General features: G+C 71.0%; 38 protein-coding genes, 1 pseudogene and 1 riboswitch. Of the genes and pseudogenes, 20 read left to right on the top strand and 19 right to left on the bottom strand.

The genetic code is table 11. The features are described 5' to 3' along the window. From ACTWQC_RS33970 to ACTWQC_RS33960, 3 genes are all read right to left on the bottom strand, one after another. Nucleotides 1-307 (bottom strand): WXG100 family type VII secretion target (locus ACTWQC_RS33970; protein WP_443319708.1); only part of this gene is annotated, 307 nt, incomplete at its 3' end. A 261-nt stretch (nt 308-568) separates the two neighbouring features. After that, nucleotides 569-1,486: a hypothetical protein gene (locus tag ACTWQC_RS33965; protein ID WP_443319707.1), complete on the bottom strand. Its 918-nt coding sequence runs from the start codon at nt 1,484-1,486 to the stop codon at nt 569-571. A gap of 89 nt (nt 1,487-1,575) precedes the next feature. Beyond that, nucleotides 1,576-2,226: a hypothetical protein gene (locus ACTWQC_RS33960; protein ID WP_443319706.1), complete on the bottom strand. Its 651-nt coding sequence runs from the start codon at nt 2,224-2,226 to the stop codon at nt 1,576-1,578. A gap of 327 nt (nt 2,227-2,553) precedes the next feature. Between ACTWQC_RS33960 and ACTWQC_RS33955 the strand changes: the two are divergent. After that, a pseudogene (locus ACTWQC_RS33955) lies at nt 2,554-2,978 on the top strand (FadR/GntR family transcriptional regulator); the annotation flags it as partial. A gap of 51 nt (nt 2,979-3,029) precedes the next feature. Here the strand turns inward: ACTWQC_RS33955 and leuE are convergent. After that, nucleotides 3,030-3,710: a leucine efflux protein LeuE gene (gene leuE / locus ACTWQC_RS33950; protein WP_443319705.1), complete on the bottom strand. Its 681-nt coding sequence runs from the start codon at nt 3,708-3,710 to the stop codon at nt 3,030-3,032. A gap of 158 nt (nt 3,711-3,868) precedes the next feature. After that, entirely contained in the window at nt 3,869-5,449 is a 1,581-nt protein-coding gene (locus ACTWQC_RS33945; protein ID WP_443319712.1) for an acyl-CoA mutase large subunit family protein, read from the bottom strand. A gap of 127 nt (nt 5,450-5,576) precedes the next feature. On the opposite strand from ACTWQC_RS33945, the gene ACTWQC_RS33940 reads away from it, so the two are divergent. Beyond that, on the top strand, nt 5,577-6,425 hold the full coding sequence (locus ACTWQC_RS33940) for a L,D-transpeptidase family protein (protein WP_443319704.1): 849 nt from the start codon (nt 5,577-5,579) through the stop codon (nt 6,423-6,425). Between the two features lie 218 nt (nt 6,426-6,643). Here ACTWQC_RS33940 and ACTWQC_RS33935 read toward each other — a convergent pair whose 3' ends face one another. Beyond that, nucleotides 6,644-7,903 (bottom strand): hypothetical protein, encoded by a 1,260-nt coding sequence (locus tag ACTWQC_RS33935; RefSeq protein ID WP_443319703.1) that lies wholly within the window; start codon nt 7,901-7,903, stop codon nt 6,644-6,646. Then, nucleotides 7,903-8,658, bottom strand: coding sequence for an RNA polymerase sigma factor (locus ACTWQC_RS33930; protein ID WP_443319711.1), 756 nt, complete (start codon nt 8,656-8,658; stop codon nt 7,903-7,905). The genes ACTWQC_RS33935 and ACTWQC_RS33930 overlap by 1 nt, the downstream gene beginning before the upstream one ends. A gap of 505 nt (nt 8,659-9,163) precedes the next feature. On the opposite strand from ACTWQC_RS33930, the gene ACTWQC_RS33925 reads away from it, so the two are divergent. Further along, nucleotides 9,164-9,490: a GNAT family N-acetyltransferase gene (locus tag ACTWQC_RS33925; protein ID WP_443319702.1), complete on the top strand. Its 327-nt coding sequence runs from the start codon at nt 9,164-9,166 to the stop codon at nt 9,488-9,490. 524 nt (nt 9,491-10,014) lie between these two features. On the opposite strand, the gene ACTWQC_RS33920 is transcribed toward ACTWQC_RS33925, so the two are convergent. After that, complete coding sequence (locus ACTWQC_RS33920) at nt 10,015-11,640, bottom strand: beta-N-acetylhexosaminidase (RefSeq protein WP_443319710.1); 1,626 nt, start codon at nt 11,638-11,640, stop codon at nt 10,015-10,017. Between the two features lie 215 nt (nt 11,641-11,855). Here ACTWQC_RS33920 and ACTWQC_RS33915 point away from each other — a divergent pair, with 215 nt between their 5' ends. The 6 genes from ACTWQC_RS33915 to ACTWQC_RS33890 all read left to right on the top strand — a co-directional run bounded on the left by ACTWQC_RS33915 (nt 11,856) and on the right by ACTWQC_RS33890 (nt 17,346). Continuing rightward, nucleotides 11,856-12,437: a 2-oxo-4-hydroxy-4-carboxy-5-ureidoimidazoline decarboxylase gene (locus tag ACTWQC_RS33915; RefSeq protein WP_443319701.1), complete on the top strand. Its 582-nt coding sequence runs from the start codon at nt 11,856-11,858 to the stop codon at nt 12,435-12,437. 190 nt (nt 12,438-12,627) lie between these two features. Then, on the top strand, nt 12,628-13,008 hold the full coding sequence (gene sdhC, locus ACTWQC_RS33910) for a succinate dehydrogenase, cytochrome b556 subunit (RefSeq protein ID WP_443319700.1): 381 nt from the start codon (nt 12,628-12,630) through the stop codon (nt 13,006-13,008). 5 nt (nt 13,009-13,013) lie between these two features. Beyond that, nucleotides 13,014-13,499 (top strand): succinate dehydrogenase hydrophobic membrane anchor subunit, encoded by a 486-nt coding sequence (locus ACTWQC_RS33905; protein WP_443319699.1) that lies wholly within the window; start codon nt 13,014-13,016, stop codon nt 13,497-13,499. Between the two features lie 20 nt (nt 13,500-13,519). After that, complete coding sequence (gene sdhA / locus ACTWQC_RS33900) at nt 13,520-15,274, top strand: succinate dehydrogenase flavoprotein subunit (protein WP_443319698.1); 1,755 nt, start codon at nt 13,520-13,522, stop codon at nt 15,272-15,274. Next, the gene (locus ACTWQC_RS33895; protein WP_443319697.1) at nt 15,274-16,041 is read left to right on the top strand and encodes a succinate dehydrogenase iron-sulfur subunit; all 768 of its coding nucleotides are present in this window, start codon (nt 15,274-15,276) and stop codon (nt 16,039-16,041) included. Before sdhA ends, ACTWQC_RS33895 begins: the two co-directional genes overlap by 1 nt. A gap of 303 nt (nt 16,042-16,344) precedes the next feature. Beyond that, a complete protein-coding gene (locus ACTWQC_RS33890; RefSeq protein WP_443319696.1) occupies nt 16,345-17,346 on the top strand; it encodes a trypsin-like serine peptidase in 1,002 nt (333 codons plus the stop codon). 296 nt (nt 17,347-17,642) lie between these two features. On the opposite strand, the gene ACTWQC_RS33885 is transcribed toward ACTWQC_RS33890, so the two are convergent. Beyond that, on the bottom strand, nt 17,643-18,896 hold the full coding sequence (locus tag ACTWQC_RS33885; protein WP_443319695.1) for a helix-turn-helix domain-containing protein: 1,254 nt from the start codon (nt 18,894-18,896) through the stop codon (nt 17,643-17,645). A gap of 857 nt (nt 18,897-19,753) precedes the next feature. After that, nucleotides 19,754-20,278, bottom strand: a complete 525-nt coding sequence (locus tag ACTWQC_RS33880) for a DUF6879 family protein (RefSeq protein ID WP_443319694.1) — start codon at nt 20,276-20,278, stop codon at nt 19,754-19,756. A 300-nt stretch (nt 20,279-20,578) separates the two neighbouring features. On the opposite strand from ACTWQC_RS33880, the gene ACTWQC_RS33875 reads away from it, so the two are divergent. From ACTWQC_RS33875 to ACTWQC_RS33860, 4 genes are all read left to right on the top strand, one after another. Continuing rightward, nucleotides 20,579-21,085, top strand: a complete 507-nt coding sequence (locus ACTWQC_RS33875; RefSeq protein WP_443319693.1) for a (2Fe-2S)-binding protein — start codon at nt 20,579-20,581, stop codon at nt 21,083-21,085. Then, nucleotides 21,072-22,133, top strand: a complete 1,062-nt coding sequence (locus tag ACTWQC_RS33870) for an FAD binding domain-containing protein (RefSeq protein WP_443319692.1) — start codon at nt 21,072-21,074, stop codon at nt 22,131-22,133. The genes ACTWQC_RS33875 and ACTWQC_RS33870 overlap by 14 nt, the downstream gene beginning before the upstream one ends. Before the next feature lie 9 nt (nt 22,134-22,142). After that, nucleotides 22,143-24,434 (top strand): xanthine dehydrogenase family protein molybdopterin-binding subunit, encoded by a 2,292-nt coding sequence (locus tag ACTWQC_RS33865; RefSeq protein ID WP_443319691.1) that lies wholly within the window; start codon nt 22,143-22,145, stop codon nt 24,432-24,434. 106 nt (nt 24,435-24,540) lie between these two features. Further along, nucleotides 24,541-25,062 carry an HD domain-containing protein gene (locus tag ACTWQC_RS33860; RefSeq protein WP_443319690.1) on the top strand — a complete coding sequence of 174 codons (522 nt, stop codon included), beginning with the start codon at nt 24,541-24,543 and terminating at the stop codon, nt 25,060-25,062. 71 nt (nt 25,063-25,133) lie between these two features. Here the strand turns inward: ACTWQC_RS33860 and ACTWQC_RS33855 are convergent, their stop codons facing one another. Then, nucleotides 25,134-26,555 (bottom strand): metallophosphoesterase, encoded by a 1,422-nt coding sequence (locus ACTWQC_RS33855; RefSeq protein WP_443319689.1) that lies wholly within the window; start codon nt 26,553-26,555, stop codon nt 25,134-25,136. Between the two features lie 12 nt (nt 26,556-26,567). Further along, on the bottom strand, nt 26,568-26,909 hold the full coding sequence (locus ACTWQC_RS33850) for an SCO4848 family membrane protein (protein ID WP_443319688.1): 342 nt from the start codon (nt 26,907-26,909) through the stop codon (nt 26,568-26,570). A gap of 134 nt (nt 26,910-27,043) precedes the next feature. Between ACTWQC_RS33850 and ACTWQC_RS33845 the strand changes: the two genes are divergently transcribed. Beyond that, nucleotides 27,044-28,366 (top strand): D-alanyl-D-alanine carboxypeptidase family protein, encoded by a 1,323-nt coding sequence (locus ACTWQC_RS33845; RefSeq protein ID WP_443319687.1) that lies wholly within the window; start codon nt 27,044-27,046, stop codon nt 28,364-28,366. Here ACTWQC_RS33845 and ACTWQC_RS33840 read toward each other — a convergent pair. From ACTWQC_RS33840 to trpS, 3 genes are all read right to left on the bottom strand, one after another. Then, nucleotides 28,251-29,240, bottom strand: a complete 990-nt coding sequence (locus ACTWQC_RS33840) for a YihY/virulence factor BrkB family protein (RefSeq protein ID WP_443319686.1) — start codon at nt 29,238-29,240, stop codon at nt 28,251-28,253. The two genes, ACTWQC_RS33845 and ACTWQC_RS33840, sit on opposite strands and share 116 nt — an antisense overlap. 182 nt (nt 29,241-29,422) lie before the next feature. After that, nucleotides 29,423-30,010 (bottom strand): 2'-5' RNA ligase family protein, encoded by a 588-nt coding sequence (locus ACTWQC_RS33835; protein WP_443319685.1) that lies wholly within the window; start codon nt 30,008-30,010, stop codon nt 29,423-29,425. Between the two features lie 133 nt (nt 30,011-30,143). Beyond that, nucleotides 30,144-31,211, bottom strand: coding sequence for a tryptophan--tRNA ligase (trpS, locus tag ACTWQC_RS33830; protein WP_443319684.1), 1,068 nt, complete (start codon nt 31,209-31,211; stop codon nt 30,144-30,146). Nucleotides 31,212-31,266: 55 nt separating this feature from the next. Here trpS and ACTWQC_RS33825 point away from each other — a divergent pair, with 55 nt between their 5' ends. The 3 genes from ACTWQC_RS33825 to ACTWQC_RS33815 all read left to right on the top strand — a co-directional run bounded on the left by ACTWQC_RS33825 (nt 31,267) and on the right by ACTWQC_RS33815 (nt 33,605). Beyond that, nucleotides 31,267-31,893 (top strand): RNA polymerase sigma factor, encoded by a 627-nt coding sequence (locus ACTWQC_RS33825; RefSeq protein ID WP_443319683.1) that lies wholly within the window; start codon nt 31,267-31,269, stop codon nt 31,891-31,893. Beyond that, a complete protein-coding gene (locus ACTWQC_RS33820; RefSeq protein ID WP_443319682.1) occupies nt 31,886-32,782 on the top strand; it encodes a hypothetical protein in 897 nt (298 codons plus the stop codon). The genes ACTWQC_RS33825 and ACTWQC_RS33820 overlap by 8 nt, the downstream gene beginning before the upstream one ends. Before the next feature lie 115 nt (nt 32,783-32,897). Then, complete coding sequence (locus ACTWQC_RS33815; RefSeq protein WP_443319681.1) at nt 32,898-33,605, top strand: hypothetical protein; 708 nt, start codon at nt 32,898-32,900, stop codon at nt 33,603-33,605. A gap of 3 nt (nt 33,606-33,608) precedes the next feature. Here ACTWQC_RS33815 and glyA read toward each other — a convergent pair whose 3' ends face one another. Then, nucleotides 33,609-34,880, bottom strand: coding sequence for a serine hydroxymethyltransferase (gene glyA / locus ACTWQC_RS33810; RefSeq protein WP_443319680.1), 1,272 nt, complete (start codon nt 34,878-34,880; stop codon nt 33,609-33,611). A gap of 37 nt (nt 34,881-34,917) precedes the next feature. Then, a riboswitch (ZMP/ZTP riboswitch) is annotated at nt 34,918-35,009 on the bottom strand. Between the two features lie 114 nt (nt 35,010-35,123). On the opposite strand from glyA, the gene rocD reads away from it, so the two are divergent. After that, nucleotides 35,124-36,329, top strand: coding sequence for an ornithine--oxo-acid transaminase (rocD, locus tag ACTWQC_RS33805; RefSeq protein ID WP_443319679.1), 1,206 nt, complete (start codon nt 35,124-35,126; stop codon nt 36,327-36,329). A 198-nt stretch (nt 36,330-36,527) separates the two neighbouring features. Here rocD and ACTWQC_RS33800 read toward each other — a convergent pair whose 3' ends face one another. The 3 genes from ACTWQC_RS33800 to ACTWQC_RS33790 all read right to left on the bottom strand — a co-directional run bounded on the left by ACTWQC_RS33800 (nt 36,528) and on the right by ACTWQC_RS33790 (nt 39,966). Continuing rightward, a complete protein-coding gene (locus tag ACTWQC_RS33800) occupies nt 36,528-37,745 on the bottom strand; it encodes a glutathionylspermidine synthase family protein (RefSeq protein ID WP_443319678.1) in 1,218 nt (405 codons plus the stop codon). Between the two features lie 7 nt (nt 37,746-37,752). Beyond that, nucleotides 37,753-38,163, bottom strand: a complete 411-nt coding sequence (locus ACTWQC_RS33795) for a hypothetical protein (RefSeq protein ID WP_443319709.1) — start codon at nt 38,161-38,163, stop codon at nt 37,753-37,755. Nucleotides 38,164-38,280: 117 nt separating this feature from the next. Then, nucleotides 38,281-39,966: an aminotransferase-like domain-containing protein gene (locus tag ACTWQC_RS33790; protein ID WP_443319677.1), complete on the bottom strand. Its 1,686-nt coding sequence runs from the start codon at nt 39,964-39,966 to the stop codon at nt 38,281-38,283. A 47-nt stretch (nt 39,967-40,013) separates the two neighbouring features. Here ACTWQC_RS33790 and ACTWQC_RS33785 point away from each other — a divergent pair, with 47 nt between their 5' ends. Next, complete coding sequence (locus tag ACTWQC_RS33785) at nt 40,014-40,523, top strand: carboxymuconolactone decarboxylase family protein (RefSeq protein ID WP_443319676.1); 510 nt, start codon at nt 40,014-40,016, stop codon at nt 40,521-40,523. Further along, nucleotides 40,520-41,293 carry an isocitrate lyase/PEP mutase family protein gene (locus tag ACTWQC_RS33780; protein WP_443319675.1) on the top strand — a complete coding sequence of 258 codons (774 nt, stop codon included), beginning with the start codon at nt 40,520-40,522 and terminating at the stop codon, nt 41,291-41,293. Before ACTWQC_RS33785 ends, ACTWQC_RS33780 begins: the two co-directional genes overlap by 4 nt. The last annotated feature ends 19 nt before the right edge of the window (nt 41,294-41,312 follow it).

Genomic DNA, 41,312 nt, shown 5'->3' with positions numbered 1-41,312 from the left:
CCTGCGCCTTCTCCAACTCCGGCCAGTACGCCGCCAAAGCGTCCCCGGCCAAGTCATAGGACTTCTTCAGCTTCCGCAGGTTCTTCGGAACGTCCTCGAACTCGGACGTGAAGGCATCGGCCGACTTGCCCGCCCACTTCAGCAGCGCGTCATCCTCGGCCATGCCCTTGATCTGCCGCAGCGCATCCCCGACATCGTCGGCGAACGCGTGCAGCCTCCGCGCCAGCCCCTTGACCCGCTCCGGATCCCCCGGAACCGGATCGGACTCCAGGTCAAGGACATGCCAATCCGTCGGCCGATACCCCACCCCGAACAACCCCCGTCATGCCAACAGCCAGTCACGGTGCACGAGCAACGCACGTACATACGAATCTAGCCGGTGTGTCTGACGAGGTGGAAGGGCGTAACGCACCGAGGCCATCAGGCAGCTGACGGTACGGCAGCAAGAAAGGGGGCCGATGCTTGTGGCGCCGACGCCGTCGGCAAGGTCGTCCAGCTCAGGTCCTAAGGGTTCAGCTCGCTACTCGGGCCGTCACCGGCACGGCCCGAGTCCCCGTCGAGTCCACCATCACCGGACGATGGTCTGTACTTCCTGGACCTGTACGTCCTGTTCGGAGATCGAGTAGCCGTCGGGTAGAGCATCAGGCTCCGTGGGACCGTCCGGGCCGCCGGTTGCTGTCCAGGTGACCTTCCAGGTGATCTGAGCCTTGAGGGGGTAGGACCCGTCGTTCGTGGCCTTGCGGTATGTGACGTTGCAGTCGGCTTCGGACGAGTCGACCTGAAAGGAGTCGCCGGGCTTGGCGAAGTCGTAGGTACACGACTGAGGTTCGGCGTACTGCGTGCCGGCCTCGACGCGCAGGGAAACGGGGACAGCGACCACTGTCGCGGCAAGGTTCGCGTTCGGCAGCTCGGCTGTCACCCACACACGGTCAATGCCGTTGTCGAATTTGACGTACGTGGCCAGGTTGACCTTCTGTTTGTCCGCAGCGGGGCTCAGCGTTACTTTGCGTGAGGGCAACTTGGTCGCACCATAAGCAATGTCAGACAGCATCTTGGGCGTAATGGCGAGGCCATCCGGGGCGGGGTCTGCCGGGCCGACCCACCGCCAGGATTCCGTAGCAGGGCACTGGACCATCGCCTGGCCGGGCGGAAGGTGATCGTTCTGAACGAGCATCCACCACTTGCCGTCGTCACCCTTGTGGTAGTCGATCTCGTTCATCTCCGACATGACCTGGTTGTAGTAGTCATAGACCGTGTCGGCACCCCCCTTTCCGGCCTCCTCGTACTTGGCTTTGATGTAGGCCTTGAACTCGTCCGGGCTGAAGAACGGTTCGTACCAGCAAGGAGGCGCAGTCCAGTTGGTGTCGGACGAAACGAGCGGCTTGGCGTCGCCGCCGTCACTGCTGCCCGTCACCTGAACGCGCGTCGTTATCTCGGTGCCGTCGCTGCCGGCATCCGCTTCCGGCTCCGTGGTCGGAGGCTTCACCCCCGTCCCGGCGACAGCCGGGGAAGACGCAATACCGAGGAGAGCCAGGCAGATTCCCCCGACAGCAAGTCCGCGACTGAATCGGGACCTCAGCTGATCTGGCACGACTTCGCCCTCTCCGTGTACGCGTAGCGGATGACCTGCCAGTCCCCCGACGTGTTCTTCGCGAGGCCCAGCGACCACTGGCTGAAGTCATCGAGAGACGGAGTTGTCTTCTCGACCTTGCCTGTCTTGCGGTTCTTGGCGTATCCCTTTCGCTGATCCTCGCAGTACGTGACACCTGCGGTGGCCTTACCCGTGAGCTTTACGGTCGGCCGGTAGTAGTGGAACGACCCGGTGATCGTCTTCCCGGACTTCCCGAAGTCGTTGATCGTGTCCGCGAACTTGGCACCCTGGAGGCCGGTCCAGTACCGCTTGTAATTCGCTGCACCCCCGTCCCCCTTGACCTGAGCCTCGAGGACGGCCTTGATCGCGTACGTAGTGTCGAGGAGCGCTTCGTTCTGTGTGGCGTTCTCGCCGGTGAACCCGTCGATGTTCACCTTGACGTCCGACGGCAGGTCGAAGGTCGGAGCGTCCGCTGCCGACTCCGACGCGGTCGGGGCCGCGGAGGTCGGGTCGCTTGAATTGGCGCCCTCGATCTTGTCTGGTCCCTCTTCGCTGCCGCCTCCGCCACAGGCGGCCAGCAGCAGTGCCGCCGTCGCGGACAACGCGACGGCGATGGGCGCAGAGGTGCGGGTCACGGTCAACTCCCCCGTGTGGAACGGATCGTGGGCGTCGCTCTGTGGTGGTACCACGCAGCTAGGTGCCTGTGCTTCCCCCACAGATTCACGTGGCGCTTCCGTGACTGCGAGTCACGGGGTGTCACGAGTATGCCGCTTAAGCTTAGCGTTCACAGGACCAGCCCGTGTGGTCGGTCTGGCATGGCCATGCCGTCTCCCTCCCGGACTGTCGTTTCAGAAGCGACACTTCCGCACCAGAACCAACGCCGTGGGCCATCTGACGGGTGGGCCAGGGCGTCGGCGGCGGCAGAAGGCCGGCTAGATGATCAAGGACAGGAGGAGGACCCCCGCTGGCGGCTGGCGGGCGCCGACCGGCCGCGCCAGCTGCGCTCACTGACCGTGCTGCGCTCGGCCGTCGAGCCGGCCACCGCCGAGGAGTGCCGAGCTCACCCAGCACGCGCTGGGCATGGTGGCCACCTCGCGCGGCCAGCAGCTGGAGGCCTATCTGGTGCACGACGTGGCGTTCCACCGGGTGGTCCTGCGGGTCTCGCGCAACGAGATGTTCGCCCGGCTCGGCGATGCGGTCGCCGAGGTGCTGGCCGGGCGCACCGAGCACCACGTCATGTTCACCGACCCGGACCCGGCGGCCGTCACCCTCCACGTACAGGTCACCGAAGCCGTACGGGCCCGGGACACGGCCCGCGCCGAACAGCTGACCCGCGAGATCACGATCGGCGCGAATGGCCGAACTCGACGTGCTCGCGCCGAAGTAGACCGACGACGCCTCTGACCGCGCCTCTGACTCGCGCCTCTGACCTGGGCCTCTAACCCGCGCTGCTGAGCGACAGCTTCGCCGCGAAGCCCAGGAACAGCGCGCCCGCAGCCGAGGTCACCGTCGCCGTCAGCCGCCTGCGGCGCCGGAACTGGGCGGCCAGCGCGCTGCCGCCGCATATCAGCGCGGTCAGGTAGAGGAAGCTGCACAGCGTGGCCAGCGAGCCGAGCAGCAGGAACGACAGCGCCGGGTGGGCGTACCCGGGGTCCACGAACTGCACGAAGAAGGACACGAAGAAGAGGATCGCCTTCGGGTTGAGCAGACTGATCACCAGGGCGCGGCGGTACGGACGCTCCGCCCCGTCGGAGCCCTCCACGGCCTCCGCTCCCGAGGTGACGGCCGCCTCCATGGCGGCCCGCTGCTCGTGGCGCGACCGCCACAGGGCCCACGCGGAGCGCAGCATCCCTATCGCCATCCACGTGAGATAGCCGGCGCCCGCGTACTTCACGATGCCGTACAGCAGGGCGTTGGCCTGCAGCAGCGAGGCGACGCCCGCCGCCGACAGCACCATCAGCACGGCGTCGCCGCAGAAGACCCCGCACGCGGCCAGGTATCCCGTACGCACCCCGCGCCGGGCCGCGACCGATATCACGTACAGCGAGTTCGGCCCCGGCAGCAGGATGATCAGTACGAGTCCGGCCAGATACGTCGGAAGGTCAGTCACGCCCAGCATGAGCCGGAGTCTGGCACAGGGCTCCGACAATTCGCACAACCGTCCACATGCCAGAAGAACGGCCCGCCGGCGCCTCCCGAAAGCCGGAAAGGCCGGAAGGCCGGAAGGCCGGAAGCGAGAAGACCGGAAGCCGGAAGGCCCTCAGACGCGTGAAGCCCTCAGAACACGTCGCTCGGCACGTACGTGCCCCAGACCTCCCTCAGCGCGTTGCACACCTCGCCGAGCGTGGCCCGGGCCGCCAGCGCGTCCTTCATCGGGTAGAGGACGTTGTCACTGCCCTCAGCCGCCTTCTTCAGCGCCCCCAGCGCCGCGTCCGCCGCCGCCTGGTCGCGCCCGGCCCGCAGCCTCGCCAGCCGTTCCGCCTGCCGCACCTCGATCGCCGCGTCGACCCGCAGCGGCTGATACGGCTCCTCCTCGTCCAGCTGGAAGCGGTTGACGCCGACCACGACCCGCTCCCCCGCGTCCGTCTCCTGCGCGATCCGGTACGCGCTGCGCTCGATCTCGCCCTTCTGGAAGCCCTGCTCGATAGCACTGACCGCGCCGCCCAGCTCCTCGACCCGCTCCATCAGCTCCACGGCCGCGGCCTCCACCTCGTCCGTCAGCCGCTCCATCGCGTAGGAGCCGGCGAACGGGTCCACGGTGGCGGTGACATCGGTCTCGTACGCCAGGACCTGCTGCGTGCGCAGCGCCAGCCGGGCGGACTTGTCCGTCGGGAGGGCGATGGCCTCGTCGAAGGCGTTGGTGTGCAGCGACTGCGTGCCGCCGAGGACCGCCGCGAGCCCCTGCACCGCCACCCGCACCAGGTTCACCTCCGGCTGCTGGGCGGTCAGTTGCACCCCGGCCGTCTGCGTGTGGAAGCGCAGCATCATCGACTTGGGGTCCCTGGCGCCGAACTCCTCCCGCATCACTCGCGCCCAGATGCGCCTGGCCGCCCGGAACTTGGCGATCTCCTCGAGGATCGTCGTCCGTGAGACGAAGAAGAACGACAGCCGCGGCGCGAAGTCGTCCACGTCCATCCCGGCCGCCACAGCCGTACGGACGTACTCGATGCCGTCGGCGAGCGTGAACGCGATCTCCTGCGCGGGCGTGGCCCCGGCCTCCGCCATGTGATAGCCGGAGATCGAGATCGTGTTCCACTTCGGGACCTCGGCCCTGCAGTACTTGAAGATGTCCGCGATCAGCCGCAGCGAGGGCTTCGGCGGGAAGATGTACGTGCCGCGCGCGATGTACTCCTTGAGCACGTCGTTCTGAATGGTCCCGGTCAGCTGCGCGGCCGGGACGCCCTGCTCCTCGGCCACCAGCTGGTAGAGGAGCAGCAGCAGCGCGGCGGGCGCGTTGATCGTCATCGACGTCGAGACCTTGTCCAGCGGAATGCCGTCGAAGAGCACCCGCATGTCCTCGACCGAGTCGATGGCGACGCCGACCTTGCCGACCTCGCCGTGCGCGATGGGCGCGTCCGAGTCGTGGCCCATCTGCGTCGGCAGGTCGAAGGCGACGGACAGGCCCATGGTGCCGTGGGCGATCAGGTCCCGGTACCGGGCGTTGGACTCGGCGGCCGTGCCGAAGCCCGCGTACTGGCGCATGGTCCAGGGGCGGCCGCTGTACATGGTCGGGTACACGCCGCGTGTGAAGGGGTACGCGCCGGGCTCGCCCAGCTGCCCGGCCGCGTCCCAGCCGGCCAGCGCGTCCGGGCCGTACACCGGCTCGATGGGAAATCCGGACTGCGACTCGCGCGCCATCTGCTGTGCCTCCCATAGAGCGGCCGGGGCTTTCTCCACAGCATGTACCCGTGGTTCAGCCACAGGCAGCACCGGGAACAGATGAAAGGGGAAAGATCGGGAGAACGGGGGAGGACGGGGGACGAATATGCGCAAGAAAACCACCATGGGCCGAGCGGTCGCGGCCTCCGCCGTCCTGGCGCTGTCCGCGGGATCGGCCGCGGGCTGCAAGGCCGTGGCGACGCAGCCGGGCGCGGGGAACGGCTCGGCGCGTACGGCTCAGGCGTCCGCCCCCGAGCCCGCCCCTCGAACGGACGCGGCCGAGCACGCCGACGCCAAGCCGGCGAAGCCGCAGGGTCCCGCCCAGACGCTGATCATGGTCTCCGGCGCGAGGGGCATGATGGTCAGGGAGCTGCAGGCGCGGCTGCGCGAGCTGGCCCTCTTCGACCGCAACCCGACCGGCTACTACGGCTCGATCACCACGGCCGCCGTGACGTCCTTCCAGGCCCGGCACGGCCTCGCCCGCACCGGATCGGTCGACACCGGCACCTGGGCCAGGCTGCGGGCCCTGACCGGGCAGCCGTCCCAGTGGGCGCTCCACCCGCCCACGAGCAAGCCCCTCGGCCGGCCCGACCCGCGCTGCCTCACCGGCCGCGCCCTGTGCATCAACAAGAGCAGCAGCACGCTCGCGTGGATGATCGACGGCAGGGTCGTCTCGGCGATGGACGTCCGGTTCGGCTCGCAGTACACGCCGACCCGTGAGGGCACCTTCAGCGTCTACTACAAGAGCCGGAGCCACTTCTCGACGATCTACAAGACGCCGATGCCGTACGCGCTGTTCTTCAGCGGCGGGCAGGCGGTGCACTATTCGGCCGACTTCGCGGCCCGCGGCTACAGCGGTGCTTCGCACGGCTGCGTCAACGTACGCGACAAAGCGAAGATCGCCTCGCTCTTCGCCCAGACCCGGATCGGCGACAAGGTCGTCATCTACCGCTAGGTAGCCGGGGGAAGGGCGGATGGGGCGGAATTCACCGACAGAGCTCAGCCATCGGGAGGCGAGCAGAAAGGCGGAAAAGAGAGGGCGCGGGCGGGGCCGGGGGAACGTGCCCCGCCCGCGCCATATGCGTGGAGCCGCAGGTACGGGGGGAACCCCGGCTCACACACCGCCGATGACCAGTCGGCTCACTACCTACTGCGCCAGGGGGCCGAAAAGTGTCACAGCGCTGGTTGAACCGTGGACGGACCAGCGGAAGAGGACTCCGGGGAGGCGGAGGACGACGGGGCGGGGGACGTGCTGGAGGACGGCGCGGGAGCGGGCGCGAACCCGGGCGACTGCGTGTCCGCGCGGGGCTCCGCGGGCGCTACGGCCCGGTCGCCGTCGTCCTCGCCGCCGCCGTCCTTGTCGCCCTTCTCGCTGCCGCTGTCGCCGTCGTCGCCGCCATCGTGGCCCTTGCCGCCGCCGTTGCGGCCGGAGTCGCCGTCGCGGTTCTCGTCGAGGACGCGGTCGCAGTAGCGGTCCAGGGCCTTGGAGCCGCCAGCGGCCTTCTCGAGACGGCGCTCCGTACGCCGGTCGAGCGTGCCCGCCTCATGCTTGCGGCACACGTCGACGGCCGCCTTCTGCCGGTCGCCCCCCTTGCCGTCGGGCACCAGCCACATGTCGCCCTCCGGCGTGCTGCCGCCGCCCTCCGACGCGTTGGGGCCGCCGTCGCGGGAGTCACCGCGGCCGTAGCCCTCGCCGGTCCCGGTCCCCTCGCCGGTCCCGGACGGGGACCGGGAGGGCTGCCGGGTGTCCTCGGTGATCGAGGGCGGCGAGGAGAGTGCCTCGCCCGTCGGGGCAGCCGACACGCTCTGCGCGGGCGCCGGCTCGCCGCTCTCGCCGCCGAACGGCGTGGGCAGGACGCCCGCGCCCGCGGCGACCGCGACTCCGCCCAGCGCACATCCGGCGATCGCCACGGCCAGGCCCACCCGCAGCGGCCGGCCCATGCGGGACGGCCACCCAGGTCTCGCGATCCGTACGATCTCCGGCGTCTGTGACGAGTGGGGCGCATGCACCGGCTTCGGCGCCCCGGAAGCGGCGGGCGCAGCATCAGCGGCACGCGCGGCATCGGCACGACGCGCAGCATCGACGGCACGCGGAGCATCAGCCGTAAAAGGGGCACCACCGAAAGCCTGCCGACCGCTTTCCTCGCGCGTAGAACCGGAGCGCAGAGCGGTGGCGCGCTCCTCAACGGCCTTCCGGAAAGCCGCCGTCGCGGCGGCCTCACCCGCAAGCTCGCCCTCGCGCAGCCCGTGCCCGCTGCCCACCGCGGGGCCGGCGCCCGCTTCTGTCAGCGCCTCGGCCAGCGCCTCGGCGAGCCGCTCGGCCTGCGCACGCGCGCTCGCATCGTCGGGTCCGACCGCGGCGTCGACCGGTTCCCCGCGCAGCAACCGCTCCGCAGTGTCCTTGTCGAGCCAGCTGTACCGGTCGTCGGCCATCACATGTCCTTCTGCGTCCGCGGTCCGGAATCCGTCACACCGGCGGATGTGACCTCGCCCTGGTGCGGATCCCTCTGTGGCGGCACTCCGTCAAGTCCTCCCGCGCCGGCGTCCGGTCCGCCGGCGGATTCCGCGACCGGGCCGGAAGCGGCGTCCCCGGCGGCCGGGTCCGGGACATCGTCGCCCTCTCCCGGCTCCGCCGTCTCTCCCGCCCCCAGCAGCTCCGCGAGCCGCCGCAGCCCGCGGTGCGCGGCCGTACGGACCGCGCCCGGCCGTTTGCCGAGCACCCCCGCCGCGCTCTTCGCGTCGAGGCCCACCACGACCCGTAGCACCACCGCTTCGGCCTGGTCCTGCGGCAGCCTCGCGATCAGGCGGAGCGTACGGCCCGTGCCGATCGCCTCCAGCGCCTCGCTCGCCGTGTCCGCGTCGGCCGCCTTGTCCGCGAGCTCGGTCTCGTCGCCGCCGATAGCCGGCCTGCGGCCACGCATCCGGATGTGATCGAGCGCCCGGTTTCGGGCTATTCGTGCAGCCCAGCCCCTGAAGCGGTCCGCGTCACCGCTGAACCGCTCCAGGTCGCGGGCTATCTGGAGCCACGCCTCTGAAGCCACGTCCTCCGCGTCCGGCTCGCCGACCAGCGTCCGCACATAGCCGAGCAGCCGCGGGTGCACCGCTCTGTACACAGTCCGGAAAGCGGTCTCGTCCCCGTCCTGTGCCGCGTGCACCGCGGCAGTCAGCTCCGCGTCGTCCCCCAGCACGCCCTCATCCTGCTTCACTCGTCCCTGTCCGGACCCGCGGGCGCCGAGCTCGATGCCGACCGTCCACGTCACGCGGGAACCAGAAGTTGACGACTGGAGTAAACCATGCCCCGGCATCGGCGCCGCCCGGCGCGATCCAGCACGCTAGGGCCTATGACGGGTGCGCGTCCACGTCCGGGCCGGTGTGACAGAAACTGAGCGCCGTACGCAGAGGGGAGTATGGGCCCCTTCCGGGCCCTCACCGACGACGGCCGGGGTCTCTCCTGTGGGGGGTGGCGACCCCGGCCGTCCCCTGTGAAATCCGCGTGAATCCGCTGGACTCCGGCCCGCGGCCGGGCCCCGGCACCGCCCGCGGTCCCTCCCCCGGGCGGCCGCCCCGGCGCCTCCGGAATCCCGGCCTCGCCGAAATCCCGGCCTCGCCGAAATTCCTTCGCGATTCCGTCGCCGCCGCGCCGGCCCACCGCGTACGGTTGCGCCGAGCGAATCTTCCTGGACCGAGCGCCTGGTGCTGCGCCGGTTCACCGAGGCCGATGCGGACCTGCTCGTCGCCCTCGACGCCGATCCGGATGTCATGCGCTTCCTCGGCAACGGCAGCCCGACGCCGCCCGAGATGATCATCGACGAGGTCCTGCCCGCGATCCTGCGCCGCTACGAGCGCTTCCCCGGGTTCGGCCACTGGGCGGCGCTGGAGAGGTCCTCCGGCGCGTTCCTGGGCTGGTTCGAGTTCCGGCCGCCGGAGGAGGCCGCCGACCCAGAGAGCGTCGAACTGGGGTACCGGCTGCACAGGCGGCCTGGGGCAGGGGCTACGCCACCGAGGGCTCGCACGCGCTGATCCGCAAAGGCTTCACCGAACCTCGAACCCGGAAATCGTCGATGACGAACGGCGGGTACGTCTCCGCCAAGGCGCGGTAGCCGGACGGCAGCGTCCCCCAACGCCCGGCAGAGCCGTCCAGTCCACGCTGCGGCGCGATGTCGCGCGCCACCGCGTCATCGAAGGGGGCGCGGCCTCCAGTTCCCCGATGCTCAGCATGTCGTCTGCCATTCCGGTGCGTTCACGACCCGTCACGCCCTCGTCCAGGTTCTGCTCGGTGTCCGGGAATCCGTACACATTCACCGACGCACCGTCACGGAATCTTTCTGCCGTCAACGGGCGGGGGCGATGGCGGTGTGCGTATCGGTGCCGGGCGCCACCATGGACCGGATCATGGTCTCAAACCCCGCCGCGCATCCGCGCATAGCCATCGGCTGAGCACTGTTACCGCGCGGAGGAGACCCGGTACATCCGCGAGGGTGGTAGCTCTGGGGCCCGGGCGGCCTGCCCGGGCCCCAGCGACGGGTTCGGCCGCCCCGCGCCCGTCAGCGACGCTGGGCGAGCCGGTCGGCGAGCGCGACGAACTCAGGCCAGTCGAGCGGGGGCTTGCCCGGGTCCCACAGCTTCTGGGCCACCGCTGCCAGCGGCAACCGGATGCCGGCCGCGACCTGCTCCTCGGTCTGCGCGTTCGCGATGTCGGACCACACGGCGAAGCGGCCGCCCGGCACCTCGCCGGGTTCGGTGGACGACGAGGACAGCGCCTGCGTGCCGCGCAGCACCGCCGGGGTCCACTCCTTGTAGATCCGCTCACCCGTTGGATAGATGAACTGGTTCGGCTGCCCGAGCACGTAGTAGAGGTACTCGTCGTTGAGGTTGACCACCGTGCGGCCCTCGGCCAGGTACTCCGCGGGCTGCCGCTCGCCGATCTCCTTGCCCGTCCAGTACTCGACCTCGATCCCCTTGTCGGGGCTCACCACCCCGCCGCTGAAGAACCCGTCGTTCCACGCCTTGGGCCGCTTGCCCGCCGCCCGTACGACCGCCGCCCGGTCGTTGAGCCAGCCGGTCGCCAGGTCCTGCACGCGCGCGTTGGCCCCGTACTTCTCGCGCGCCGCGGCCGCCAGCTGCGGATAGGTCGCTTCGGGGTTCCTGGCCATCAGCGCCTGGTACTCGTCGGCGCCGATGTGCATGTACGGGCCGGGGAAGACGCCCGCGTACTCGCGCAGCAGGTCGTCGACGATCCGCGCCGCCTGCGGGTTCGTGATGTTGACCGCACCGCGCGCGGGGTTGCCGGACGCGCTGGTCAGCTGGAGCGAGGGGTGCGCGCCGATCACCGCGCCCAGGTGGCCCGGCGAGTCGATCTCGGGGATGACGGTGATGTGCAGGCTCTTGGCGAGGTCGAGGATGCGGCGCAGCTCGGCCTTGGTGAGGTGCTGCTCGGAGACGATCTCGGGGTGCGTGGAGCTCTCGATCCGGAAGCCCTGGTCGTCGGAGAAGTGGAGCCCGAGCTGGTTGAGTTTGAGGTCGGCCAGCTGCCGTAGCCGGGCCTCGATCCAGCCCGCCGTGTAGTGCTTGCGCGCGATGTCGAGCTGGAAGCCGCGCTGCGGACGGTCGGGGCGGTCGTCGATGACGCCCTCGGGGACCTTTCCGCCGGAGCGGAGCGACTGCAGGAGGGTGCGGGTGCCGTAGAAGACCCCGGCGTCGGCGGCTCCGGTGATGCTGACCCGGCCGTCGCGCGTGGTGAGCCGGTAGCCCTCGGCGCCGCCGCGCTGCCCGGGGCGGATGGCCAGCTCGACGTCGCCCGCCTTGGCGGGCGGCTTGCCGTACTCGGCCTTGAGTTCGCCGGCGAGCATGCGGGCCTCGTCGGCGAGCGGCCCGTCCGGGGCGGCGACGACGCGCGTGCCGTCCCCGGGCTTCCAGCCGGGCCCGGCGCCGGGGTCGAACTCGCGGACGGAGGGGATGGTGCGCGGCGGCGAGGACGGGGCGTACGTGGTGGGGGGACGGCTCGCGGGCGCGCTGCTGACGGGTGACCGGTCGTCGCCGCCGCGCGGCCCGCCGTTCCCGTCGCCGTCCGAGCAGCCGGCGAGCACGGCGCTCGCGAGCGCCACGGCTACCCACGGGGCGACCCACGCGGCAAGCCGCGCTGGCAGCCGTCCCGGCCTCGTCACATGCATCATCCGTTTAAAACCTCCCAATTAAGGACGAAGGTACGTGTTCCTGTTCGCTTTTGCGTCTACTACGCGCGTGCATTCGCTCCCGTCCGGGTGAAATTCAGGTATCCGTCGGACCGTGGCCGAGATGCACCGATACGGTGGCGCCTCAGTCGCATCTCCAGTCCCCAGCTGCCCCTCAGGACTGGTCCGCGCGCCAGGGAATCCCAGAGGAGCCCATGCTGACCAGCGACTTTCCGGCCAGCCCGCCGCACCGGGAACCTGCCACGCCGTCGGCCAGGAGCGCCCGGTGGCCGGTACCGGCACAGAGCCGCGGCAGCGGCCCCGCCGTCACCGCAGCCCTGCCCGGTCTCGACCGCTTCAACACCGCCGCCCCCGCCGCCGCGGAAGCCGCACTGCTCGGCTGCTGCGCCAGCGGCCGCTGGGCGCGCCGCCTCGCCGCCCACCGCCCCTACCCCGACGTCGATGCGCTCCTCGCCGCGGCGGACGAGGCGAGTTACGACCTGACGGCCGCCGACCTGGCCGAGGCCCTCGCCGAAGAATCGGTTGCCCACACCCTCCCCGCCAGGACCGGATCCGCCGCACTCACCGCGCTGCGCGCCGCCCACGCCGCGTACGAGAGCCGCTTCGGGCACGTCTTCGTGATCTGCGTGGACGGGCTGCGCCCCGACGAGCTGCTCGACCACGTCCTCGCCGGGATCCGCGCGCGGCTCGGCCACGAGGTGGAGGAGGAGCGCGCCGTCACCGCCGACGAGCTGCGCAGGACCGCCCGCGGCCGGCTCGCCCGCCTTGTGGCGTAAGCCCGGAATCACGGGCTTTCACATCGCCTGGTAGGCCGTACGTGCCTGTTTGATCACACCTACGGGCCCCCGCCCGGGTGAGCCGACAACCCGTCGCTACGATGGCCAGGGCCGGTGGACCGTACCCGGCCGGGCTCGACCGACAGTGAAGCCGGCAGAGCCCCAATCCCCGCTTCCGGAGGGTTTTTCCGTGCCGGCTGGAACGCTGTACCGCGGCCGGGAAGGCATGTGGTCCTGGGTGGCTCATCGAGTCACCGGTGTCCTCATCTTCTTCTTCCTGTTCGTTCACGTGCTCGACACCGCTCTCGTCCGCGTCTCCCCCGAGGCGTACGACGACACCATCGCGCTCTACAAGACGCCCCTGGTCGCACTCATGGAGTACGGCCTGGTCGCCGCCATCCTCTTCCACGCGCTCAACGGCCTGCGCGTCGTGGCCGTGGACTTCTGGTCCAAGGGCGCGCGCTACCAGAAGCAGATGCTGTGGACCGTCATGGGCATCTGGATCGTGCTGATGGCGGGGGCCGTCTACCCCGTCCTCAACCACGCCGCGCGCGAGCTGTTCGGGAGCTGAAAGACATGGCATCCACTGAGACTCCGTCGACCGGGTCGGTCGAGCTGACCGACTCCAGCGCCGCGTACGGCCCGGACAACCCGGCGCCCGTCATCGAGGCGCCGCGGGCCCGTACCGGCAGGACGCCGAAGGCGACGCGGACGAACTTCGAGATGTACGGCTGGCTGTTCATGCGGCTGTCCGGCATCGTGCTCGTCGTCCTGGTCATCGGCCACCTGCTGATCCAGCTGGTGCTGGACGGCGGCGTGAGCAAGATCAGCTTCGCGTTCGTGGCCGGCCGCTGGGCCTCGCCGTTCTGGCAGATCTGGGACCTGCTCATGCTGTGGCTGGCCATGCTGCACGGCGCCAACGGCCTGCGGACGGTCATCAACGACTACGCCGAGCGGGACAACACGCGCTTCTGGCTGAAGATGCTGCTGTACACCGCCACCGTCTTCACCGTCCTCCTGGGCACGCTGGTGATCTTCACCTTCGACCCGAACATCCGCTAGAGCCGGGGCTGACGCACGACATGAAGATTCACAAGTACGACACCGTCATCGTCGGCGCCGGCGGCGCCGGGATGCGCGCGGCCATCGAGGCCACCCAGCGCAGCCGTACCGCCGTTCTGACGAAGCTCTACCCGACCCGCTCCCACACCGGCGCCGCCCAGGGCGGCATGGCCGCCGCCCTCGCGAACGTCGAGGAGGACAACTGGGAGTGGCACACCTTCGACACGATCAAGGGCGGCGACTACCTGGTCGACCAGGACGCCGCCGAGATCCTGGCGAAGGAGGCCATCGACGCGGTCCTCGACCTCGAGAAGATGGGCCTGCCGTTCAACCGCACCCCGGGCGGCACGATCGACCAGCGCCGCTTCGGCGGGCACTCCCGCAACCACGGCGAGGCCCCGGTCCGCAGGTCCTGCTACGCGGCCGACCGCACCGGACACATGATCCTCCAGACGCTGTACCAGAACTGCGTCAAGGAGGGCGTGGAGTTCTTCAACGAGTTCTACGTCCTCGACCAGTTGATCACAGAGGTCGACGGGATCAAGCGGTCCGCGGGCGTCATCGCGTACGAGCTGGCCACCGGTGAGATCCACGTCTTCCAGGCGAAGGCCGTGATCTACGCCTCGGGCGGCTGCGGCAAGTTCTTCAAGGTGACCTCCAACGCGCACACCCTGACCGGTGACGGCCAGGCCGCCGTCTACCGCCGCGGTCTGCCGCTGGAGGACATGGAGTTCTTCCAGTTCCACCCGACCGGCATCTGGCGCATGGGCATCCTCCTGACCGAGGGCGCGCGCGGCGAGGGCGGCATCCTCCGCAACAAGGACGGCGAGCGCTTCATGGAGAAGTACGCGCCCGTCATGAAGGACCTCGCCTCGCGTGACGTCGTCTCCCGCTCGATCTACACCGAGATCCGGGAGGGGCGGGGCTGCGGTCCGGAAGGCGACCACGTCTTCCTGGACCTGACCCACCTGCCGCCGGAGCAGCTGGACGCCAAGCTGCCGGACATCACCGAGTTCGCGCGGACGTACCTGGGCATCGAGCCGTACACGGACCCGATCCCGATCCAGCCGACCGCGCACTACGCGATGGGCGGCATCCCGACGAACGTCCAGGGCGAGGTGCTGGCCGACAACACCACGGTCGTGCCGGGCCTGTACGCGGCCGGCGAGGTCGCCTGCGTCTCGGTGCACGGCGCCAACCGCCTGGGCACCAACTCCCTGCTCGACATCAACGTCTTCGGCCGCCGGGCCGGCATCGCCGCCGCCGAGTACGCCGCGAAGGCCGACTACGTGGAGCTGCCCGAGGACCCGGCGCAGCTCGTCGTGGACCAGGTCGAGCGGCTGCGCAACGCCACCGGCACGGAGCGGGTCACCGAACTGCGCAAGGCGCTGCAGGAGACCATGGACGCCAACGTGATGGTGTTCCGCACCGAGCAGACGATCAAGACTGCCGTCGAGAAGATCGCCGAGCTGCGCGAGCGCTACAAGAACGTCGCCATCCAGGACAAGGGCAAGCGGTTCAACACCGACCTGCTGGAGGCCATCGAGCTGGGCAACCTGCTCGACCTGGCCGAGGTCATGGCCGTGTCCGCGCTGGCCCGCAAGGAGTCCCGCGGCGGTCACTACCGCGAGGACTACCCGAACCGGGACGACGTCAACTTCATGCGCCACACCATGGCGTACCGCGAGGTGGGCGACGACGGCACCGAGTCCATCCGCCTCGACTACAAGCCGGTCGTCCAGACCCGCTACCAGCCGATGGAGCGTAAGTACTGATGAGCACCCCGACGCTCGACAAGGTCGAGGACGCGAAGCCCGCCGAGGCCCCCTCGCCGTACATCACGGTCACCTTCCGGATCCGCCGGTTCAACCCGGAGGTCTCGGCCGAGGCGACCTGGCAGGACTTCGAGGTCGAGATCGACCCGAAGGAGCGCGTACTCGACGCACTCCACAAGATCAAGTGGGACCTGGACGGCTCGCTGACCTTCCGGCGCTCCTGCGCGCACGGCATCTGCGGCTCCGACGCGATGCGCATCAACGGCCGCAACCGGCTGGCCTGCAAGACGCTGATCAAGGACATCACCCCTGAGAAGCCGATCACGGTCGAGGCCATAAAAGGCCTTACGGTCCTCAAGGACCTGGTCGTGGACATGGAGCCGTTCTTCCAGGCGTACCGGGACGTGATGCCGTTCCTGGTCACGACGGGGAACGAGCCGACGCGCGAGCGCCTGCAGTCCGCCGAGGACCGCGAGCGCTTCGACGACACCACCAAGTGCATCCTGTGCGCCGCCTGCACGACCTCGTGCCCGGTGTTCTGGAACGACGGCCAGTACTTCGGCCCGGCGGCGATCGTCAACGCGCACCGCTTCATCTTCGACTCGCGCGACGAGGCGGGTGAGCAGCGGCTGGAGATCCTGAACGACAAGGACGGCGTCTGGCGCTGCCGCACCACCTTCAACTGCACGGACGCCTGCCCGCGCGGTATCGAGGTGACGAAGGCGATCCAGGAGGTGAAGCGGGCGCTGATCACGCGCCGCTTCTGAGGCTTCCTGTTCCGGCAGGACCGCGCGGGCTTGCCTTCGCCGGTACGACCCCGGGGCCCCGCTTCCGTAGGACACGGAGGCGGGGCCCTTCTCGTTGCGCCGATTGCGGCCACAGGCCTCGACGGGAAATGACTCACCGTCAACTTTCCTCACATTTCTTTGACGTGCCCCTGACTAAAGCGCCGGTTCCGGTGGCACTCTCTCCTTCGGCACTTCCGCACCGCTCCACCGGGCCGCCCATCCCGCGGCCCGGCCCCCACCGCCCGCGCGGCACCCCGCGCGGCCGCTGCAGAAGGAGTACGCGTGAGACGCACCCCCCGCTCCGTCCTCGGCGCCCTCTTCGCCCTGGGCGCCCTGCTCACCGCAGGAACACTGGCCGCACCGGCCGGCGCGGCCCCCCGCCCCGCCCCCGCCCCGGTGGCCGTCCACGCCGCCGCGGACTCCGCGGCCGCACACCAGCGCATCAGCGACTTCTGGACCGCGGAGCGGATGCGCGAAGCCGCCCCGCTCGACCTGCTGTCCGTCACCCCGGCGGACATCGCGGCCGGCTCGGCCGCGGTGGCCGGCGGCGGCGAAGAGACGACCGTCGCGCCCGTCGGCCCGTCCGGCGCGGGCATCCAGGCCTTCCCCCAGGGCGGTGGGCCCTGGACCGGCGGCGGAAAGGTCCTCGCCACGGCGGGACGGGTCTTCTTCACCTACAACGGCCGCACCGCCTCATGCTCCGGCAACGCCGTGACCAGCGCCAACGCCAGTACGGTGCTCACCGCGGGGCACTGCGTCAAGCTCGAGGGCAACTGGCACACCAACTGGGTGTTCGTCCCCGGCTACCACGACGGCCAGGCCCCGTACGGCAGGTGGACGGCGGCCAAGACGCTCTCCACGCCCCAGTGGTCGGCGAGCGAGGACATCAACTACGACGTCGGCGCGGCCGTTGTCAGCCCTCTGGACGGCAAGCGGCTCACCGAGGTCGTCGGTGGCCAGGGCGTGGCCTTCAACACCGGCTACACCGTGGACATGTACGCCTTCGGCTTCCCGGCGGCCGCCCCGTACGACGGGGAGAAGTTCATCTACTGCAGCGGGGCGACCTTCCGGGACTTCCTGCTCTCCAACGACCACGGCATGACCTGTGACATGACCGGCGGCTCCAGCGGCGGCCCGTGGTTCACGAAGTTCGACGAGGGCTCCGGCACCGGTCTGCAGTCCTCGGTGAACAGCTTCAAGTACAACTTCCTCCCGGACGCGATGTTCGGACCGTACTTCGGCGACGACGCCGAGAATCTCTACGAGCAGGCGCAATCGGCCTGACATGCCCGTCACGTCCCGGTGTGCCGTGGCCCCCGCCTCTCCCCGGATGCGGGGGCCACAGCGTGGGTTCCACGGGAAAGCGCTGGGCATGTCCGCTCGCTGTATTCAGAGCGCTCTACTGCGCGATCGGCCCATCGTCCGACCCTAAATGTCTGATTTCCGTGGGCCGTTCGTGCAGCAGAGACGTTGAGCAGAGGACCCCGCATGCACGCGGACCCGCGGTCGGTCGCCTTTGAAGCGCACGACGACGTACGGGGCCGTCGTGCTGTCGGCCGTGCCTGTCCTACGAGGGCGCCTCAGTCGTAGTCACGGAGTGCGGCGACGACCTGCCGTCCTTCCTTCGCCCCTCGGCGCATGAGCACCGCGGCCGTGGTGTGCAGTTCGTTCCACGAGTGCGGACGCCCGACGGCGGCGGCGTCGGGAACGCTTGCCAGGGCCACGGAAGCCGCTTGTGCCGACTCGCCCGCCCCGGCGAGCGCGTGCGCGAGGCAGGCGCGGAACCAGGTCTTGTCACGCCGGTACTCGTCCGGCAGCGCGTCGAGCCCGACCGTGAGCTGATCCACGGCCGCCTGCCAGTCACGCAGGTGCAGCGCCGCCATGCCGCGTTGCAGGGTGAACCATGTCTCGTCGTAGAAGTACATCCACACCGGCTCGTTCTCGGGGCGCTCGGACGCCCTGCTGATGAGCCCCTGCGCCTCGTCGAGAAGGCGCCGGGCCTCGTCGGCCTCGCCGCCTAGCGCGTGGCCACGGGCGACCATCTGCGTGGCCATCCCCTGCACGCCGAGGGACGTGCCGGGCGCCGACCAGCGGGAGGCTTCCGCCAACCGGACACACCGCGTCGCCCGGCCCTTCGACCACGCCATATGCGCCTTCATATTGAGCGTCGTGGCAGCCATGTTGACGTCCGCAGCCTCCAACGCCCACTCATGGGAACGGTCGTACCAAGCCAGCGCGGTGGCCGTGTCGTCCTGGTCCTGCGCCATCCATGCGAGGAACTGGGCGTGTTCGGCAGCGAGCCTCACGACGCGGTCGGACAATGGGCCGCGCGCTCCCGCGTACAAGTCGACGACGGTACGGAGCTGCTGACGCATCACATCGACAAGCGGCCGTGAACCAATGAGGTCTTCGGCCCTGCGGTGCTCTGCGAGCAGGCGGTCAAACCAATCGAGGGTTGCGGCGTCTACGCGGTGCGATGCGTCAACCACGCTGGTCACCCGAGTCAAGAGGTCTTCGTCCGGCGCGGCCCCTGGAAGAGCCAGCCCCGCCACAGGTGCTGTGTCCCTGGCCAGTTGCGCGGCAGCGGCTTGCAGACCGGGAGGCACGCTGAGACCCGCCGCGATGCGCTGCCGTACGTCCACGGAAGTCACGCGGCGACGCCCGCGCTCGATCTCGGACACATCGGGTTGGGCGAGACCCACACGTTCTCCGAGCTTGGTCTGGCTCACGCCGGTGAGCTTCCGGTACGTGCGGAAGACGGCACCCCAGTCCTCGCTGGTGACCGCCGCTGCCAGCTCCGGGTGGGACCACAGGCCCTCGGGAATCTCCCCCATATCTCAAATATAGGGCGGCCCTATAGGGCGACGGGATGGGATCAACGGGCGGGGCTCGAAAGGGTCTTGATGACGAAAGACCCCCGCGACCGTGGTGGACGGCCCGGGGGCGTGGCCATCAACCCCGGGAGGTTGACGACGTGGGACAACGTATCCGAAGGGCCTTCGAAACGCTGCTGCGGTGGCTCCTGCCTGCCCAGGGCTGCCGTCGTGCAGTCGAGGTGGCAAAGCTGTGAAGCGGGGCGAAACCCCCCGGGAGCAGGCCATGAGTGCCCCGCATGGCCTGACGATCAGCGTCTACCGGGTCGACCCCGCCACAGGGCAGCGGACAACAGTGCGTGAGCCGAGGACTGTTTTGGCCGCTGAGGCCCCGATAACGACCCACGCGTTCCCGCCATGCCAATGCCCCCGCTGTAAGCCCGCACCCCGCCCGGAGGCCACCCGGTGACGCTGTCGCAGAACTACGCCCGTTGCCAGATAGCACACCGACCAGCCGGTTGAGGTCGCAGTAGTGCACGGGGGATCCGGACCCGGGTTCGCCGTGTACGCCCGCCCGGAGTGCGCGAGGACCTACCCCCTGGCACGCGACGACGACGCGCTCGCGTTCCTCGAAGCCGCGCAGGCATGGCGCTCACAGGCACACAACGATGAGATGTAGGCACCGCGCTGGCTCCCCTCTCTGGTCGCGCTGATCCCCGCGGCGCAGCCAGAGAGGGCAGAAGCTATCTGAGCGGACACCCACCCCGAGCTGAGCCCCAGGGATTCGCCCTGGTCGTCGCGTACGCGGGCGGATCGCCGTCATGTGCTAGGCCTTCCCCTGCTCCGCCGACTAGGGCTGATCGGCTGTCGGCGTGAGCTCAGACCTGGTACTCGGTGTGCGGGATCGCCCGCGACCAGACCAACTCGAAGGCCGAGGCGCACAGCTTCACCACGGCGGGATCGTCGACGAGTTCGGGTCCGCCCGATGCGCCGTCGCCGGAGAAGTGGTTGAACCTTACGATCCGGTCGTCGAAGAGCCAGAAGTCGTTGCCGGGCAGTGCGATGTCCGAGGCTCGCCGACGGGGCAGCCACCGCACTTGCTCGCCCGCTTGGATGTTCAGGGGCGTCCCGGCATGCTCGAAGCGGATGTAGTCACTGACCGGCTCGGACACGATCCGTGCTCGACGGATCACCACACCCCTCCCAGCAGTCTCGGCTACCAGGTCGAGCCATGCCTTACGTCGGCCCGTACGGTCGTGCCGACTGCTGTCGTCTCCGGCCTTCCAGGCGGCGAACTCTGCGGCCTCGCTGGCGATACCGTAGGCGTCGCGCATCTCCAGGTGGACAGCTGACTGATGGCAGTCGGCCATCTGTTCAGCGAAGCTCGGCACCTTCTGCGGCATCGCACGCCTTCCTCACGATCTCCACCATACGGGCCGGGATCCGAACGACTGCCTCGGTGTCGGGGATTCGGCCGGTCTCCAGGCATTCGGCCTCGGTTGTTCCGTCGGCTTTCCATCCCTAGATCACGAAGTCGTTCGTGGTCTCGTCCACCCACACTGTCGGGCATTCCGGCACGTTCGCGCACGTGGCCCGCCGCGCCTCCCGGGCCTGTCCGAGAGGCGCCGGAAGGCCGCCACCGCGCGCCACCAATGCCGTACGCCGAATCGCGGACCCGGGCGCCGGGGCCGAGAGTGGTGCGCATGGACGCTGCCATGAACGCTCCCCCACGAATACCACTGACCCTCCGGGTCAACGGAAGCGATCACCGTCTCGAGACCGACCCCCGGACCACCCTGCTGGACGCGCTGCGCGACCGGCTCGGCCTGACCGGCAGCAAGAAGGGCTGCGATCAGGGCTCGTGCGGCGCCTGCACCGTGATGGTCGACGGCAGGCGGGTGGTGTCGTGCCTGACGCTGGCCGCCCAGTGCGAGGACCGCGAGGTGACGACGATCGAGGGCCTGGCGGACGACGGGACACTGCACGCCATGCAGGAGGCGTTCGTCCGGCACGACGCCTTCCAGTGCGGCTTCTGCACCCCGGGGCAGGTCATGTCGGCGGTGTGCCTGATCAGGGAGGGCCGGGCGGGGTCGGACGAGGACATCCGGGAGTTCATGAGCGGCAACGTCTGCCGCTGCGGGGCGTATCCGAACATCGTCGCGGCGATCCGCGAGGTCGCGGGGGCCGGTGGTGGCCATGCGCGCATTTGAGTACGTACGGGCCACGGACGCCGGTACGGCGGTGGCGACCGCGACGGCCGACTCCGGCGCCGCGTATCTGGCCGGCGGGACCACGCAGCTCGACCTGATGAAGGACGGGGTGCTCGGCCCCGAGCGGCTGATCGACATCACGCGCCTCCCGCTGGGCGGCATCACCCGCTCGGACGGCGCACTGCGCGTCGGCGCGCTGACCACCATGGAGGAGCTGGTCGCGGAACCCCTCCTGAGCGAACGTGGGTTGATGGTACGTCAGGCACTGCTGATGGGCGCGTCCACGCAGCTGCGCAACCTGGCCACGATCGGCGGCAATCTGCTGCAGCGCGCCCGCTGCCGCTACTTCCGGGACCCCACCGTGCCCGCCTGCAACAAGCGGCGGCCCGGCACCGGCTGCGCGGCGATCAGCGGCGCGGCCCGGATGCACGCGATCCTCGGCGTCAGCGACCACTGCATCGCCGTGAACGCCTCCGATCTGGCCGTGCCGCTCGTCGCACTCGACGCGGTCGTCCACATCCAGGGCGAGGGCGGGGAGCGGAGCGTGCCGCTGACCGAGTTCTACCTCGAGCCGGGTGACACCCCGGACGTCGAGAACGTCCTCGCCCGGGGCGAGTTGATCACCGCTGTCGGGATCCCGCTGCTGCCGCCGGCCGCCCGCTCGGGCTATCTCAAGGTCCGCGACCGGGCGAGTTACGAGTTCGCGCTCACCTCGGCGGCAGCCGCGCTGGAGGTCGAGGACGGGATGGTCCGCGAGGCCCGGCTCGCGCTGGGCGGCGTGGGCACCACGCCATGGCGCGCACGGGCCGCGGAGGGCGTGCTGCACGGCGCCCCCGCCACCACCGAGACCTTCCGGGCCGCGGCGCGGACCGTGGTCGAGGGCGCGCGGCCGGTGCCCGGCACGGCGTTCAAGGTGGAGCTCGCCCAGCGCACCGTGGTGCGGATCCTCGAGGACCTGGCGGGAATCGGACCGGGAACCGGACCGGGCAAAGGGCCGGACAAAGGACCGGAATTCGGGCCGGGTATCGGAAGACCCGGAGCGGAGTGAGGTGGAGCCATGACGACCCTCGAGGCCCCGAAGGCGCCGATGCCCGCCGTGCTCGGCCCCGGCGTGGACCGCGTGGACGGCCCGCTGAAGGTCACCGGCGCGGCCCCGTACCCCTCCGACATCGGCTTCCCGCGCCTCGCGCACGCCGTGCTCGTCCGGACGACCATCGCGGCCGGGCGGATCAGCGTCATCGACACGTCCGCGGCCGGGACCGCGCCCGGCGTACTGGCCGTGATCACGCACCTCAACGCCCCGAAGCTGGCTCGCGCAGGCCGCACCGTGCTGGGTTCCGAACCCCCGCCGCCGCTGCAGGACGACCGGGTGCTGCACTACGGGCAGTACGCGGCGGTGGTCGTGGCCGAGACCTTGGAGGAGGCCACGGACGCGGCGCGGCTGGTCCACCTCTCCTACGATCCGGGCGATCCGCTGCTCGACCTGGAGGACCCGCGGGTCGTGCCGAAGAGCAACGCCTTCCTGCTGGACATGAAGCGGGGCAGCGTGGCGGACGGCCTGGCGCAGGCCGAGGTCAGGCTCAAGGCCACGTACAGCACGGCGGAGAACACCAACAACCCGCTGGGGCCCTTCGCCACCGTCGCCGCGTGGGACGGCGACCGGCTCACCGTGCACGACGCGACGCAGTGGCCGTACAACGTCCGCAACGCCCTCGCCGCCGCGTTCCGGATCCCCAAGGAGCACGTGCGGGTCCTGGCGCCGTACGTCGGAGGCGGGTTCGGCGCAGGCCTGCGCACCTGGCCGCACGTGGTGCTCGCCGCGCTGGCCGCCCGTACGGTGGAGCGCCCGGTGAAACTGGTGCTCACCCGCCCGCAGATGTTCACCGGCGTCGGCCACCGGCCGTACAGCGTGCAGCACATCAAGCTCGGCGCCACCCTCGACGGCAGGCTGACGGCGATCGACCACGAGGCCACGACGACGGGGGCGATGGAGGACTCCAATCTGGAGCCCATCACGCTGGGCACGGCAGCGGCGTACGCCTGCCCCAACGTCGCCACCCACGACAAGCAGGTCAGGCTCAACATCCCCTGCCCCGGCTCGATGCGCGCCCCCGGCGAGGCGCAGGGCAACTTCGCCCTCGAATGCGCCCTGGACGAGCTCGCGTACGAGCTGGACATGGACCCGCTGGAGCTGCGGGTGCGCAACTACGCCGCGTTCCAGCCGCAGACCGGGCTCGCCTGGTCGAGCAAGGCGCTGCGGGAGTGCTACGAGGCGGGGGCCGAGCGGTTCGGCTGGGCGGCGCGCGATCCCCGGCCCGGCTCGATGCGCGACGGGCGCTCCCTCGTCGGATACGGGATGGCCGGCGTCTCCTTCCAGCACTACCAGGCCAAGTGCGCGGCCAGGGCCACCATCGCGCGGGACGGTACGGCGTACGTGCGCAGCGCCGCGACGGACATCGGCACCGGCACGTACACCGTCATGGCCCAGCTGTCCGCGGAGTTGCTGGGCCTGGGCATGGACAAGGTCAGATTCCAGCTCGGGGACAGCGACATGCCGCAGGCGCCGCAGGCGGGCGGGTCCGGGCTGACGGGGGCGCTGGGCAGTGCGGTCCACGACGCGTGCGGGCGGCTGGTCGCCGCCTTCCTCGACCTGGTCCGCAAGGACCCCGCCTCGCCGCTGTACGGCTGCCGGATCGAGGACGTGGTCATCGCGGGCGGCCGGATCCTGCGGGCCTCGGACCCCGACCGCGGCGAGTCCTACGCGGACATCCTCGCCCGGTACGGGCTGCCGGAGCTGACTCGCGACGGCAGCTCCGGCACGTCCAAGGGCGACATCGGGCAGCTTGTCGGCTCACTCGCCGTATCCCGGCTCGGGCGGCTCGGCAGCTTCGCGGTCAAGGCGACGCGGGCAACGCTGCCCGCGGGCGCGTTCGGCGCGAAGTTCGTCGAGGTCCGGGTCGACGAGGATCTCGGGGTGCTGCGGATCGCGCGGGTGGTGTCGGCGATCGACGGCGGCCGCATCCTCAACGAGAAGACCGCCCGCAGCCAGATCATCGGGGGCACAGTCGGCGGCATCGGGCAGGCCCTGTTCGAGGAGACCGTCACCGACGCGCTGACGGGCCGTATCGCGAACGCGACCTTCGGGGACTACCTGGTGCCGGTCAACGCGGACGTCCCGGCCATGGACGTGCTCTTCGTCGGCGGCCCGGACCCGGCCACACCCGTCGGCACGAAGGGCATCGGCGAGATCGGCCTGACGGGGATCGCCGCGGCCGTGGCCAACGCCGTTCACCACGCGACGGGCCGGCGGATCCGGTCGCTCCCGATCACCCTCGACAAGCTCCTGTGAGCCGTCGCCTACCCTCCGGTGACGGGTGATGCGGCACAGCGGGGCCGGGTGATGCGGCACGGAGGCGCCGGGTGATGCGGCACGAGAAGGCTTTAGGCTCGCGCGTATGAGCGACCCACAGGGGAACCACCGCACGCTCACGCTCGCCGAGACCGACGCCCTCGCGGCCGAGGCGCACGCCGGGCAGACGGACCGGATCGGGGTGCCGTACGTCGAGCATGTGCGCGCGGTGGCCCGCGCCCTCGCTCCGGCCGGCGAGCGCCTCGCCCAGGCCGGGCTGCTGCACGACATCGTCGAGGACACCGAGTGGACCCTCGGCGGGCTGCTCGCGGCGGGCGTACCGGCAGAGGTGGTCACGCTGGTCGACGCGGTGACGAAGAAGCCGGGCACGGCGTACGCGGACATGATCCGCAGAATCGCGGCCGACGAGGGCGCCGCCCTCCTCAAGATCGCCGACAACGCCCACAACTCCCACCCGGACCGGCTGGCCGCCCTGCCGGAGGAGCAGCGGGCGCGGCTGGCGGCGAAGTACGAGGACGCGCGTGCGGTGCTGTGGCCGGTCGTCGACCCGGCGCTGCTCAGGACGGTGGTCGGGCGGATCAACCCGTCGCTGCTGGACGGCCCGTGACTGCCGGACGGCCCGTCGCCTCTGGACGGCCCGTGACTGCCCGACGGCTTGGGTGATCCGGCGCAGGCCGCTCAGGCCTGCTTCGAGGCCAGTGTGACGACGGTGATGTCCGACTCCGCGCCCACTCGTACGGGAGGGCCCCATGCGCCGGCGCCGCGCGTCACGTACAGCTGCGTGTCCCCGTAGCGCTCCAGGCCCGCGACGGTCGGATTGGCGAGCGCGGCGAGGTAGTTGCCGGGCCAGAGCTGGCCGCCGTGGGTGTGGCCGGAGAGCTGGAGGTCCACGCCGTGCTTCACCGCGTCGTGGATGACGACCGGCTGGTGCGCGAGGAGGACGGAGGCGCGGGCCGGGTCCCGGTCGCCCAGCGCCTTCTCGTAGTCCGGTCCCTGCGGGGGGTCCTGGTCCTCGGCCGAGACGTCGTTGACCCCGGCGAGGTCGAAGCCGGGCAGCTCCACGCGCGCGTTCTCCAGCGGGTGGACGCCGAGTTCGCGGACGTGCTCGATCCACTGCTCCGCGCCGGAGAAGTACTCGTGGTTGCCGGTGACGAAGTACGAGCCGTCGCGGGAGCGGAGGCGCGCCAGCGGCTCGGCGGCGGGACCGAGGTCGGCGACGCTGCCGTCGACCAGGTCGCCGACGATCGCGACGAGGTCGGGCTGGGTGCGGTTGATCGCGTCGACGATCCGCTGGGTGTGGGCGCGGCCCAGGACCGGGCCGAGGTGGATGTCGCTGACGACGGCGATGCGGTAGCCGTCCGCGCTCCGCGGCAGCTTGGCGAGCGGCACCCGCAGGCGCTTGACGGCGGGGCCGTCCAGCACGCCGTACGTCCCGTACCCGACGGTCCCGGCGGCCACGGCGGTCGCGGCCACGGCGATCGTCCGTGCGACGAACAGCCTCCGGCCGACGGCACCCGCGCCGGCGGGCTTCGAGGCGGGTCCGGCTGCGGCCGCGCCGGGCGTCGCGTCCGCGCTCACGCTCGTGTCCGCGCTCACGCTCGTGTCCGTGATCGCGGCCGCGCTCGTGTCCGCGCTCGCGGCGGGAGGAGTCGCCGCCGCGCCCGGCCCGGCGCCTACGGCGGCTGCGGGGAGGGGCGCGGGCGTGGCGGTGGCCAGGGGCGGGGCGTCCCGCGTCGCGGCCGCTGTGGCGGCCTCGGCGGCTCTGGCGGGTCCGACCGCTGGGGCGGCGAGCCAGCGGGTCAGGAGGGGGCGGGCCAGCTCGCCCGCGAGCAGGGCCAGGGTCAGGTACAGGACAAGAGCCAGCCACAGGTAGCCGGGCCAGGCGATGACGCGCTCCACGGCGAAGGGCGCTCCGGCTCGGCCGCCTATGAGCGCCCCGAGGGTGGTCAGCGGCAAGGCGACGGCCGCGGCCGTCCCCGTACGGCGGCCCCACCCGCCCGGCGCGGTCGTGTCCCGTACGAGCCGCCGCCACAGGTACCAGTGCACGCCGCCCAGCAGCCCCAGGACCACCACCAGGACGAGAACGAAGACCACGACCATCTCCCCGGCCTCCTACCCCGCCGACCCGGCGGAACCGGGCGTTCCGGAAGTCGACCCTCCGGAACCGGCCTTTCCGGCAGTCGAGCCGGGAGAACCCGCTGTTCCGGCGGCCCCGACTTCCCGCCGAAGAGCCCTTACTCCCCGCAACCCGATCAGTCCAATGGCCGTCCCGAGAAGAAAGGACGTCGCAGCGAGCGCAAGATGCACCCAGAAGTACGCAGTCGGTTCACCCGCATCGTCGAACGCGAGCCCGCTCGCGTCGTTCCAGAGGTTTTTGACGAAAGTGATCCAGATGAACCAGCTCCACACCCCGAAGGCGAGGAGGAACCATGACACGGGGCGGGAAAGCTTCATACGCTCCAGTATCACCGCCCGTCACGGGTGACGGCCGCGGGGGTACCCTGGGGCGCCGGCGCGTGGCTGCCCCAGGGCACCGGGCGCCTACCGCGGTGTCGGGTGGCCGGAGGCTGCCCTGTACGTTCACGGGCGTGCCTGCATTCCTCACCGCGTTCTCCGGCCGTCCCCCGTCCCTACTGCCGCGCCGCGCCCTGGCGTTGGCCGTCGTCGCCGCCGCGCTGCTGCCCGCCCTGACCACCGCACCCGCGCACGCCCACGCGCGCGTGCTCGTCCGGGAGCCGCAGGACGGGAAGGAGAAACAGCCCCGTCCGCCCGCGAAGATGTCGGCGGTCGGCGGTCGGCGGCTCTCCCACCCCGGTACGCAGGTGCAGCTGCGGCCCGGGGCGCCGAAGCTGCCGAAGAAGCTGACCGGGCGGTCGTGGGTGGTGGCCGACGCCGAGTCGGGCGAGGTGCTGGCCGCGCACAACGCGCACTGGCGGCTCCCCCCTGCCAGCACCCTGAAGATGCTCTTCGCGGACACGGTCCTGCCGAGTCTGCCCAAGGAGCACAAGCACAAGGTCCAGCCCTCCGATCTCGCCGGGATGGGCGAGGGCAGCAGCCTGGTCGGCGTCAAGGAGAACTACACCTACTCGGTCCACGACCTCTGGCTCGGGGTCTTCCTTCGCTCCGGCAACGACGCGGTCCACGTGCTGTCCGCGCTCAACGGCGGCAAGGAGAAGACCGTGCAGGACATGCAGGCCCATGCCGAAGAGCTGAACGCGCTGGACACGCATGTCGTCTCGCCGGACGGCTACGACGAGAAGGGCCAGGTCAGCAGTGCGTACGACCTGACGCTCTTCGCCCGCTCCGGGCTGCAGAAGCCGGACTTCCGGGAGTACGCCGCCACCGCGACGGCGAAGTTCCCAGGCGAGGTGAAGAAGGACAAGAAGACCAAGAAGAAGAAGCGCGAGTCGTTCGCGATCCAGAACACCAACCGCCTGCTGACCGGCGACTACGGGCTCGAGCCGTACAAGGGCATCGCGGGCGTCAAGAACGGCTACACCTCGCACGCCGGGTCGACCTTCACCGGCGTCGCACAGCGCGGCGACCGGGTCCTGCTGGTCACGGTCATGAACCCGTCGGACGGCGAGCACAACGAGGTCTACAAGGAGACCGCCAGGCTCTTCGACTGGGGCTTCAAGGCGGCGGGCAAGGTCGAGCCGGTCGGCGAACTGGTCGCGCCGAAGGGCGCGGACGGGCAGCAGCCGGGCAGCGGGAAGGGCCGGAAGGGCCACGCGAAGGCGTCGGTCGCGAGTCCCGAGGAGAAGGACTCGGGCGGGATGTGGATGGCGCTGGGGGTCACGGGCGGCGCTCTGGTGGCGCTGGCCGTCGCGGCGCTGCTGGTGCACCGCCGCTGGCCGCTTCCGGAGCTGGTGCGCCGCCGCCCGGGCCGCCCGGGCCGCCCTCAGGACTGACCTCCGCCTCCTCGGCGGCCTCGGGGCTGCTGTGCTGCGTCGCCGTCCACGCGGCGCAGTACAGCAGCAGCTTGGCCATGAAGTTGATCCACAGCATGAGGGCGATCGGCACGCCGAACGCGCCGTACATGCTCCGCGACGCGACGCCTTGCAGGTAGCCGCTCAGCAGGGCCTTGAGCAGCTCGAAGCCGATCGCCCCCATCAGGCCCGCCACGACGACCGAGTGGCGGCCGGGGTGCACCTGGGGCAGCCGGGTGAGCAGGTAGGCGAGCATCAAGAAGTCGGCGAGTACGGAGATGGCCAGGCCCGCGATGACGAGCAGCACGCGCCCGGCGCTGCCCTCGGCCAGCCCGATCCTGTCGGCGACCCACCCCACGGCCGTGCCGGCGAACACCGAGCCGCCCGCGGCCACGAGCCCGACACCGCCGAGACCGACCAGCACCACGGCGTCCTTGGCCCTGAGCAGCACGGGGTTGCCCGGACTCTCCTCCTTCAGCCACACGTCGCGCAGGCACTCGCGGAGGGAGCCGACCCAGCCCATACCGGTGAAGAGCAGCAGCGCGCCCGCGATGAGCCCGACGGTCCCTGCGTTGGCCACGAGCCCGTCGAGGTCGAGTTGGTCTGAAATGCCGGGAACCTGCTCGGCGAGCTTGTCCTTGAGGTCGTCCAGCTGCTCCTGGCTGAGCAGCGCGGCACCAATCGCGGCACCGACGGTGACCAGTGGGAAGAGAGCGATGAAGCTGGTGAAGGTGATGGCGGCGGCGAGGCGCGTCCAGTTCACCGAGTCCAAGCGCTCGTACGCCCGCCAGGCGTGAGTCCGCATCAGCCGTACGACGGCGGGCCCGATCACGGGCAGTCTGGTGAGCCACTCCATGCGGGACGCCTACCCCCGGCGGGCTCCGTAGTTCCCGGCCACCCCGCAACCACCCTTACCGGTGACCGGAGTGAGCCGTACGGGCACGGGCACGCGCGCGTAGGGGCCGGGGCTGGAGGGGCGATAGGGGCGGGGGCCGGGCACGCGCGCGTAGGGCCCATGGCCGGGCACGCCCGCGTACGTCACGGGCGCAGGGAGTGCGCAGGCGCGTCCACCGGGCAGGCCTGGGCGGGCACGCCAGGGGTGGGAAGCCCTTCCCCGAAGGGGTATTCGTGCAGCATCCGCCAGTGGTCGTCCGCCCCCTGCTCGTACAGCGCGAAGCCGGCGACCGTCCACGAGGCGGCGTAGTCCGCCAGCGCCTCGTACGCCCGGTCCATCGCGTCCTCCGCGATGCCGTGCGCGACCGTCACATGCGGGTGATAGGGGAACTGCAGCTCGCGCTGCACGGGCCCCGAGCGGACCAGCTCCTGCAGCTCGGTGCACTCGGCGATGCCCTCGGCGAGCTGAACGTAAACGACCGGGGAGAGGGGCCGGAACGTCCCGGTGCCGTGGAGCCGCATCCGGAAGGGGTGGCCCGCGGCGGCGACCCGCGCGAGGTGGCGGCGGAAGGCCGGGAGGGCGGTGGCCTCGACCTCGGTGGGCGGGAGCAGCGTGACGTGCGTGGGGATGCCGTGCGCGGCGGGATCCCCGAAGCCCGCGCGCCGCTGCTGGAGCAGGCTGCCATGAGGCTCCGGGACCGCGATCGAAACGCCGAGCGTTACGGTCCCCACGTCGGTCTCCTCTGCTGCTTGTGCAGCCGCTTGCGCTGCTGCTGGTCCTTGCCAGTGTGGCGGGTACGCGGCTCCGTCCGCGAGTGTCCCGGGTCCTCCGCCCCAGGGAGAACCCAGGGCCCCTGGTCCCCGGTCAGTGCTTGGCCGGGAGGAGCCCCACCTTGTCGTATGCCTGGGCGAGGGTCTCGGCGGCGACCGCACGGGCCTTCTCCGCGCCCTTGGCCAGGATCGAGTCCAGTGTCTCCGGGTCGTCAAGGTATTCCTGGGTGCGGGCCCGGAACGGGGTCACCCACTCGACGAAGACCTCGGCGAGGTCCGTCTTGAGCGCACCGTAACCCTTGCCCTCGTACTTCTGCTCGAGTTCGGCGATACCCGTGCCGGTGAGCGTGGCGTAGATCGTCAGCAGATTGCTGATCCCGGGCTTGCCTTCCTCGTCGAAGCGGATCTCGGTGCCCGTGTCGGTCACAGCGCTCTTGATCTTCTTGGCCGAGACCTTGGGCTCGTCGAGCAGGTTGATGATGCCCTTCGGCGCGGACGCCGACTTGCTCATCTTGATCGTCGGGTCCTGGAGATCGAAGATCTTGGCCGTCTCCTTGACGATGTACGGCTCGGGAACCGTGAAAGTCCGGCCGAACCGGCCGTTGAAGCGCTCGGCCAGGTCCCGGGTGAGCTCGATGTGCTGCCGCTGGTCCTCGCCGACCGGCACGGCGTTCGCCTGGTAGAGCAGGATGTCGGCGATCTGGAGGATCGGGTAGGTGAAGAGGCCGACGGTCGCCCGGTCGGTGCCGTGCTTCGCCGACTTGTCCTTGAACTGCGTCATGCGGGAGGCCTCGCCGAAGCCGGTGAGGCAGTTCATGACCCAGCCGAGCTGCGCGTGCTCGGGGACGTGGCTCTGCACGAAGAGCGTGCAGCGGTCCGGGTCGAGTCCTGCGCCGAGGAGCTGGGCGGCGGCGAGCCGGGTGTTGGCGCGCAGCTCTGCCGGGTCCTGGGGGACGGTGATCGCGTGCAGGTCCACGACCATGTAGAACGCGTCGTGGGTCTCCTGCAACGCCACCCACTGCCGGACCGCACCCAGGTAGTTCCCGAGGTGGAACGAGCCTGCGGTGGGCTGGATACCGGAGAGCACACGCAAACGAGGGCTTGGCGCGGAGCGCCTCGATTGAGGGTGGTGGTGGGTGACGGGCGGGAGAGCATTGGCCATGCGGCCCATTCTCTCAGGTGTGGAACCGATGCCCGGCCTCCGGTGTAGGAGAAGTGTGAGGACGCGGGAGGGGGCCGGCAGCGTGGCTGACGAGGCCGCGGTGATCGCGCGCGTACGGGCCGGGGAGCGCGAGGCGTACGCGGATCTGGTGCGGGCGCATACGCAGATCGCGCATCGCACCGCCGTGCTGCTCGGGGCGGGCGCCGATGCCGAGGATGTGGTGCAGATCGCCTTTCTGAAGGCGTACCAGTCGCTGGGGCGCTTCCGGGAAGGGGCGGCGTTCCGGCCGTGGCTGCTGCAGATCGTCGCCAATGAGACGAGAAACACAGTGCGGTCGGCGCGCAGGCTCCGTAGGGCGGTGGACCGGGAGGCGGCGAGGGTGGAGGCCGAGCCGCTGATACCGGAGTCCGCCGACCCGGCTGCCGCGGCGGTGGCGGGCGAGTGGCGCTCGCAGCTGCTGGCGGCGCTGGACGGGCTGAGCGACGAGCACCGGCAGGTGGTGACCTACCGCTATCTGCTGGATCTGGACGAGGCGGAGACGGCGCAGGCGCTGGGCTGGCCGCGGGGCACCGTGAAGTCGCGGCTGAACCGTGCGCTGCGGCGGCTCGAGCGGGCGCTCGGACCGCGGGACAGGGAGAGAAAGGGCAGGGAGAGAAGGGAGGGAGGTGACAGGCGTGGGTGACCCGGGCAGGGGCGATCGGGGCGAGCGCGATCACGGCAGGCGCGATCGGCTGCCGGACGAGCTGAGGGCGCTGGGGCGGGAGCTTCCGATACCTGCGGTGGACGCGGAGACGATGGTGGAGCGGGTGCTCGCCGGGCTGGTCGGCGAGCGGGTCCCGGATGCGGAGGAGGCGCAGGAGCCGCCGGGGCGAGGTGCGCGACTGCGCAGCTGGGCGCGGGCGCGGTGGCGGTCGCTGACGGCGGCGCTGTGCGGGCTGCTCGTGGTGCTCGCGCTGACGCCTCCGGTGCGGGCAGCGGTGACGGACTGGTTCGACTTCGGCGGCGTCGGGGTGCGGTACGACCCGTCGGCCGCGCCGCCCACGGACGCGGGAGAAGCCGGTACGGGACCGGCCGGAGCGGAAGGGCTCAGGGGCGGGCCTCCCGCGTGCCGCGGCGGGCTCGGCCTCGAGGACGCCGCCCGGCGGGCGGGCTTCCGGCCCCTGGTGCCCTCGGGCCTCGGTGCGCCGGACGTGGTGGAACTCTCGGCCGACCGGCGGGTGCTGTCGCTGTGCTGGACGCCCGGGGAGCGGGGCTCTGCTGCCCCGGCGGACGGGGTGGTCCGGCTCGACGAGCTGCGCGCCACCATCCATCCGGCGTTCTGGAAGACGACGACAGTGCCGTTCGAGCCGGTCGAGGTGGACGGCAGGGCAGGGCTGTGGTTCGCGGAGCCGCACCGGCTCGAGATCCGGCTGACCGACGCGGCCGGGCGCGCCCGGACCGAGACGGTGCAGACCGCGGAGCCGACGCTGCTCTGGCAGACGGAGGGCGGTCTCACGCTGCGTCTGGAGGGCGTGCGATCGAAAGAGCGCGCCCTGGAGGTGGCGGAATCCTCACGGGCACCGCGATCCTGAACCGGCAGCGTGGGTTGGGGCGGGAGTTCCGGAATTCGGGAACCTCACGGGCCCGGGCGGTGTACCAGAAGTGACGTGGTGCGGAGGGGCCGCATCACCCGTGGTTGGGGGAAACATGCGACGTATCGCCGCACTGGCAGGCACAGCGGCAGCGGCCGCGCTGGCCGCGTTATTGACGTTATTGACCTGCTCCACTCCGGCCGTCGCAGGCGGCCCGACGAGCGTGCTGATCACCTCGCCCACGACCGATGAGGCAACGGCACTGCTGGTCGACTCGGAGCGGTACCGGCGGCTGGAGAGCCTGCTGGGCCCGCCCGCGGGCGAGCAGAGACGCCCACCGAAGCTGGATGAGAACGGCGGCGCTTCCGGGCGGCAGATCAACGTCAGCTGGATGATTCACGACGTGTCCGTGTGGCGCACGGACGGCATCTATCCGGACGCCGAGACGGGCGAGGTGTGGATACAGACCGTCGCGAACGGCAGAGACGGTAGAAGCGGCAGAGACAGCGCCCGGAAATCCGGCCCGGACAGCGGCTTCTGGCACGCGGCGGAGAAACCCGAGGAACTCCTGGCCCTGCTCAGCGATCTCGGGGTCCTGGGCAAGGAAGGGCCGGCCCGGGGCATGTCAGGCGCCGCCGGGGAGCGGACGGCCCCGGCCGCCGCGTCGCACCCGTCGTCCGACGCGGTCGACGCGTGGTGGAGCCTGCCCGGTTTCGCCGCGGGGATAGGCATCGGCTGCGGCGGCACCGTGCTCATACGCCGCTGGCTGATCCGCCGCACCGTTGCCGAGCCGGGCCCACGACGTCAGGTCCTGGACGTGTAGCCGTCAGGCCGTGGGAAGGCCGGGTGCAGGGTGGGCGGCCATCACATCGCGGACTTCGGCGCGGATCGCGGTGAGGGCGCCCTCGTCACCGTTACGGGCCGCAGTCACGCCCCGGTCGATCCAGTGGGCGACGAGCGGCATCTGGTCGGTGCCGAGACCGCGCGAGGTGAGTGAGGGGGTGCCGATGCGGATTCCGGACGGGTCGAACGGCTTGCGCGGGTCGTAGGGCACCGTGTTGTAGTTCACGACGATGCCGGCCCGGTCGAGGGCCTTCGCGGCCACCTTGCCGGGCACCTCGTTCCGCGTGAGGTCCATCAGGATCAGGTGGTTGTCGGTGCCGCCCGAGACGAGATCGAAGCCGCGCTCCAGCAGAGATTCGGCGAGTGCCTTGGCGTTGGCCACCACGGCGTGCGCGTAGTCACGGAAGGAGGGTTGCGCCGCCTCGTGGAGGGCGACCGCGATGGCGGCGGTGGTGTGGTTGTGGGGGCCGCCCTGCAGCCCCGGGAAGACCGCCTTGTCGAGCGCCTTCGCCTGCGGTTCGCCGGACAGCAGCATCGCGCCGCGCGGTCCCCGCAGGGTCTTGTGGGTGGTCGTGGAGACCACATCGGCGTGCGGGAACGGGGAGGGGTGGGCGCCACCCGCGACCAGGCCGGCGATGTGGGCGATGTCGGCCACCAGGACCGCGTCCACCTCACGGGCGATCTCCGCGAAGGTGGCGAAATCGATCGTGCGCGGAACCGCGGTGCCGCCACAGAAAATGATCTTCGGTCGCTCCTTGAGGGCCAGTTCGCGCACCTCGTCGAAGTCCGTCAGCCCCGTGTCGGCGCGCACGCTGTACTGGACACCACGGAACCACTTGCCTGTCGCGGAGACGCCCCAGCCGTGGGTGAGGTGGCCGCCCATCGGCAGCGCCATGCCCATCACCGTGTCCCCCGGCTCGGCGAAGGCCAGATAGACGGCGAGGTTGGCGGGCGACCCGGAGTACGGCTGGACGTTGGCGTGCCCGGCGCCGAAGAGGGCCTTGGCCCGTTCGATCGCGAGGGTCTCGACCGGGTCGATGTTCTGCTGGCCCTCGTAGTAGCGGCGACCGGGGTAGCCCTCGCTGTACTTGTTCGTCAGCACCGTGCCGGTGGCCTCGAGCACGGCCTGGGAGACGTAGTTCTCGCTGGGGATCAGCCGCAGGGTGTCGGCCTGGAGCTGCTCCTCATCGGCGATCAGCGCGGCGAGCTCGGGGTCCGCGGCGGAGAGGGCGGGATGCGAAAGGGATACGGTCACGGCGTCCTCCGGGTCGATTCGTGTGTCGGTTCACGAACCCGGGTGCCCAGGCGGGCGGCACCTCGTGGGGGAAGGCCGCACACTGCTTCCTCGTGGTCGTTTCCACGCGCGCCAGTCGCAATGTGCCCGCACAGTCTATTGCCTGGGCAGTTCCGGAGCAGTTCAGGAAGGTTTCTTCGCGATCCACCCGAGCGACGATAGAAATGAGCAGCAAACCGCCGCTACACCGAACGGAGTACTGCCGTGACGACTACGGAACGCAGCATCGCCGCCGCCGAGGCACACAGCGCGCACAACTACCACCCGCTGCCGGTCGTCGTCGCCTCCGCCGAGGGCGCCTGGATGACGGACATCGAGGGGCGGCGCTACCTCGACATGCTCGCCGGGTACTCCGCGCTCAACTTCGGCCACTGCAACCGAAGGCTGATCGATGCCGCCAAGGCTCAGCTGGAGCGGGTGACGCTCACCTCGCGCGCGTTCCACCACGAGCGGTTCGCCGACTTCTGTACCCAGCTGGCCGAGCTGTGCGGCATGGAGATGGTGCTGCCGATGAACACCGGTGCCGAGGCCATCGAGACGGCGGTCAAGACTTCGCGGAAGTGGGGTTACCAGGTCAAGGGCGTGCCGGGCGGCCAGGCGAAGATCGTCGTGGCCCGCAACAACTTCCACGGCCGGACGACCACCATCGTCAGCTTCTCGACCGACCCCGAGGCGCGCGCGGACTTCGGCCCGTACACCCCCGGCTTCGAGATCGTGCCGTACGGCGATCTGACGGCGATGGAGGCGGCGCTCACCGACAACACCGTGGCGGTGCTGCTCGAGCCCATCCAGGGAGAGGCAGGGGTACTGGTGCCGCCGCCGGGCTACTTCCGGGCCGTCCGTGAGCTGACCCGGGAGCGGAACGTTCTCTTCATCGCGGACGAGATCCAGTCCGGCCTCGGCCGCACCGGCCGGACCTTCGCGTGCGAGCACGAGGGCGTCGTCCCCGACATGTACGTCCTGGGCAAGGCGCTCGGCGGCGGAGTCGTCCCGGTCTCGGCGGTGGTGTCCTCGCGCGAGGTGCTCGGGATCTACCACCCGGGCGAGCACGGCTCCACGTTCGGTGGCAACCCGCTCGCCTGCGCGGTCGCCCTCGAGGTGATCGCCATGCTGCGCACCGGCGAATACCAGCAGCGCGCAGCCGAGTTGGGCGAGCATCTGCACGCCGAGCTCGGCCTGCTGATCGGGGGCGGCGCGGTCGAGGCGGTCCGCGGCCGAGGGCTGTGGGCGGGCGTGGACATCGCCCCCACCCACGGCACCGGCCGGCAGATCTCGGAGAAGCTGATGGACCAGGGCGTGCTGGTCAAGGACACCCACGGCAGCACGATCCGGATCGCCCCGCCGCTGACCATCAGCAAGGAGGACCTGGACTGGGGTCTGGACCGGCTGAGGGCGGTGCTGACGGGCTGACGCCGGCCCGGGACGGCCGGGTGGCTGCGGCACCCGGCCGTCGTCAGTCCGTCTCCGTCAGCCGGCCAGTCCATCGGCCGCGGCATGGAAGACGTCACAGCTCCCTTGGGTTGGGACAACTCTCGAACCGTGGGAGCCGACCGTGAACACCCGTGAATCACAAGGGAATTGAATCCCAGTCACATTTGAATTCCCGAGTCAGCGAATGACATGCGGGAGGAAGCGGGCGTACTCGTCGGTGACCAGGCCGGAGGACTCGCGGATCCCGAGCCCCGCCGCCTCGTCCTCCACGACCCACGCGCCGAGCACCACCCGGTTTCCGTCGAAGTCCGGCAGCGGGGCCAGCTCCTGGTAGCAGCAGGCCTCGTCCCGTACGACGGGATCGGCGGCCCGCTCGACGCCGGACGCGGCGCCCGGCCCAGCGCCCGGCTCGTGGACCGTGACGCCCGCGCCCTCCCGCCCCAGCAGCGGCTTCGCGACGTACCCGGTGGTCTCGGCCAGCTCGCGCGGGCCGTCCAGATAGGCGGGCAGGAGGTTCGGGTGGCCCGGGAAGAGCTCCCACAGCACAGCCAGCAGCGCCTTGTTGGACAGCAGCATCTTCCAGGCGGGCTCGATCCAGCAGGTCGTGCCGGTACCGCCACCGTTGTCGAGGGTGTCCAGGACGTGTGGCGCGAACGTGTCCGTGGTCAGCCACTCCCACGGGTAGAGCTTGAAGCAGGAGCGGATGAAGCGGAGCCGGTTGTCGACGAAGCGGCCGGAGAGCCGGTCCCAGCCGATGTGCTCCATCGAGATCGCCTCGGTCTCGAGCCCGGCCTGCTCGGCGGTCTCGCGCAGATAGGCGACCGTCATCAGGTCCTCGCCGAGCTCGTCCGCCGCCGAGTGCGCGAAGTGCACAGGGCCCGGCGGCAGCAGCGCCGCCTGCCGCTTCCAGCCGTCGACGAGCCGCTCGTGCAGCGAGTTCCACTGGTCGGCGCCGGGAAAGCGCTCCTCCATCCAGAACCACTGCGGGCTGGCCGCCTCCACGAGCGAGGTGGGCGTGTCGGCGTTGTACTCGAGCAGCTTCGCCGGTCCCGTGCCGTCGTAGCGGAGATCGAACCGCCCGTACAGGGAGGGCAGTTCGGCCCGCCGGCGCCAGGACTCGGCGATCCGCCCGGCCAGCCGCGGATCGGTGACCCCGAGGTCCGCGAAGCGGTCGTACGCGACGATGTGCTCGGCGGCGGCCAGGCACATCCGGTGCAGCTCCTCGACGACCTCCTCGAGGGCCTCCACCTCCGGGAGCGAGAACGCGTAGTACGCGCTCTCGTCCCAGTACGGCCGCAGGGAGCCGTCCGGGTAGCGGGTGAGCGGGTAGATCAGCCCCTGCTCCTCGACCGTCTGCTGCCAGCCGGGCCGGGGCTCGATGGTGCGGCGGTCCATGGAGCGGTCAGCCGCCGGAGCTGCCGGAGCCGCTGCCGAAGCCGCCCCGGCTGACCCCGGAGTTGCCGTCGTCGTACGAGCTGCCGCCGGAACCGGAGCCGGAACCGGAGCCGCCGGAGCCCTTCGTGAAGGAGCCGCCGTCGACCCAGCCGTCCTTCTCCGTGCCGCCGTAGTACCAGGCGGCGTCCCCGGACCGGCTCTTGCGGCTCTTGCCGCTCCTGGCACTCGTCCCGACGCTGCCGCCGCTCTTGCAGTCCTTGGAGCCGATGACCCGGTAGCCCTTGGAGTACAGGTAACTGTCCCGGTCCACGCACCGCTTGTCGGGATCCGAGCCGCATGCGGTGAGCGCCGCCGCGAGCGCGCCCATCCCCCCGAGAATCACCGTGCCGGACCGCAAACGAGCACGAGCAGCCGCCATCTGACGTTCCTCCCCCGTCGTGTTCATGTCCACTTGATCGAAGATCAGCGTAGATGCCGGACGACTGGCCCCCGCACCGGGGGCCGCCCTCACCCGGGACCGCCTCACGGCCCAGCGCTACGGCAGCGCCCGGCACAGGGCGTCGATCGCGCCCGAGAAGGCGTGCTCCGGCGGGGTGCCGTAGCCGACGACGAGGGCATCGTCGGCGGACTCGGACTCGGACCCGTCGGGATCGACGGACGCGACGGACGCGACGGGAGCGACGGGAGCGAGGGGGCCCGGAGCCGCGGCCTCGTGCCGGTAGCGGCTCATCCCGTCCAGGGCCAGGCCGTGCCAGGCCGCGGCGCTGCTGATGACGGACTGCTCGGTGCCCGCGGGGAGTTCGAGTACGGCGTGCAGACCGGCCGCGATACCCGTAACACGGATGTGCGGGGCGTGCTCGGCGAGCGCGGCCACCAGGTGGTCGCGGCGGCGCCGGTAGCGCAGCCGCATCCCGCGCACATGCCGGTCGTATGCGCCGGACTCGATGAACTCCGCGAGCGTCAGCTGGTCCAGCGTGCTCGCCTGCCACTCGATCTCGCCCTTCGCCGCCGCCACCGGCGCTACGAGCTCCTCCGGCAGCACCATCCACCCCAGGCGCAGGCCGGGGCTGAGGCTCTTGCTCACCGTCCCGACGTAGGCGACCCGCTCCGGGTCGAGGCCCTGGAGCGCGCCGACCGGCTGCCGGTCGTAGCGGAACTCGCCGTCGTAGTCGTCCTCGATGACGAGCCCGCCGGTGCGGCGCGCCCAGTCGACGACGGCGGCCCGGCGGTCGGGGTGCAGGGGCACTCCGGTCGGGAACTGGTGCGCGGGCGTGAGCAGTACGGCCCCGGCGTCCGGGAGACCCGCCAAGCCGTCCGTCCGCGCGCCGCGTTCGTCGACGGCCAGCGGGGGCGTACGGAGTCCGGCGCGGGCGACGATGCGCCGGTGGACGTCAAGACCGTACGACTCCACGGCCATCGTGCGCGTGCCCGCCCGCCGCAGCACCTCGGCGAGCAGCCGCAGCCCGTGCACGAAGCCGGAGCAGACGACGATCTGCTCCGGGTCGGTCAGGACGCCGCGGGCCCGCGCGAGGTATCCGGCGAGAGCGCGGCGCAGTTCGGGGCGGCCGCGCGGCTCGCCGTAGCCGAAGGCCTCGCTGGGCGCGGCCGTCAGGGCGCGGCGGGCGGCGGCGAGCCAGGCGGCCCGGGGAAAGGATGCGGCGTCGGGCGAGCCGGGGAAGAGGTTGTGGACGGCGGGGCGAGGAGCGGGGACGGGTCCGCCCCCGCGGCCTGCCTCCGTACGGCCTGCCTCCGTACGGCCTGCCTCCGTACGGCCTGCTTCCGTACGGCCTGCTTCCGTACGGCCTGCTTCCGTACGGCCTGCTTCCGTACGGTCCGCCGCCGTGCGGGCAGTCGCACGGTCCGCCGCCGTACCGGCCGTCCGATGTGCCGCCGTCCCGGCCATCCCCGTACGCGCCATCCCCGTACGCCCCGCCGTGCGGGCCGGATTCGCGCGTCGGGCGACCCTGGTGCCGGAGCCCTGCCGGGCCGTGAGCCAGCCCTCGGCGACCAGTTCGGCGTACGCGTCGGCCACCGTGTTGCGGGCAAGGCCCAGGTCAGCGGCGAGGGAGCGGGAGGAGGGCAGCCGCGTGCCCGGCGCGAGCCGCCCCGTACGGACCGCGTCCCGGAGGGCCCGGATCAGCGCCGCGCGTACGCCCGACGTACCGCCCGCCGGAAGATCCAGATGCAGATCGGTGCCGAAATTGGCCCACGTTTTCCCCATGGAAATGGACCATACTCCTGGGGCAATACAGCCATAGCGTAGGGCCCATGACGACGAACGAGATCACCCGCGCACCGCAGGGACGCGGCCCCCGGATGAACCTGTCGCAGCACGCCCCGGAGATCTACAAGGCGATGGTCCGGCTCGACGCCGCCGCCTCCAAGGGCGTCGACACGGTCCTCGCCGAGCTGGTGAAGATCCGGGCCTCGCAGCTCAACCACTGCGCGTTCTGCCTCGACATGCACACCAAGGACGCGCGCGCGGCGGGCGAGCGCGAGGACCGGATCTACCTGCTCAGCGCATGGGAGGAGGCCACCGGCTACTTCACGGAGAAGGAGCGGGCGGCGCTCGCCCTCACCGAGGCGGTCACCGTCCTGACCGACGGCTTCGTCCCCGACGCCGTCTACGAGCGCGCGGCCGAGCACTTCGACGAGACCGAACTCGCGCACCTCATCGGCCTCATCCTCACCATCAACGCCTGGAACCGGATCGCTGTGACGACACGCTCGGTCCCCGGCGCGTACCAGCCGGGCCAGTACAAGGGCGGCCTGGTGTGAACGCCGCCCAGGCGTTCCGAGCGCTGCACCACGGACGGGAGGCGGGCGACCCGCTCGTCCTGCCGGGACCGTGGGACGCCGTCAGCGCCCGCGCCTTCGCGGACGCGGGCTTCCCCGCCCTGGCCACGCCGAGCGCGGGGGTCTCGGCGGCGCTCGGGTACGAGGACGGCGGCCACACCCCGCCGGACGAGATGTTCGCCGCGATCGCCCGGATCGTACGGGCCGTGGACGTCCCGGTGTCGGCGGACATCGAGGACGGCTACGGGCTCGCGCCGAGGGAGATCGTCGAACGGCTGCTGGAGGCCGGGGCGGTGGGCTGCAACCTGGAGGACTCGGACCCGGCGGCGAAGCGGCTCAAGGACCCGCGGCGCCACGCGGACCTGATGGCGGAGGTCCGAGCCGAGGCGGGCGACCGGCTCGTGGTCAACGCCCGGGTGGACACGTTCCTGCGGGCCGGCCGGGGCGGCCGGGGCAGTGGGGACCGCCGGGGCGACGGGGGCGCCACGGCCGCGGAGGCGGCGATCGAGCGCGGGCGGCTGTACGTGGAGGCGGGCGCGGACTGTGTGTATCCGATCCTCGCGCCGCCGGAGCTGCTGGGTGAGCTGGCGGCGGGGATCGGCGCGCCGGTCAACGCGATTGCCGTGCCCGGCGGGCCCTCGCCGCGGGAGCTGGGCGCGCTCGGCGCAACGCGGGTCACCTTCGGCGGTGGGCTGCAACGACGGATCGCGGACCAGGTCCGCGACCTCGCGCAGCAACTGCGCACCGGCTGACCCCCGCCCCCCCGCCCCA

The sequence above is a fragment of the Streptomyces sp. 8N616 genome (assembly GCF_052246385.1).
Lineage (GTDB): Bacteria > Actinomycetota > Actinomycetes > Streptomycetales > Streptomycetaceae > Streptomyces.
This window is presented reverse-complemented; position numbering and strand designations above follow the sequence as displayed.

Coding starts and splice junctions, on each gene's coding strand:
- ACTWQC_RS33855 (WP_443319689.1), bottom strand. CDS start 26,555: ATGGTCGTGGTCTTCGTTCTCGTCCTGGTGGTGGTCCTGGGGCTGCTG.
- ACTWQC_RS33915 (WP_443319701.1), top strand. CDS start 11,856: ATGCTGACCAGCGACTTTCCGGCCAGCCCGCCGCACCGGGAACCTGCC.
- ACTWQC_RS33815 (WP_443319681.1), top strand. CDS start 32,898: ATGCGACGTATCGCCGCACTGGCAGGCACAGCGGCAGCGGCCGCGCTG.
- ACTWQC_RS33905 (WP_443319699.1), top strand. CDS start 13,014: ATGGCATCCACTGAGACTCCGTCGACCGGGTCGGTCGAGCTGACCGAC.
- ACTWQC_RS33850 (WP_443319688.1), bottom strand. CDS start 26,909: ATGAAGCTTTCCCGCCCCGTGTCATGGTTCCTCCTCGCCTTCGGGGTG.
- ACTWQC_RS33940 (WP_443319704.1), top strand. CDS start 5,577: ATGCGCAAGAAAACCACCATGGGCCGAGCGGTCGCGGCCTCCGCCGTC.
- ACTWQC_RS33860 (WP_443319690.1), top strand. CDS start 24,541: ATGAGCGACCCACAGGGGAACCACCGCACGCTCACGCTCGCCGAGACC.
- ACTWQC_RS33945 (WP_443319712.1), bottom strand. CDS start 5,449: ATGGCGCGCGAGTCGCAGTCCGGATTTCCCATCGAGCCGGTGTACGGC.
- ACTWQC_RS33885 (WP_443319695.1), bottom strand. CDS start 18,896: ATGGGGGAGATTCCCGAGGGCCTGTGGTCCCACCCGGAGCTGGCAGCG.
- ACTWQC_RS33875 (WP_443319693.1), top strand. CDS start 20,579: ATGGACGCTGCCATGAACGCTCCCCCACGAATACCACTGACCCTCCGG.
- ACTWQC_RS33840 (WP_443319686.1), bottom strand. CDS start 29,240: ATGGAGTGGCTCACCAGACTGCCCGTGATCGGGCCCGCCGTCGTACGG.
- ACTWQC_RS33870 (WP_443319692.1), top strand. CDS start 21,072: ATGCGCGCATTTGAGTACGTACGGGCCACGGACGCCGGTACGGCGGTG.
- ACTWQC_RS33935 (WP_443319703.1), bottom strand. CDS start 7,903: ATGGCCGACGACCGGTACAGCTGGCTCGACAAGGACACTGCGGAGCGG.
- ACTWQC_RS33880 (WP_443319694.1), bottom strand. CDS start 20,278: ATGCCGCAGAAGGTGCCGAGCTTCGCTGAACAGATGGCCGACTGCCAT.
- ACTWQC_RS33790 (WP_443319677.1), bottom strand. CDS start 39,966: ATGGGGAAAACGTGGGCCAATTTCGGCACCGATCTGCATCTGGATCTT.
- leuE (WP_443319705.1), bottom strand. CDS start 3,710: ATGCTGGGCGTGACTGACCTTCCGACGTATCTGGCCGGACTCGTACTG.
- sdhA (WP_443319698.1), top strand. CDS start 13,520: ATGAAGATTCACAAGTACGACACCGTCATCGTCGGCGCCGGCGGCGCC.
- ACTWQC_RS33895 (WP_443319697.1), top strand. CDS start 15,274: ATGAGCACCCCGACGCTCGACAAGGTCGAGGACGCGAAGCCCGCCGAG.
- ACTWQC_RS33920 (WP_443319710.1), bottom strand. CDS start 11,640: ATGCATGTGACGAGGCCGGGACGGCTGCCAGCGCGGCTTGCCGCGTGG.
- ACTWQC_RS33865 (WP_443319691.1), top strand. CDS start 22,143: ATGACGACCCTCGAGGCCCCGAAGGCGCCGATGCCCGCCGTGCTCGGC.
- ACTWQC_RS33785 (WP_443319676.1), top strand. CDS start 40,014: ATGACGACGAACGAGATCACCCGCGCACCGCAGGGACGCGGCCCCCGG.
- ACTWQC_RS33800 (WP_443319678.1), bottom strand. CDS start 37,745: ATGGACCGCCGCACCATCGAGCCCCGGCCCGGCTGGCAGCAGACGGTC.
- ACTWQC_RS33795 (WP_443319709.1), bottom strand. CDS start 38,163: ATGGCGGCTGCTCGTGCTCGTTTGCGGTCCGGCACGGTGATTCTCGGG.
- trpS (WP_443319684.1), bottom strand. CDS start 31,211: ATGGCCAATGCTCTCCCGCCCGTCACCCACCACCACCCTCAATCGAGG.